Genomic DNA, 57,418 nt, shown 5'->3' on the forward strand with positions numbered 1-57,418 from the left:
TCCATGCAACCACTGAAAATGTGCGACCTCACGTCGCACAGGCCGTCGCTTTTCCCAGGAACTCGTTCTCGGCGCGTAGCTCACGCACCTCGGCCTCGAGCTGCTTCAATCGGGCACGTTCGGAAACGCTCAACTCCGGCTCGGTGGTCGGGGGCTGCTTCTTGTACGCGTTCACCCAGTTCCGCAGAGTCTGCTGCACCACACCATTCTCACGCGCTACCTGCGCGATAGTGCGTGAGCTCCGGATCACTTCCTGGACGCACGCGTCCCTGAACTCCGGTGAATACTTCTGTTCCGCCAACGGGCCATTCCTTCCAGTCAATCCCAAGAATTGTATCTTGGGGCCAACTGTCCGAGAACCGTAGGGCGCCTCACGGCCGTCTCGGTCGACCTGCAGATGGGCGATGCCGTCGTCAAGCGTGCCGCGCCTGACGACACGATCGGTCTGGTCGACGAACGGCGTTCTTTTCGGGTCCTCGCGGCGTCCATGCGCAGCGTGACAGGGCAATGAGGTACCCGCCGTCGGGCAACGGCTGGACGAATACTGACTCGACGGACAGAGGCGTGACCACGACACGCGCTGGGTGGAGGTCCGAGACAGTGTAAGGAGCAACGGTGCGGGCTGGCTCTTCCAGGTCGCGCCGTGCCCCCGGCACCGCTTTGCGGGTGCCCTCTCGCTCTCCAGCCCACATGGCGACGGGGCTCTTTTGGACCCATGCCCACGGAGACGAGGGTTCCGAACCCGCTCGGTGGTACGAGCGCACCAACACGTCGCAACCTGTACTCGGTGTCCTTGGGTCGCTTCTTCGTCACGAGGTCGGAGCGTAGCCCCGACGGGTGGCTCGACCTTGGCCTGATTGCTGGCAGGATGCGCCCATGATCGCGGCCCTGGACCGAGACGACGTCGCGGGGCGAGAGTGGGACTTCCTCGCGACCGACCGGGACGGATCCGTCGCGCTCATTACCAGCGCTGGATACGGCCCGATCCCTGAGGCCGTTCTGAGTCACGGAAAGTCTGTCGAAGAAGTCGTTGCTGGCTTGCCGACGCAGTTGCCCGTGATCGGCGAATCACTCGATCGGAGGAACCAAGACCCCTCCGGTGACTACTCGGACTGGTTCGAAGCGAGCAGGCGCGGCCTGTACACCTACGACTGGCACGTCCACGGCGGTCCGTACGAACAAGTCTCGGCACCCTCGGTGGAATTGCGGGCCGGTGATCTCACCCCAGAGATCGGCTATGCCGCGAGCCTGCTGCGGCTCCCAGTCCTGTTCGCCGAGACCGCGCAGCTCTTGCTCGACGAACGGACGACCGAGCCGTTCATGAAGGGGATGCCGGCATGATCGAGATCGACATCTTCACCGATCTGGTTGAAGTCGACGCCGACGGAATCGGGCGGGTTCAGGCGAACCGGAGTCTGCCGCACGTCGAGGCCGGAGCTTTGCTGGTGGCCGGTCGGCCGGACGGCTGGTCGTGGGTGCGAGTCCTGGAGGTCGGCAAGCAGTTCGTGACGTTCTCGCTCCTCTCCGAGAAGGAAGCAGCGAAGGAGCCTCGCGTCGGACCGTGCAACGGCCGCACTGAGTGGCCCTGGCCTCGTGTTCCATGGCTCCGTGTCGAGGAGTACTCGCACGTCGCTCTCGATCAAGGCACGTACATGTGGGTCAGTCACGTGCAGTTCTCCCTCGATCCAGACCTTGACGACCGTGCATTGCTCGCCGCACTGATGTCCTCGCGCTTCTATTCCTACGGGTACGGATCGCCGTACGATTTCGGCGGGGAAGCCAGCGTCGACGGAACTCCTGTCCATGGCCCGTGGCGTGCCGAGGCGCTCACGCCCGAGATGCTCGTCCTCGCCACGGCGGCCGAAGCGCGCAGTACGGTCCACAGCTGGATGGATGACGAACTGACGGAGCCGCCCATGTCGGCCCGTTCCCACGAACGCGTGGAGCAGTTGCTGTCGCGGACGCTGGACCGTGGCACGGTCTATCGCCTCGATGGCCCCAAGGACGTCGGACAGGATCTGTGGTCCTACAGCGGTGTGAGCATGACGAACTTCCATGAGTTCGTCGCGATCGACCGTGAGCGTGAGTCCATTCACCTGGTCGTCGCTTCGGACGACTAACTCTTGACAGCCTGTGAGGTGCCGGGTCGTGACAGAGTCGAACAGGTAGCCTCAGCGTGGAGCAGGCGCGAGTCCTGCTCCTCGACAATCACGACAGCCCGTCGCAGTCCCAGCTACTGCCCTCGTGGTAGCGGCGCACCCGGCCCGATTCCCCCACGGTTCCCCCAGGGCGCCAAGCCAACCGGCGAACCACGAGGTCAGGGCCACATGACACGCTTCAACGTCTGAGCGCCTACGTACGATGGTCCTATGAGCGCCAGTCGAGACGAACTGATCGACTTGATCGCCGGTATGCCTGAAGATCAGACGCGAGGCGCGAGTGAGATCGCCATGTTCGATCGGCGTCGCTTTCCGGCGATCACACCGAAGTCCGGCGGGCACTGCACCCTGCTCCCCGAGACGGTGCCGTGAGCAATCGCGGGACCTCCGACCCGACCATGCCGACACATGATGGCCCCGCAACAGAACGGCCGCGTGACGGTGGCCGGCTGATTGCGCTGTGTGGAACGTCGAGCGTCGGCAAGTCAACGGTTGCCGGGTTGCTTCAGGAGTTACTTCCCCACCCGCACCTCGTCGTCGGGCTCGACCACTTCTTCAGCATGTTCCCTCACCACTGGGCGGGCCACCCACGAGGTCCGGGGTCGGGCTTCTGGTACGAAGACACGACCGACTCGGACGGGGGTCAGAGAACTCGGATCAGGTACGGCGAGGCCGGCGAGCGTCTGTTGACGGGCATGCGAGCAGCCGTCGTGGCGATGCTCGATCACGGCAACGACGTGATCCTCGACGAGATGCCGATCAATGACTCGATCATTCCCGCATGGAAGCGTGACCTCGGTGCGCGTCCGTCCTTGTGGGTTCGGCTCGTTGCTCCGCTCGACGTCGTGGAGGCGCGTGAAGCATCGCGAGAGCGTGGCAAGCACCCCGGCAATGCACGGGGCCACTTCGCGAGTGGCGTGTCGGAAGCGTACGACCTCACCATTGACACCTCGACCGCACCTCCGCGCCGGTTGGCCGAGGGGTTGGCGGCTGATGTTCTTCGGTGGCGGAACTCGGTGGAGTTCCGGTTCAACGTGTAGCCGGATCGTCCGAGGCTCAGGGTAAGAAGTAGTACTCCCGAGGTGACCGCCATAGCGGAGGAGTGCCCCAGTCGGTCGAGCAGCGCTCAGCGACGCAGCCGATGGGCCGCGTGGTCCTTGTACTCCGAGCCGACCAGCCCACCGGCCCTGTGGCCAGGCCATTCACAAGACAGGCCGTAGGGTCAGCGCGCGAAGCTGGGCAACTCGCACTGACCCATCCTGATTGTCTACCGCTCCGAACCTTCTAGGTGCTACTCAGGCGGCAGCTTGCCGCCAGCACAAAGGAGGATCGGCTATGCGTACGTCAAGAATCGCTCTCTTCGCTGCCGCAGCGCCCCCGGCGAGCCTGCCATTGGTAGCTGCGCCGGCCGGCGCGGCAACGAGCAACGAGCTCACGCTCAGCGCATGACACAGGCAACTGAGGGCCCCGCGGCACCGTCGGGCGAGCGCTCTCCGGGCGGCGCGGGCTGGGCCACCCTCGCGGGCGTGCTCGCCGGAGGTGCCGGGCTGGCCGTCGCGGAACTCGTTGCCGCGGTCGTCGCACCCGGTGCCAGCACGCTGTTCGCAGGCGGCGCCGCCGTGGTCGACGCCGTTCCGCCATGGCTAAAGGATGTTGCCGTGGAGTGGTTCGGCACCAACGACAAGGCCGTGCTGCTCGCCACGATGGGTGTGGTGCTGGCCCTGGGGGCGGCACTCGCGGGGTGGCTGGAGCTGCGCCGCCCGCCGACAGGCGCGGTGCTGATGGGAGTCGTCGGCGTCGTCGGGGTCGTGGTGGCGCTGCTGCGCCCGAGCGCGACGCCGCTGTGGGCGCTGCCCAGCGCCATCGGGCTGGGCGCCGCGGTGCTCCTGCTGCGTGCCGCCGTGGCGCGGCTACGGCCTGCGCCGGGGCGGAGCGAGGTCTCGGCGAGCGATACGCCGGGCGGCGCCGTGAACCGGCGTGGCTTCCTGGCCGTATCGGGCATCACCGTGGGTGTCGCGGTGCTCGCGCTGGCCGGCTCGCGCGTGCTGTCGATGGGCTCGACCGCGGTCAGCGCCGTGCGGGAGAAGCTCCGCCTGCCCACCGCGCGCACGCCGGCGCCGCCGGTACCCGCCGGGGCAGACCTGAAGCTTGACGACCTGGCGCCGTACGTCACCCCGAACTCGGACTTCTACCGCATCGACACCGCGCTGATCGTGCCGCAGGTGAGCCCGCAGGACTGGTCGCTGGAGGTCCGTGGTCTGGTGGACGAGCCCTTCACGCTCACCTGGGACGAGCTCATGGAGCTGCCGATGGAGGAGCACTACGTCACTCTCTCGTGCGTGAGCAACGCGGTGGGCGGCGACCTGGTCGGCAACGCTCTCTGGCTCGGCTACCCGATCCGCGCGCTGCTGGAGCGCGCCAAGCCCCGCGCAGGTGCCGACATGGTGCTCTCCACGAGCGACGACGGCTTCACCGCGGGCACGCCGCTGGATGTGCTCCAGGACGCGGACCGCGAGTGCCTGCTGGCGATCGGTATGAACGGCGAGCCGCTGCCCGAGGAGCACGGCTTCCCCGCGCGGCTGGTGGTGCCCGGCCTGTACGGGTACGTCTCGGCCACCAAGTGGGTCACCTCGCTGGAAGTGACCACCTTCGACGCCGACGAGGGCTACTGGACGCCGCGCGGCTGGTCCGCACTGGGGCCGATCAAGATCGCGTCGCGCATCGACGTGCCGCGCTTGTCCGCGCCCCCGTCCGCCGGCGCCGTCACCGTCGCGGGCGTCGCCTGGGCGCAGCACACCGGCATCAGCAAGGTCGAGGTCCGGGCCGACGGCGGGGACTGGGTCACCGCCGAGCTCGCCGAGACAGTGGGGCCGGACACCTGGCGCCAGTGGCACACGTCGATCGATCTGGAGGCCGGCTACCACAGCCTCGCGGTGCGCGCCACGGACTCGGACGGACAGGTCCAGACCGAGACCAAGGCGCCGCCGGCTCCCAACGGCGCCTCGGGCTGGCAGACCGTCTCGATCACCGTGGAGTGACCCGGGGCGGTCCGGTCGCAGCCCGCGATCGGACTGCAGGCTGGCATGGGAGGACCGTACTGCAGTCGCTGTGCGGGGGAGCCGGCTCAAGCTTCTCAAGAGTGGGGTCGAGGAACTCCACGCGACCCGCGACGTACGTCGAGTGCCGTGGATGACAGCCTGCGCTCGAACCACGCCTCAGAGGTTGCGCTGTGCCGGAACTTGGTGGAGTTCCGCTTCAACGTGTAGATCCCAGGTCAAGCCGGCTATGAAGCGCCACAAACAGCTGACAGGGAGCGTAGATCACCCGCGCGAGGCGTCGATCAGCCCTTTGAGCGCATCACGGGTGCTGGTGAGCTCCGCTATGCGTCCGTCATAGGCGTGGAGGTGGTCTACGAGCAGCGGCACGGCGCACGGCTCGAGCCGGTCGGTGTCGTGGATGCAGCCGATGAGTTCGCGGATCGCCTCGATGGGCAGGCCCGCTGCGAGGAGACGACGGATGGAGCGGACCTGCTCGGCGACCGAGGGATCGAACAGGCGTTGGCCGGTCGAGGACCGGTGTGCCTCGATGAGGCCCCGGTTCTCGTAGTGCCGCAGCATCCGGGGCGTCGCTGACGTGAGCGCGGCAAGATCCCCGACACGAAGTGGCTGGTCCACGCCTGTGCGACTTGCCTCTGCCACTGGTGTCAACTCCTACCTTCGCTGCCATGACCATATCGATCACTCAGTTCAATAGTAGGTCGGCGGACGCGGCGGACCTCGCGCCGCTGGCCTTCTCCGGCTACGCCCACTTCACTGCGATGCAGGTCCGGGACGGTCGAGTCCGAGGCATGGACCTTCATCTGGCCCGTCTCCGCGACGCCAGTGACGAGCTCTTCGGGTGGCACCTGCCCGACGAGATGCTCCTGGAACGGTTGCACAGCGCCCTCGCGACAGCGCCATCCGACGTGTCGATGACGTGCTTCGTCACTTCACGGCCCGGAGAGTTTGCGTCGACGGGGGGCTCCGTAGACCTCGACGTCCTGGTCAAGATCACCGATCCCGCTGCGCCGCCTACGGGCCCGCTCTCCCTCGACGTCGTCGAACACGAGCGGCATCTGCCACATGTCAAGCACGTCGGCGAGGTCTCCAAGACCCTTCTGCTCCGGCGTGCGAACGAGCGCGGCTTCGACGATGCCGCGTTCACCGACCGCTCGGGACGACTCAGCGAAGCGACGATCTGGAACCTGGCCTTCTGGGACGGGGAATCTGTGATCTGGCCTCGTGCCGAGATCCTCGCCGGCGTCACGATGCAGATCCTGGACCGCCGCCTCCGCGCGCTCAGCATCCCGCAGCAGACGCGTGATGTACCTTGCGACGAACTCGGAGGGCACTTCTCTGCCGTGGTGATGAACTCGTGGACGCCCGGCATCTCGATCGCACGGATCGGCGACACACCCCTTGGTCAGGACGCCGAGTTCGTGCGCCTTCTGCATTCGGCTCACGATGACGAGCCGCTGGAATCGGTGTGACAACGACGGATGGCTTCATCCGATCCGTCGGACTTCCTGGGGCCAGCCGCACGCCAAGGCTAGTTTGCCGGCCCACATCTTCGCCGCCTCGTCGTCGGCGACATGCACGATGGTCAGCCCGCCCAGGAACTCCTTGGTCGCGATGAATGGCCCGTCAGTGATCTGGAGCGTGCCGCTCGTCGCGTCGGCGCTGAAGGCCTTGTCGATGTCTTCCAGCCCACCGGCGAACACATAGACGCCGGCGTCCTTCATCTCCTCTACGACCGCATTGGCGAGCGGGCCGCGGCTGACGACCCACTCGTCGCTGTGGTCACCCACCCACTGCTGGTTGAAGTAGATGATGTACTGGTTCATGGCTGCCCTTCGGATCAGTGGCGCACGGCCGCGCAACATACCCACGACAAAAATACGCCGATGCGGCACCTTGGTATGACTCGTGCGGCTCGACGCCTCTAGCCTCGCTGACATGAGCGCCATTCACCCAGACCAAGTGCTGCGGACGCTTGGGCTTCATGCCGCCGACAGTGCTGACGCCCCTACGGGAGGGATGTCGGGATCCACCCTCACCCGGGCAGTCACCGACGACGGTGCACCAGTGATCGTGAAGGTGAGTGGTTTCAACTCCGACGCGGCGCGCGACCAGGCCTACCGTGAGCTGGCGGTATATACAGAGATCGCTCCAGAGCAGGCGATCCCGACACCACGGTTGATCGCCGACCACCGCGCTACTACGTGGACAGCTATTGCCCTCGCGTGGCACGATCCTGCGCCTCCCGCCCCGGCGTGGAGCGCTGATGAGTGGAGCGTATTCGCGAGGGCGCTGGGGCGCCTGCACCGCGACGTGCGGCGAGTGCCGGCCATCTTTCACCGAAAGCGCTCGACGCCTACCGATCCGCAGGGAGGCCTTAAGTCTTTCGCCGAGCGGCTCTGGCACGGTCCCGGGGATCCTGAACGAATCCGTACGGTCCTGAACGATCTTGAACTGCTGGAGGGAGGAGCGCGCTCCGGGCCGGTGTCGTTCGTCCACGGCGACTGCCATATCGGAAACGTCCTCACTGCGGACCGGCAGTTCATGCTCGTGGACTGGCAGTCCGCGCGGGTCGGACCGTCGGCAGCGGATCTCGCCTTCACGTTCACCCGCGCTGTCCCGACGGGAGCTGCCATACCCCGCGACCACACCATTGCCGCCTATTGCGACGAGGTAGGAGTAGACGTCGCACGAACGGATCAGCAGATCACCGCCCACCAGATCCTGACCCTGGTCCGGCAGTACCCCGAATATGCTGGTTTCCTCGACCAGGTAGAAGTGGACCGCCTCCGCAACGAACTCGATGAACTTCTCGGCAGGTGGAGAAGTGGCGGAGGCCGCGGGTCGTTGACCCGGTGAGCCTCAGGCGGGCGCCTTGCGCGTCAGGACGTGCGTCTGTGGGAAGCCACGGACGGGGTCCTCGCGCGGCGCGATGGTCAGGCGTGCGACCTCCTCGACGCCGGTCTGCCGGAGCAGACTGAGAACATGGTCGGCCGAGTACCGCCAGGCGGGGGAGACCTTGTGGTCGAAGGCCTCGGCAGTTCCCTCGGTGTCGGCCAGCGCCTGGAACGACACCAGCAGATGGCCGCCGGGTGCCAGGACCCGGCTGAGCTCCCCGAGCAACGCGGGCAGCACGTCCGGCGGTGTGTGGATGATCGAGTAGTTCGCCAGCACCCCGGCGAGGCTGCCTGTCGCGATGTCGAGCGCGCCCATGTCGCCGACGTCGAACCGGAGGTCCGGGTTGGCTTCGCGGGCCGCCGCTATCAGCTGGGGTGAGAGGTCGATGCCGAAGGCGTCGACGCCCCGGTCTCGCAGGTAGGCGGTCACGTGCCCGGGTCCGCAGCCGACGTCGGCGACGGTCCCGCCGCCGGACTGCTGGACCAGGTCGGCAAAGGCCTGGACCAGCACATGGTTCAGGGGGCTGCCGGTGAACGCGTCCCCGATGAACGCGGCGTAGGCCTGCGCCATGGCGTCGTAGTCGGTGCGGACCGTTGGGAGGTGCTCGAAGCACGTCACGAAGCCCGCCTCTGCGCGATGAAGCTCGCGTTGTACAGCCACGCGAGCACGAACATCGCCGCGAAGGCCACCGCGGCGCACAGGAGGGCGAGCCCGCCCCGGCCCGTGACCACGAGGGCGAAAGACGCGGCGATGAGCGCGATGAAGACCACGCCCACTGCGATCAGGATGGCCCATCCTCGGCGACCGGGCGGACGCGACATGGCGACGCCGCTCGTCCGCTCGCGGAGGGACTCGAGCGCAACGAGCGCCATCGTGCCAAGGGCCATCACGACCGTGAACTGCCCCACGGAGCCGATTGCCGGAGCCCAGACCATGATCGCGGCGAGGAGCGCGACGGCCAGGTAATACCAAGCGTTGGTCCGTGTGACCTCGCGGACGAGCGCACGCCGATCGTCAGCGATCCCGGCGAGGGCGACGTCGGCCGATGGCGGCCCTGTGCTTTCGCTTTCCATGGTGGAAACTCTTGCAGGCCTGCTCCGGCCGGTCCACAGGGTTGCACGCCTCGGGAATGATCTTCGCCCTGGTCTGCCGGCGGTCCACAAGGACGTGGTGAGACGATCGTCAGCCGTGCTGGTCCGTGCGCCGGTAGACCGTCCCGGACCGCCCAATCCCACCAAGCAGCTCCACCGCCCCTGCGTCGCGGAGCCGTGCGACGGCATAGCGCACCTGACGCTCTGACAGCCCGCCGATGTCGGCAAGAGCCTTGATGCCGAGCGGGCCGTCGGCGAGGAGGCTGAGGACTACCTCGCTGTTCTTCGTGCGGGTGGCGGGCATCACCGAGCGCAGGTTCTGATCCGCTGACGGCGCCAGCTCGTACGTCCGGCCGCGTCCGTCTCCGAGGGGCTCTGCGAGCTGGCGTTCCGCGAGATCGGTCAAGAGCGAGCGGCATGTGTGGAGTCCATCGGGAACCTGTCACGGAACGAGCGGTTCGTCCACGACGTACCGTGCCGCATCAGCGCCAGGACGTGCCGCTGCGTGTCGGAGAGCCCGCGGGCTTCCGGGAGGGCGGCCAGCCATGCAATGTCGTCCTGGTCGAGCAGTGCGTGGTCGGGCACGATTGCGGTGAAGCGGATGCCGGCGTCGATGAAATGGGGCGGTGTCATCCCGGCCCGGTTCAGCGACTGTCGGACGGCGGCGATTCCCGACCCGATGCCTTCGATCACGCGGCGTCCATCGGGCGTGCGGACGTCTTTGCAGATGTCGTACAAGCTCTGGTTCCGAGCACTGCCACCGGTTCCAGCGCCGAGCTGCTCGACGGTAAGCCCATGGAGGCCCCCTGGGTTCGCGATGACGAGTCGGTCGTGCCGCAGCGTCATCGTGACGCGGGTGCTCAGGGCGTGGGGGCCGAGGTCGCGGTGGACGAGTGCGTTGGCAACGAGCTCACGCACTGCTTCCGCTGGGTACTCCGGCTCGTCCCGTCCGTGTCCGTCGGCGCCGAACCGCACGCGGGTCCTGGTGTTGCGCTGGACCCAGGCGACGGCCTGATCGAGCAGCTCGGCCAGAGGGCCGTCGAGATGTGCGACGTCAGCACTGCGCGTTCCCACCGGATCGTTGGGGCGAGACGCGACGCTCGCAGTGATCGCCAGCGTCGGGTACTGCGTCTGTGGGTATGCGCCGAGCGCGTAGAGGCCCGCGAGGGTCGGGGTGTCGTCGCGCGTGACGACTCGAGTGTGCCGCAGGACGTCGTCGTCCAGATCGCTCCGCCTCGCGCCCTCGGCCGGAGCCTGGTCGTGGCGGGCTACGCCGCGGTTCGCCACGAATCCTTGGCGCTCGAGCGCGGAGAGGGGATAGTCACCGTCGTAGGACCGTAGGTAGGCATGCCCCGTTGCGGTGGCCTCGCAAGGTTTGTCCGTCGTGGGCAGCTCCCGCACCCGGGCGAGGACGACAGTGCGTCCCTCGACGACGTCGGTTACGAACGACATCCGGAGCGGCGGAGCGACTGCCTGGCGTGCTTGTGCGGCCAGGCGGCTCTGCGCATCCGCGGCGTCGTAGACGCCGACGGCCTCAAATCCGGCTCGCTCGTCGAGGCCAAGGACCACCACGCCTCCGCCGGGCATGTTTCCGAACGCCGAGAGCGTCGGCGCGAGGTCCTGGGGGTAGCCCTGGTGCGCAGCGTTCGCTTCGATGTGCTGACGTCGCTTCCTCAGCCCGTAGCAGGTCGACGACGTCTTCGACGCTCAAACTTACACTTTCCATCAGTCAAATATGCAATATTTGTGACCCAGCTGTGTCAATCGTCAATCTACGCGGTGGACGTGGCAGTCCTGCAACGTGCGGTGCCGAGCCTCGGCCGGTGCTCGGCGCCTGAACTGCTCGGAGAACTAGCTCAGGTCCTCGCCGCCGATGGGATAGTGACCGGATGCGCGATCACGACACGCAGTTCTTCATCGACCTCGAGTCCGGAGTCTGGGACGCCCTCGCCAGTGGCGATGCGGGCGCCGATCGTGCGCTGCTGTCCGCAGACTTCGTCGGGGTGTATCCGACCGGCTTCGCCGACAGGGCAGGCCATGCCGACGAGCTGTCCGAGGGGCCGACCGTCGCGTCGTACTCCATCACGGACGCGCGCCTGATCGACGTCGCCGCGGATGCGGTGATGCTGTGCTATCGCGCTGAGTACCAGCGGCCAGGCAGCCATGAAGACGAAACGATGTTCATCAGCTCGCTCTGGTGCCGGCGTGACGGCCGCTGGCTGAACACGTTCAGCCAGGACTCGCCCGCTGCCCCGGTCGAGTAGGAGAACCTCAGGCGGTCAGAGCGTGCGGATAGACCGGCTCGCGATCCTGAAAGCTCAGGATGCTCGGGTTCTGGATCACGCCGTCGTGGATCTCGATCGCGCGGGAGATGGTGAGGTCCTTCGCCCACGAAGCCGGTCCTTCCATGACGGTGCGCAGGAACGGCAGGATCGCCTCGCTGACCTCCCACGTCGCCGAGTTCCACAGGTACGACGGGGTGTGGTCGACGGCGTAGTAGTGGACCCCTTGACCGACGGTGAACATCGGCTCGTCGAACGTGGTGGGCCGCGCCCACTCGAAACCCATCCCCAGGTCACACGAGACGTCGACGATCAGGCTTCCCGAGGCGAACCGCTTCAGGTCCTCGGTCCGCAGGTAGGTCAACGGTTCGGCGACATCCTGGAGCGTGCAGTTGACGACGATGTCGTGCGAGGCCAGGAAGTCGGGGAGCAGGACGTTGCCGGCCTCTGTGCGGACCTCGCTGAGGTGGGTCGCGCCGCCGTCGGTGTTGAGCTGGGTGATGTGAGCGGTGTGGATCGGCGAGCCGACCGCCGCGACACCACGCTGCGTGAGGACCTGGATGTCGTGGATCCCGTGGGCCTTGAGCGCGGTCACGGCACCTCGCGCCGTCGCGCCGAAGCCGATGACGACCGCGCTGAGCCGGGGGCCGTAGTCACCGGTCGAGCCGACCAGGCCCAGCGCGTGCAGTACGGAGCAGTAGCCGGCGAGCTCGTTGTTCTTGTGGAACACGTGCAGGCTGAAGTCGCCGCGCTGGGTCCAGTGGTTCATCGCCTCGAAGGCGATCAGCGTGAGCCGCCTGTCGATGGCCGTCTGCGTCATGCCGGAATCTTGGACGCAGTGCGGCCAGCCCCACAGGACGCGGCCCTCGGGTATCGCCGCCACGTCCGCCGCTTGCGGCTTGGGCAGCAGCAGCACGTCAGCTGACTCGAGCACCTCGGAGCGCTCCGCGACCCGGCCCACGCGCGACTCGAGGTACCCGGGTTCCAGCTGGAAGTCGGAGCCGTAGCCGCGCTCGACGATCATCCGTGCGCGCATGTCCGGGTCGATCCGGTCCAGGTGATGGGGGTGGATCGGCAGGCGCCGCTCGTTCTCCATCGAGGAGCCCGCAAGCAGCCCGAGATTGAGCAGGTCGGTGTTCGGCGAGGAACTGCTCGACGGCACTGTCGGGACAGCAAGGGGCGGGTGAGTGACGTCGGCCATCGGGATTCCCGTTCATTGGGGAACCAAGGTCAGCTCCTGCTGCGACTATACGCCGATATCCGACGAGTAATGACCGAGTGCTCTGAGCTCTGTTCAGTCCGCTTTGAGAACGCGATCTGGCATGGTTTGGCGTCCCGGAGCATGCCAGATCGCGTTCTCGAAGCGGACCAGCGTTGGGGTGCCCGCGAGGGGTCAGGCGGCGCTCTCCTGGTCCCTGTTCTTGGCGCCGAGGATGAGCGGTCGGATTTCCCAGACGTCGATGCGCGCCTGGTCGCGCAGGAGCTCGAGCGTGGGTTCGGCCTTCTCTGCGCGCCGGTAGATCATCGTCAGAACGGTGAGGAACGCGCGTGCCCAGAACACGAACCGGGTTCCCCAGGGGGTCAGGTGCACGCCTGGGGCGCCATGGTTGCGTTTGAAGAGTCTCTGGCCCAGCTCGGTCTCAACGTGCTCGACGTGCCGGGAGACGGTGGCCTGGGACCGTCTGAGGGCAGCGGCGGCACCCTTGAACGACTCTTCCTTGGCGATGACGATCACGGTCACGACGGGTTCGATCTGCAGCACGACAGTTCCCCCTGCGTTGGTCGAGGCCGCGACGCCTCGGGCGGATGAAAACGTAACGGCTGAACCGGTGCCGTTGGCACGTTTGTCCATGATTTCGGCGCGATTTCACCCGAGCGATTGCGAGATTCGGAATCGCTCTTGTGGGACAACCTGGACATGCGCTGTGCTCTGCGAGTCCGTCTGGTCCGATCCTGGAGCTCACCGTGCTCGTAGTTTCGTCCGCGCGTCATACCTGGCTGCGTTTGCCCGTAGCTGCTTCTGCGACGGTGGCGCTGGTCGCCACCATGCTGGTGTCCGCGCCGCCCGCGACCGCGGACGTCGATGCCGGAGCCACTGCTGTCGAGAAGGTGGATCCCACGACGGGGGCGCCGGTCTCGGAGAACGAGGGCGTGTGGGACACGGTCGCCGGCTGGTTCACCGACGACGCCCCGGATCTGGAGCCCGCTCCTAGCCGTGGCGACCTGCCCGAGCTCCAGGCCGAGTCCTGGGACGTCGAGCCTGCGACCGCCGACGCCGCGCCCGCGGTCGACGCCCCGGCGGCGGTGCACGCTACCGGTGCGGACCTGGTCTGGGAGCCGGGCGGGGATGGTGAGGTCTCCGAGTTCCAGGTTCACCGGTCGGTGACCCCGGGCTTCGAGCCCGGCCCGTCCACGATGGTCGCCCCGGTCGATCCCGGTACGACGTCGTTCACCGACACGTCGATCTTGCCGGTCGCCTCGACCGGTGACGGCGCCGGTGAGCCGCGTGAGGTCTACTACGAGATCGTCACCAAGGGTCAGGACGGCACGCTGACCTCGTCGGACGAGCGGGCCGCGACGGTGCCGACGGCAGGTCTGGTCACCACGGCCGACCAGACCAGCGTTGATGGGGACTCGCCTGGGGTGTACGTCCCGGGGCTCCCGTCGCGGTTGGGCGTGGGCGAGGCGACGACGGTCGACGTCGTGGTGGCGAACACTACCGACACCGCCTGGACCGCCGCCGACACCGTGGTCTCCCACGAGTGGACCCTGCCCGGACAGGACCCGGACGGCACCGGCCTGGTGACGGTGCCGCTGCCGAGCGACCTGGCGCCGGGGGAGTCCGTGACGCTGCCCGTCGAGGTGACCGCTCCGGACTCGATCCGGACGAACGCCGTGGCGGGGTACCGGTTGGTGTGGGGTGTGCAGGCCACCACCCCCGCCGCGGCCGCTGAGATGGGAGCCTCGACCAAGGCGGTCAAGGAGACCACCGGCACAGCCGAAGGCGTATCGGTGCGAGCCGTGGAGGCCGGAGTCGCAGCGATCGACCTGGTCGACCTCCTGGCACCCGTGGTGCTGGAGCTGGTGATCGACGAGCCCACGTCCAGCCTCCTGGGTGCGGAGGACTTCTACTCCTACAGCGGGAAGAACACCGGCGCCGGCTCAGCAGTGCTGACGAACCTGGCGCTGGGTAACGCGACGTGGAACTACGCCCCGATCTCCAATCCCGGACGTGGCTTTACCGCGTTCACCAGCTTCTCGTACAACTCGATGGACGCCGCGGACACGGGTATGGGGGTGGGCTGGTCGGCACAGATCGCCGCGCCCCAGCGGCTGGGCCTGCCTCTGGCGTACGACAAGATCCTGGCACCGGACGAGGTGTTCCTCTCCGACGGCGACGGCACCGGCCACGCCTTCCTGTGGAACGACGAGACCGACGAGTACGAATCCCCGCCGGGAGTGAACCTCCAGCTCTCCTACAAGCCCGGGAGCGACTGCCACCTGCTGGGCGATCTGCTGGGTGACCCGGCCGACGACGCGTGGACGCTGCTGCGCCCCGACGGGACCCGGTTCATCTTTGACTGCGAGGGGTACGTCCGTCAGGCGGTCGACCGCAACGGCAACACCCAGACGTTCCACTACATCGAGCGTGGTGGGCTGCTCGGCATCGGCTCCAAGACCCTGCTGGTGAAGGTGACCGACCCGGATGGTCGGGAGGTCCTCACGGTGGACTACTACGAGGCCGGTGAGGCGTACGAGTACGTCAACGCTTCCGGTGACCTGGTCACCGGGTCGCGGTTGTCGGATCTGGAGATCATCGACCACCTCAAGTCCGTCACGGACGTCTCCGGCCGCACGGTCAAGATCGTGTATGACCGGGACGGGTTGCTGCGCCGCATGGTCGACGGCGACGGCGCGACCGACGGTGCCGGTGAATCCATCGCCAAGACGTTCCAGTTCGCGTACGACCACGACACCCTTCTCGGCGAGGCACGCCTGGTGGGCGTCACCGACCCGCGCGGCGGAGCGACGGAGATCGACTACGCGGTCCCTGGTGAGCCGGACACTGGCTACGGGGAGCGGTGGCAGGTTGAACGCATCACGGACCGGCTCGACCACACCACGCAGTTCGACTACTGGTGGGACGACCGCGAGGACGCCCCCGACCGGGTGGGTGCCCGGGTCACGGACGCCAGCGGGAACGCGGCGGAGTATGTGCACGATCTCAAGGGCCGGGCCCTCGAGGTTACGAACGCATTGGACCAGACCACGACCCTGACGTGGGACCCGAACAACAACGTCTCGCGCCTGACCGAGGCCAACGGCGCCGTCGCGGCCTTCTGTTATGACCCGAAGACCGGATACCCGATCTGGGAACGAGACCCGGTCCAGAACGCCGCCCACGGGGTCCCCGCCGTCGAGGACTGCCAGCCCGGGCAGGACCCGACCACGGCGCCCGAGGGTGCGCAGGTGGTGGAGTACCAGACCTGGGAGGACGGGTACGTCGCCGACGCCTGGCGCACCACCAGCCCGGCGGGCCGGTCGTACGAGTTCGGGATCGATGCGGCGGGGAACCTGCTTTCGGTGACCGACCCCAAGGGCGTCGCTACTGCGACGGAGGGTGACTACACGACGTCGTACACCTACGACTCCCACGGGCAGATGCTCACCCTGACCGACCCGAACGGCAACACCACCCGGTACCGGGACTACACGCCGGTGGGTTACCCGGTCACCGAGGAGGACGCCGCCGGCGGGATCATCACGACCGAGTACGACGAGCGGGGGCAGGTCACTCGGGTCCTGGCACCTGAGGACGCCGATGGTGACCGCGCCGAGACCACGCAGACCTATGACGTGTTCGGCCGGCCGGTCTCCGGTACCGCTCTGAAGGATGCCGCCTCTGGCGAGACGATCTCCACCGGGACGATCGTGTACGACCCGAACGACAACATCATCCGTTCGACGGCGCCGAACGGTGCGGTGAGCACCGCGACCTTCGACGGTGCCGACCAGGTCGTGGCCGCGTCCGCACCGCGGGACGAGGACGCGGACTCGGCCGACGGCCTCGGGCCTGAGCGGGTCACGACCTACACGTACGACCCGGTGGGGAAACTGGTCACCACGACCGAGCCGAACGGCACGCTGACCGACGGTGACGCGTCGGACTACGTGACCCGGAACGCGTACGACGACATCTACCAGCTGGTCGCGGTCCAGAACGCGCTTGGCAGCCGGATCGAGTACGACTACGACGAGGTCGGCAACGTCATCGAGACCCGCGACCCGAAGACGGTCGCGTCGGCCGACCCGGACGACTTCACCACCCGGGTGGAGTACGACCTGAACTATCAGCCGGTCGCCACGACCGACGCCGCGGGCACCCGCACGACGTCCACGTATGACGCCGATGGGCTGGTAGCCAGCTCGACCGACGCGCTCGGGCACACCAGCTATATGACCTACGACGAGCGTGGCGCGACCGTGGAGACCCGCACCCCCTACACCGGGAGCGGTGAGGCGGCGACGTACCGGACCACGCGGTTCGAGTACGACCAGGTCGGCAACCAGACGCGCGTGGTCACCCCCCGGGGCGTGGCCACCAGCAACCCGGACGACTTCGCCGCCCGGACGGCCTACGACGTGCTGAACCGGCCCGTGCGCCAGTACCAGCCCTACGACCCCGCCGACGACCGGTACAACGACCCGGACGTGTATACCGAGACCCGGTACGACGGCGCCGGGAACGTGGTCGCCACGAGCCTGCCTGCCTCGGACGGGCAGGAGATACGGCCCACCACGAGGTTCGAGTACTTCGAGACCGGGTGGATCAAGTCCTCCCGCGACCCGCACGGCATCACGACCGCCTACGACTACAACGACCTGGGCCAGCAGACCGCTCGGACGCTGACCAGCGCGTCCGGGGATGCCACCCGGACGATGACCTGGGGTTACCACCCCGACGGCAAGCAGGCCTCGATGGCCGACGACGGCGTCCCGGTCGGTCGGAACGTCACCCTGGTCGACAACTCCGACGCCCCGCACACCACCGCGGTCGGTGACTGGCAGACCGGCTCGGCCGACGGGCAGCAGGGCATCGACCACACCACCCACCCGGCCGTGCCCGAGCCGGAAGATCCTGGTGAGTGCGACCCGGAGACGCCGGAGTGCGGGGACCCGGTTGAGTGTGACCCGGAGACGACCGAGTGCGAAGGCGAAAACCCGGCCGAACCTGTTGAGGACGAGCAAGGGTCGTTCACGTGGCAGGTCGACGTGCCGGCCGACGGCACCTACGACGTGTACGTCACTTTCCCGCAGGTGGCGGACGCCGCCACGGACGCGCAGTACACCCTGATCCACGGCGACCCCGGCGCCGCCGAGGGCTCCCCGGACGCGGAGGTCACCGAACCGGCGGTGGTGATCGACCAGACGCAGTCTGCCGGTACCTGGCAGCAGGCCGGAACCGTCGAGCTGACGAAGGGCGAGGCGACCCGCCTGGCGCTGGCGGTCTCGGCGACCGGGGTAGTGGTCGCTGACGCGGTCAAGATCGTGCGGGACAACTCCGCCGACGAGGATGCGCAGCAGAAGACGTTCACGTATTCCTATGACGCGAACGGCGCGATGACCGGCATCGCCGACGACTCGATCGGCGCGGCCGTGCCGTCGTACGAGATGGCCTACGACCAGCTCGGCCAGATCGCCTCGGTGACCGAGCACCCCGCCGGTGGCCCGGTGACCACGACCTACGACTACGACGTCAACGGGCTGCCCGTCGAGGTGGCTCACCCCGACCAGAGTTCGCAGTACTCCTACGATCTGCGCAACCTGGTCGAGACGGTCACGGTGACGGACGCGGTCGGGCAGAACGCCGGCCAGGCGCTGACCACCACCTACGCCCACGACACCCGCGGGATGACCGCCACTCAGACCAAGGGCAACGGGAACGTGGTGTCCTACGGGTACAACCCCGACGGGTCCCTGGTCTCGTTGCGTGAGGAGAACTCCGCCGGGACGCTGGTCGCCTCCCATGAGTACGCGTACGACCGCAACGGCAACCAGGTCACCGACGCGGGCGTCAAGCAGGACGCGGACGACCCGGGCGCGTACCTGAATTCGACCATCGAGTACTCCTATGACCCGGCCGAGCGGATCGCGGCGAAGGTCAAGTCCGGGCACGCGGCGAGCAGCGAGTCCTACGTCCACGACGCGAACGCGAACGTCGTGGAGCAAGTCCTCGCCGGCGAGAGCACGACCTACGCGTACGACCGTAACCGTATGCAGTCGGCGACCACCGTCGGGCAGACGACGGAGCCGGGCCGGGTGTCGTTCAGCTACGACCCGTTCGGCAGGCAGGTCGCTGCTCGCGCGGACGGTGACGTGATCTCCCGTACCGGCTATGACGGGTTCGACCACGTGGTCCGGTCCGAGCAGCCGGGCGCGGACGGGGAGCTGCAGGCCACGACCTACGCGTACGACCCGCTGGACCGCACCACCTCCCAGTCCACGGGCGGGGTGACCACGGACTTCACCTACCTCGGGCTGTCCGGCACGGTGCTGACCGAAGACGTGGCCGGGCAGCTGGCCAAGTCCTACCAGTACTCCCCGTGGGGAAGTCGCCTGTCGCAGGTCACCCATCCTGGCGCCAACAACGGCGGTGACGCTGGGGAAGCCCAGCCGGTCGGGACGGTGTACTACGGGTACAACGCCCGTGGTGACGTGGAGACCCTGACCGATGAGCAGGGTCAGGCGGTCGCGACGTACGGGTATACCGCCTACGGCAAGGCCGACGCTTCGGAGTTCACGGGTCTGGACAAGCCGGGTACGGATCAGGACGGCGACCCGGAGTTCGGGACCAGCACGTTCAACGCGTATCGGTACTCCGGGATGCGTTGGCAGGCGGGGTCGGGCAGCTATGACATGGGGTTCCGTGACTACAGCCCGGGCCTGAACCGGTTCACGACCCGGGACACGTACAACGGTGCCCTGGCTGACCAGAGCCTCGGCTCGGATCCCTACACCGGCAACCGGTACGCGTTCGGTGGCGGCAACCCGATCAGCAATGTCGATCTGGACGGGCATGAGCCGCGTGCTTGGCACGAGGAAGGTGTCGGGTTCAGCGATCTGAATCTTGATACCGAGAATCGTGAGCACGATGGTGCGCCGACCGTGCTCGGCAAGAAGGACGGGACCACCCCGCGGCCTGCTGACGGGCCTTCGCAGGCTGAGGTGGCTGACGCGCAAGCCACCCTGGACAAGTCCGTGACCGATGTCGCTCTGGATCTGGGTTGGGATCTGCTCAAGGACTTCGTCGGTTACAACGACCTGATGGGGTGCTTGGACTCCGATGTGATGTCCTGCCTCACTCTTGCTGCGGGGATCACTCCGTGGGGTAAGGGCCTGAAGGCGATCAAGGCGCTCTACCGAATCGTCGATGGCGCAATCGACTTCTACCGTCAGCAGAAAGCCGCCCGCAAGGTCATCGAAGCGGCGGGTGCGGCCTGTAGGACACCGAACAGCTTTGTGCCTGGGACGCTGGTGCTGCTTGCGGACGGGACCCGGAAGCCGATCGAAGATGTCGAGATCGGCGATGTCGTGATGGCGGCCAGCGAAGAGACCGGTGAAGTTACCGACGGTCGTGCCGTCACGGCGCTGATCACCGGCGATGGTGAGAAGACTCTTGTGACGGTCACCGTGGCCGGCGCGGATGGTGATGAGCAGAGCATTGTCGCGACCGACGAGCACCCGTTCTGGTTGCCTGCCCAGACGAAGTGGGTAAACGCGATCGACCTCGTCGCAGGTGACTGGCTCCAGACCAGCGCCGGCACCTGGGTTCAGGTCACCGCACTCGACGTCGAGGTCCGACCAGCGGTCGTACACAACCTCACCGTCGCGACCGACCACACGTACTACGTTCTGGCGGGGGCCACGCCGGTCCTGGTTCACAATTCGAACTGCTCCAGTAACGCCAAGATTCTTGGCGACAATCTCGTAGCTTCTGGAGTGACTCGGCCAGGAGAGACTGCTGCACATCACATTGTGGCGAGCACCTCGCCGAAGGCGGCAGCGGCACGACAGCAGCTTGCGAACTTCGGAATCGACATCAACGATGCGAGTAATGGCGTGTTCTTGCCGCGCGGGTCGGCATCGGTTAATCCATCTAATGCATCAGTACATTCGCGAATCCATACGAATGAATACTACGCCAATGTAAACGACCTGATTGGCGGCGCGAGAAGTGCTAGTGAAGCCCGAGATGTTCTAGGCCATGTGCGAAGGCAGTTACAGGGCGGGTATTGGCCATAGAGGAGGGTGTAGCCTGGCTGCAGTGCGGACGCGTACCTGCGAGCTGCTCTGCGCGACGGCGGTAGGAATCTTGAAGTGGGCCACGGAGGAAGCGATGCGGCAGCCGATCGACTCTGCGCTTAGCGTGGCGCAAGGCATTGTTGACCAGCTTGGATCGAGGCGAGGGTTTCCAACTGCTGAGCAAGTGATCTCGGTTGTCCACACCTTCGAGCGGATTGAGTTCGACGTCCCGAGCAGTGCTGACTCCGATGGATTCCTCTTTCAGTATGGCGAAGTGAACTGGTTTTCCGAGCCGGTGTTCGCGGTGGGATTCGTGCGCCAGATGGAGCTCGTCGACGATGAGGAGGATCACGAGGGGTACTCGCAGGTGCAGTTTGAATTTCGATACCGGGCTGATGCCGACCTGCGGTCGCTTGAAAGCCGTAGCTCCTGGTGGTTTCGTGACAGCGGAGCGCTGTTCGAAGAATGGATCGAATCGGTGAAACGTGATCCTATTTGGGGGGTAATTCGAGAGAAAATACCTCTCGAATTTGATGTCTCGCAGGAATTGCCCTGAATCTGAACGTTCAATTGTGCATCTTCTGTGCGCGGATCTGTGACGCTGGGCGGGATGTCGATATTAGAGACGCTTCTATGTTCGTCAAGCTGGGACGGCGAGGGCGTTTGTCCTGGTCAGTAGCTTGAAGATCTTGCGGGTGAGGTAGCGCTTGAGCTGGCGTCGGATCTCGCGGGTGGTCTTGCCCTCGGTAGTGCGTTTCTGCAGGTAGTTGCGGGTTTCGTCGTGGGTGCGCATGCGGACGAGAGTCGCGATGTGCAGTGCCTTGTTCAGTCGTCGGTCGCCGCCGCGGTCGAGACGGTGATGGTCGCTGCGGTTGCCAGAGGAGGCTGGGATCGGTGCGGTGCCGGCCAGGCGAGCGAACGCGGCTTCGGAGCGGACCCTGCCGGGGTGGGACCAGGCGGCCAGGATCACGGCGGCCGTGTAGGGGCCGATCCCTGGTTCCTCGAGCAGGTCAGGGGCGTGCTCGGTGACCAGGGTCCGCAGGGTGGTGTTGTTCTCTTTGAGCTGGGTGTCGAGCTCGCAGATGCGGGCCGCCAGGCGCACCGCCTCGGCGCGGGCGATCTGCTGGTCCAGGGCCTCCTCGCGGGCCCGCCAGGCTTTGACCGTCTTGATCTGAACGGTGGTGAGCGGGCCGCGGGCGTCGATGCCGAGGTCGTGAGTGCGCAGCAGCCCGGTCAGGGCGTTGACCTGGACTGTTCGGTCGCGAGAGAGGCGGTCGCGGGCGGTGGTCAGGACCTGCAGAGCGCCGGCGACCTGCCCGGCCCGGTGGTCACGCAGCTCGTCGGCGGGTAGCCCGAGCACGTCGCGGGCAGCGCGGTCCGCGTCCAGGGCGTCGGTCTTGGCCCGGCCCTTGCCCCGCACCGGTGTCAACGCCTCGACGACCCGATATCCGACGTTGGCGAGGTGGGCTGCGGCCAGGCGTCCGTAGGAGCCGGTGCCCTCCATGCTGATCAGCACCGCTTGCGGTGTGTCGACCGTCCGCCGTGCGATCCATGACGTGGCCCGGGCCAGGCCGGTCTGTGTGGTTGGGAACGTCTGCGCGTCGACGTGCGCTCCGGTCGTCGTCTCGATGATCGAGTACATGTGCTGGCGGGCGTGGGTGTCGACCCCGACGACGAAGAGGTAGGTCTGAGCGACGGTCGGGACTTCTGCGAGTATGGGCACTGCGATGTTCTCCCTTGCCTGGACGGACGTCGTTGCCGGCGTCGGCCTGGGTAGGAGTCACCGCGGGACATCACTGTCATGGGCCACGACCCGCGAAGGTCGGACATGCTTCTGATCAGGTCATCGAGGTGGGCCAGGCTGACGTCGGCTGCCCCGGCACGCGGACGAGTCTCTAACAGGAGCACACCGGGACGAGCTCGGTGGCCATGCGTTATTCGAGTCACGCGCGCAGGGCAGAACGACGCCAGCCTGACCAGCCAGTCCCAGACCAGCCACTCGAAAGACTGACAGCGTTATTCAGCCGGTCAGTCGGTAGCACTCGAGGTTGACGATCGCGTGGATGACCATTGGGAGTTCGGCCAGTCGCCCGCGGTAGCCGGTCGTGAGGATCTTCCACTGCTTGAGCAGCCCGATCGCTCGTTCGACCGGGGCGCGGAAGCTCGCGACGGCGCGGTTGAACGCGACGTCCTGGGGTGGGCGGGGCGCGTCCTTCGGCTTCTTCAGCGGGGTCCAGTCGGTGTGCCGGGCGTAGGCGCTGTCGCCGAACACGGCCGGTTGCGGATTCTGGTCGGTGGCGGCGCGGATCTGGTAGCCCCAGCCGACCAGGTCCAGGGCCACCGAGTCGTGGCGCCGGCCGGGCACGGGGTCCGAGACGTCGGCCAGGGTCCCGTCGGGCCACGCTGCGACCTGCACGTTGAGCGCCTGCTTGCGGTGTTTCCCGTTGAAGTTCTCCTTCCCGGTCACGGTGCGGTTCCCGGTCGGGACCGGGGTCCCGTCGATCAGGACCACGCCGGAGGCCAGCGCGTCGGCGAGCCGGGTGCGGTCCATCATCGTGACCATGCCCAGAATCGGCAGCAGGTAGTGCCTCGTGGGTGACCCAGGCGCGCAGTACTGCGACCAGCAGCACGTCGAAGAGGCGATCGAGCACGGCTGACTGGGCGGGCGCGTCCCGCACGATCTCGTCGGCCAGGATGCTGATGAACGGGGTGTCGAGGTCGGCGCCGCGCACGTGGATGACGGGCGGGAGCGCGCCGACGAGGCGCTGCGTGACCTCACCGCGCACCTGGTAGCAGCCCATGAGCATGACGGTCTGGCCGACGGGATCATTGCCCCACGCCCGCAGGCCGAGCGACCACTCGTCGTCGACGTCGCGGCCGTCCGGGCTCTCGACGCGCATGCCGGGCAGGATCACGACGTCGGGCCTGGCGCCCAGCTCGTGCGACACCACGACCGGTGCGGGCCCTCGCGCGACCGCGACATCGCCCGCGTGCAGCTCGAGCGGGACACCCTCGTCTCCTTCGACCCAGGCTGAACCCCGCGCGACCGCGATCAGCCCCAGCGGCGACTCGTCGGCCAGCCGTACCGACCAGGGCGGCGTCAGGCTCGTGCGCAGCAGGTAGGCGTCGCGGCCGCGTGGGGCGTCGAGCAGGCGTGCGAGCGCATCCATGCGGTCAGCGTAGAGGCGCTGCTGTCCATGGTCGCGGCCCGTTCGACGGAGCTTGCCTACGCGTCGCGGAGAATGCGGTCGGCGGCGAGCCAGCCGACCACCGTCGCGGGTGCGGCGGTGTTGCCCGAGACCTGGGTGGGAAGGACGGACGCGTCGGCGATGCGTAGGCCGTCGAGCCCGCGGACACGCAAGTCGGAATCCACTACGTCGTCGTCCTCTGGCCCCATCGCGGCCGATCCGACGGCGTGGAAGATGCCGGCGCCGGTGTCGATGGAGTACTTGAGCACCTCTTCGGGCGTCGACACGTCGGGTCCGGGGTACTCCTCGTCGAGGATGTAGTCCGCGATCGGTCCCTGGGCAAAGACCGTCCGCGCGGTGTCCAAGATGGTCGACGTGACCCTGCGGTCCTCTTCGTCCTCCAGGAACCTGGCCTCGATGACCGGAACGTTCTCGGGGAGCCGACCGGACAGGTGGATGGAACCGGTGGTGCGGGGGCTGATCTGGTATCCCATGAACATGATCCCCGAGTGCTTGGCCAGCTTCATGGTGGCACTGGTCGTGTCGAGTGCCATGGGCACGAAGAGCCCCTGGATGTCGGGCTGATCGAGCTTCGGGTCGGACTTGAACTGAGTCATCAGGTCATAGCCACCGGTCGAGATCGGCCCCTTGCGGTTGAGCAGGTACTTGAAGCCCTCCCAGCCCTGCTTCAGGACGCTGTTGAGCTCCTGGGTCGGACCGATCTGCCGCTTGAGGCGCACCTGAGTCGCCACGCCGCGCTGCTCGATCACACGCTCACCCACATTGGGGCTCTCGACCTGCACATCGACGCCGGCGCCGTGCAGGATGTCGCCGCGGCCGATTCCGGATCGTTCGAGGAGCAGTGGTGTCTCGACCGAACCTGCCGAGAGGATGACTTCCTTGCGTGCCTTGTAGTCACGGGTTTGCTGGCCATTGCGTGCGCGGACACCGACCACTCGCTTCCCCTCGATCAACAGGTAGCCGACGCGGGTACGTGTCTGGATCGTCAGGTTGCGACGGTTGCGGATGGGACGCACGAAGGCGCTGTAGGCACTGGTGCGCAGTCCGTCCTTGATCGTCGAGGGAGTGAAGCCGACCCGCTCGGTGTTGTCGGCGTTCATGTCGTCGACACGGTCCCACCCATGGCTCTGTGCGGAGGCGAGCATCGCGGTGACCACTTCGTCGGGGTTCTCGACCACGGACACGCCCAACGGGCCACCGGCCCCGCGCATGGCCGAGGCGCCGAGGTTGTGGTCCTCGATGGTCCTGTAGGCCGGAAGGACCTGGTCCCAACCCCATCCGGGGTTCCCGCGCTCGACCAGACCGTCGTAGTCCGCCTTGGTGCCGCGGGACCACATCATGCCGTTGACCGCAGTCGAACCGCCCAGCAGCTTGCCGCGGGTCCACTCTTCGATCTGACCACTCGGGCCAACCGGCTGGGTCTTGTAGTGGTAGGTGTAGCGGTCGCCCTTGAGGGTGAAGAAGAAACCCTTAGGGATGTAGATCATCGGGTTGCCGTCGCCACCCCCGTACTCCAGGAGCAGGACCTCGTTCTTGGGATCCTCGGACAGGCGGCCGGCCAGGACCGAGCCTGCCGCTCCGGCGCCGACGATGATGTAGTCGTATTCCATTCCACTCACCCTTGACCGTGTAGTTGAAGCTCGTAGCACGAGTACCCTTGAAACGGGGAGTGGTCCACGTTTTATTCCCCGGGTGTCGCCTGCTGGCATAGATTGCCCTTATGACTGCAACGGGACGCAAGCCGAGGAAGGACCAACAGCGCAATCGTGAGGCCCTACTCTCCACGGCACGAGAGGTGTTCGCGACCCAGGGCATCGGTGCACCCCTAGACGTCATCGCCAGGCGTGCGGGCTTGGGCAACGCCACCATCTACCGCCATTTCCCTACCCGAGAGGCCCTCATCGTCGAGGTCCTCCGGTTCAACCTCCAGCGAAGTTCGGGCGTGCTCACCGTAGCTCTGCAGCGGCCTGCAGGTTGGGACGGACTTGTTGACTACCTGTCCTGGCTCTTCGCCGAGCAGATCGACAACGCCGCCTACATGAGTGCGCTCCGTGCCGTTCCAGCCGGGCAGGACGCGGAGGTCGACGCCATCCGGGATCAAACCGTCGCCGACCTCAACCAGCTCATCGGTCGCGCCAAGGCCGACGGATCGATGCGAGCGGACCGCTGGATCGAGGACGTCTTCCTCGCGCTCAGTCTCAACGAGACCCTCGCCACCACCGGCCACCACGACGCGCGCAGTGCTTCCCTGCGGTTTCTCGAGCTCACCCTCGCGGCTCTCGCAACCGACCCGGCCCCGGCCGAGTCGACCGACGAACCTGCCACCATCGTCGCCCTCCGCCGCACACTGGGGACCGAGCTCGCCGGTCTACCCGACCCCGACTGATTGCGCGGCCCCGGTCGCGCGGGTCCGGAGCAGGTTCACCACGTCGGTCAGGCCCACCTCGACGCGTCCGTAGACGCGGGGGTTGAGCAGCGTGGTGCCGTCGAAGTCCCCGGCCGTCGCATGGAACGCGACGGGCACGGTGAGTGCCTGGAAGAACGCGAAGAGGGGCCGCAGGGTGTGCTCCTCGGCGAGCCGGATCGCGGCCTCGACGTCCGGCGTGACCTCGTCGCGCTCGGTCGCCTGGGTGAACCCCTGGCCGAGGCAGCGGACGTCGATCCGAGACGTCTCGATCGGGAGCATCCCGCGCAGCGTGTCGAGGCTTTTCGCACGGGCGGCGACCTCGCGGCGCACCACCGGTGCTACCTCGGTGCCGAGCCGCGCGATGGCCTTGAGGTGCTCGACCTGTGGCATCCCGCCGAAGCCCATCTGGATGATGGCGCGGCCCAGGCCGTACACCTCGTGGTAGGTGAGGAGCTTGTCGATCACCTCCTGGGGGCTCGGAGCTGGCGGAGCGCCGCCGGGATAGCGCCGCTGAACGTGAGCATGACCGAGTACAACGTGCTGACCCTGCTGGGGGAGGCCGCGTGATGACCAGCGGCGGGTTCACCCGGCTCGCGGACCGGCTCGAGGCTCGTGGGCTGATCGAGCGGCGGCGGTCGGCCAGCTGCGCAACCTCGCCGACGTCTGGGCCAGCCTCGACCCGGAGAACGACGAGGGGCGCTGAGGCGGCACCGGTCCGCCTCAGTCGTGGTCCGGATCTCCGGCGCCGAGCGCGTCGAGGAGGGCGCGTGTGCTGTGCGCGTAGTGCGTATAGGACACGCCGCTCCGGCGGACCAGGTCGGCGAACCGTTCCTCGAGCAGGTCCTGGCCTTGCTCGACGATGGCGCTGCCCTGCGGGGTGAGCTGGAGTCGGCGCCGGTTCCCGCTGCCGGGATCCTGCCGGACGTCGAGCAGCCCCGCGTCGGCCAGCACGGCCACCATCCGGCTCGCCGACGGTTCCGAGATCCCCACCTCGTCGGCGACGGCGCGCTGGGTGACGGCGTGCGCTCCGGCCTGGTTGAGCAGCTGGACGCTGAGAAGGGTCCGAAACCTGCGGTAGGTGATCCCGTGCGCCGCCCGCAGGATGCGGTCGGCAGCTCGGTCCAGCCGCGCCGTCAGGGCGTGCAGGTCGAAGCTGAGGGTGCCGGGTACGGGTTCGCCGTCGGGGCTGGTGTCGCTCATCTGGTGATGCTAACTTAGAACAGTAAGTTAGCATCACAAGGTGCCTGTTCCGAGTGCGTGCGCACGGGGAGGGAACGACCATGAGTGCTGCGGTGCTGATCGTCCATGTCGTTGCCGGTTCGGTCGGCCTGCTCCTGGGTCCGGTCGTCATGTACCTGGACACCAGACGCTTCGCCGCCGGCCACCGTGTCGCGGGCCGGTGGACCGACGCATACATCCTCGTCGTCCTGGTGGTCTGCCTGACCGGCAGCGGCCTGGTCGTGCTCGACCGGCCCGACCTGTGGTGGCTGGTACCGGTGTCCGCGCTGACGTTCGGGCTCGCGACGCTCGCAAGGGACGCCGCCCGGCGCCGGTATCGGGGCTGGTCCCATGGCTACGTCCACGGGATCGGCGGTTCGTACATCGCCCAGGTGACGGCGCTGGTCGTCGTGTGGCTGGTCGTCAACGGCCCGCTCCGCGGCGGCCTCGAGCTGCTCCCGTGGCTGCTCCCGACGGTGCTCGGGACCGTCCTGATCGAGGTGTGGCGGCGGCGCCTCGTGCGGTCCGTGAGCGTCCCCGACCGTGCTGCGCGCACGTGATCGGGCGGTTCGCCGCGTTCACCGGGCTGGCCTTCGCCTGGTCCTGGGCCTGGTGGCTGCCGCTGACCTTCCGCGGGGAACCGGTCGCGTTCGGGGACGCGGCCCCGGCCTACGTCGCCGGGATCCCTGGCCCGTTCTTTGCCGCGGTCTGCCTCGTCGCGGCCAAGGAAGGGCGTGCGGGGCTGCGCACGTTCTTCTGGCGCCTGCTGCCCACCCGGCGTGCGGCACCGTGGTGCGTGGCCGCCGCGCTCGCCCCGGCGGGGCTGCTGGGCGTCGCGATCCTGCTCACCGGAGCCCCGGCCGAGCCTGCGTCGTTCGGTACGGCGCCTGGGCTGCCCCACCTGAGCGTCCTTGCCCTGTGCGCGTATGCCGTCCTGTGGAACGGTCTCGGCGAGGAGGCCGGCTGGCGCGGTTACGGCGTCCCCCTGCTCCTGGAGCGGTTCGGCCCTCTGGGGGCGTCGGTGCTGGTGTCGGTCGCCTGGGCGGTGTGGCACCTGCCGTTGCTGCCGGTGCTGACCAGCTTCGCCGTCGTGGCCAGCCCTGCGATGCTGCCGGTGTTCTGGTTCGGCCTCGCGTGCCTCTCGGTGGTCCTGACCTGGTTCTTCCTGGCGAGCGGCCAGAACATCCTCGTCGTCGCGCTGTGGCACGGCACCTACAACGTCGCGGCAGGCACCGTTGCGGCGCAGGGTGGCATCAACGTGGTGTTCACCGTGTTCGTCATGGTGTGGGCAGTGGTGGTCGTCGTCGGCTGGGTCCGCAGGCGGGTGCCCCGGCCGGTGTGACGGCGAGGTGCGAAGGGTATGGAAGGTGGGGGTCGTGCCTGGGCACCTGTCGGCCGATAGGTTTGTCAGGTCCGGCGCCGACGCTCTCGCAGGTACGGGGCCGGCGGACGAACGAAGAGGGTGCCTTGGCGCAAGGGAGAGGGTCGACGATGATTCGTAAGCTGCAGGCGGTCGCGGTGGACTGCCCGGACGCGGTCCGACTCGCGGAGTTCTACGCGGCGCTGCTGGGCGGGCAGGTCGAGATCGACGCCGACGACCCGGACTGGGTAGAGGTGCGCGGGTTCGAGGGCACACCGCTGGCCTTCCAGCGGGTGGAGGGCTACCGCGCGCCGCAGTGGCCCGGACAGGAGTCGCCCCAGCAGCTGCACCTCGACTTCGACGTGGACGACATCGAGGCGGACGAGAAGCGGGTGCTGGAGCTCGGCGCGACGGTGCTGGAGCGCACCGACCAGCTGCACCCGGGCGCCAACTGGCGGGTCTACGCGGACCCGGCGGGTCACCCGTTCTGCCTGTGCCTCCACTGAGCCCGCACCGGCGCTCGCCGACGTCCCGCACCCGCGGGGCACGGGCCCGCGGCGGCGCCGGACACCAGGTCCGACGCCGCCGACGGGTCACGAGCAGGCGGCCAGCTCCTCCTCGTCCGGGGTGAAGCGGACCCAGTCGAACGCGGCGGTCAGCTCCGGCGTGGCCGACGGGCCCCGGTAGGCGAACGGCCCGACGTCGGTCGCGGCGAGCTGGTCGGCGGGCGTGGCGCGGCCCAGGTTGACGAAGGTCGCGCCGTCGATGCTGTACGAGGCGGTCAGCCACGCGCCGTGGTGGGTGATCCGCAACCACACGGTGTCCCCGGTCCCAGGCGGGGCCAGCGCCGAGTCCTCCGCGGTCCACGCGTTGTTCCGGTCCACGCCGTTCTCGCGCCACACGAAGTCGAACCGCTTGCCGGCGTCCACGTGGGAGATGTCGATGCGCACCGAGTTGGCGTCGTCGCGCCGGACGATCAGGCCCGCCTGCTGGAAGTTCACCTGCGGGTCCAGCGTCACCTGCGTCGTCACCTCCCACGGCGCGTCGGGCACCGGCTGCAGCAGGAGCGGCGCCGACGTCGAGTTGCCCTGGTACGTCGGGATGCGCCACGCGCCGTCCGACACTGTCGAGCGGTCCAGGCCGCCCCGCACCGTCGTCGACCAGAGCGACCGGTCCAGCGCGGCGCCGTCGAGCTCGTCCGAACCGGCACCCGTGCACTGCGCGTACATCGGGTCCTCTGGCCGGGTGTTCAGCGGGTCCCGCACCCCGTCCGGGTCGAGGACGGCGTGCGCGATGGTGGTGTGCGAGCGCTCTCCGTGCTCGTAGATCAGGTGCAGCGTCCCGTCCGCCTTGACGATCTGCGGCGACGTGGCGCGCCCGGCCTCCGGCGGGGCCGGCTGCGGGATGAAGAGGGGCTCCGGCTCGCCCACCTCGGTGAGCGTCCGGTCGACGGGCCGGGCGAGGATCGTGCCGACGGTCGCGCCGTACACGATGTAGTGCTGCCCCTTCCACTTCCACAGGTCCGCGGCCGACACGTTGATGCCCTCCACCGGACCGGGCGTCACGATCGGCTCCGGCTCGACCTGCCAGTCCCTGCCGTCCCGCGACCAGGCCAGGTTGATGTGCCGTACGTTGGTGTCGTAGTTGGTCATGAAGAGCATTCCCCAGCGCTGGGCCGACGAGCGGTCCGGGTTGCGGAAGACTCGCGCGTACGACGTCTCGGTGGCGTGCCGGCCGGGCTGCGCGGCGTCGACCATCTCCGTCGTGACCGCCTCGCCGCCGTAGGTGAACGTCACCCCGTCGGCCGAGGTCGCGTACCTGGTCACCGTGTTGTCGCCGTGGAAGTACAGGTACATCCGGTCCTCCGCGGCGTTCCACACGGCGTCGGGCGACGAGACGTGGGGGACGTCGTAGATGTCCTCCCACTGGTTGGCGACCACCGGGCTGGCCTCGTGCTGGGTCCATGGCCCGTCGAGCGAGTCGGCGTACATCAGGTTGATGCCGCCCGGGTCGTCGTGCGGTGCGTAGTAGACGTACCACTCACCGAGCGGGTCCTCCAGGTGCGCCCCGGCGTGGAACACCGACGGGAAGATGAACTCCTGGTTCGGGTTGTGCGGGAGCGTGCCGTCGAACGGGTCGACTATCGCGCCCGTCGAGGTGAAGACCGGCAGCTCGGTGCCGGGCGCACCGTCGGAGGGGTGCGGTGCGGGCGCCGCGTGGGTCACCCCGGGCACCAGCCCGGCGATGACGGCGAGGGCGGCGCCCGCGAGGGCGCGGCGGGCCGTGAGGAAGGCCATGATGCGTACTCCTTTGTCGCGGTGTCATGACGGCGCCAGCCTTCGGCGGGAGCCCACCGGGGGTCAAGGGAGGTAATCAGATCCACCAACGCAGCCGTTGATAATGCGCCCCATCGCCTCACGTACGACGGCGCAGGCTGGTGGCTGCGCAGGACAGGGTCCACGCCGAGCGCCTGCTAATAATGCGCATCATCAGATTGACCCGCCGATCCGCGACCCGTGACACTCCTGACATCAGCCGCCGGTCGGAACAGGGTTCGAGGAGGAGCCGTGCCACGTCGCCGCATCACCCAGACGGACGTCGCCGCGATGGCCGGCGTCAGCCAGGCCACCGTCTCGTTCGTGCTCAACGGCAGCACGCCCGCCGGAGTGCGCATCAGCGAGGAGACCCGCCAGCGCGTGCTCGACGCGATCCGGATCACCGGTTACACGGCGAACCCGGCTGCGCAGCGGCTCGCGGGCGGAGGCCTCGCCCAGATCCTCGGCGTGTTCACCTACGAGGCGACGTTCCCGCGCGCCAGCCGCGACTTCTACGGCCCGTTCCTGACCGGCATCGAGCACGCCGCCGAACGGCTCGGCGTCGACCTCCTGCTCTTCACGAGCGCCCCGGTCCAGGACGGACGCCGCAGGCTCACCCGAGAGGGCTGGCAGCGGCTCGGCGTGGCCGACGGCTGCCTCCTGCTCGGACAGCACGAGCACCGGGGCGAGCTGCAGCACCTGCTCGACACCAACTACCCGTTCGTCTTCATCGGCAAGCGGGGCAGCGACGGCGGCCGGCTGCCCTACGTGGGCGCCGACTACGTCGGGGGAACCGTGCGGCAGATCGACCGCCTCGTCGCGCTCGGGCACCGCCGCATCGGCTACGTCGGGATGCGCGGCACCGACCAGCCCACGCTCGACCGCGTCGACGGGTACCGCAGTGCGATGAAGGCGCAGGGGCTCACCACGCGGTTCGTCGAGCTCGACGACGTCGCCGCCACGGCGGCCGAGATCGTCGACCAGCGCTTCACCGCTGTGGTCGTGGCCCCGGAGAACCACCCGGAGGAGCTCGCAGACGAGCTCGAGCGCCGCGGCAGGCGGGTGCCCGACGACGTCTCGGTGCTGCTGCTCGGACAGCCGCACCACCCACGCCGCGGCGGCAGGCCCTGGTCCGGATTCTCCGTGCCCCGCGAGGAGATGGGCGCCCGAGCGCTGTACCTGCTGTCGCGCCTCGTCGCCGACGACAGCCCCAAGCGGGACCGCGGGACCGGCCGCACGCCTACCGACCTCGAGCTCCACCAGATCCTCGTGTGCCCGGACGTGGAGGGCGGCACCGCCGCACCGGCCCGCGACCCCCGACCAGAGACCGACAACAGGACGGACCCCGCGTGACCCATCAAGACCTGCAGACCGACGTCCTCGTGGTAGGCGCTGGGCTCGGCGGTATCGCCGCGGCGCTCGCGGCCGCCGACCGGGGCGCCCGCGTCGTCCTCACCGAGGAGCACCCCTGGATCGGGGGGCAGCTGACCTCGCAGGCGGTCCCGCCCGACGAGCACCCCTGGGTGGAGAAGTTCGGCGTGACCACCCGCTACCGCGCGCTGCGCGACGGGATCCGGGACGTCTACCGGCGCCGCTACCCGCTCACCGCCGGCGCGCAGGGATGGCAGGAGCTCAACCCGGGCGCCGGGTGGGTCTCGAAGCTGTGCCACGAGCCCCGGGTCGCCGTAGGCGTGCTGGAGGAGATGCTCGCCCCGTACCGCTCGGCCGGCCGCATCCAGCTCCTTGAGCGGGTCCGCCCGGTCGCGGCCACCACGGACGGCGACCGGGTGACGTCGGTGACGCTCACCTCCGTCGTCGGCCGACCGGACACGACGGTGAGCGCCGCGTACACGATCGACGCCACCGAGACCGGCGAGCTGCTCCCGCTGACCGGCACGGAGTACGTCACGGGTTTCGAGTCGGCGCGCGTGACGGGGGAGCCGAGTGCCCCCGACGAAGCGCAGCCGGACAACGTCCAGGCCCTCAGCGTGTGCTTCGCCGTCGAGCACGTCGACGGGGACCACACGATCGACCGGCCCGACCGTTACGACTTCTGGCGCTCGTACGCGCCCGCCGCCTGGGGCGGCGAGCGGATGCTCTCGTGGACGGCGCCCAACCCGCGCACCCTCGCGCTCGACGAGCGGTCGTTCACGCCCAACCCGGGTGACGACCCGCTGGCCGTCGACGCCGACCAGTCGAAGAACGCCGGTGACGGCAACCTGTGGCTGTTCCGGCGCATCGCCGCCCGCGACCTCCACGCGCCAGGGTTCTACGCCGGCGACCTGTGCCTGGTGAACTGGCCGAGCATCGACTACTTCCTCGACCACGTCCTCGACGTGCCGCGCGAGGTGGAGGAAGCGCGGATCGCCGACGCCCGGCAGCTCAGCCTGTCGATGCTCTACTGGATGCAGACCGAGGCACCGCGGGCCGACGGCGGAACGGGCTTCCCCGGTCTACGACTCCGCCCCGACGTCATGGGCAGCGCGGACGGGCTGGCCCAGGCCGCCTACCACCGCGAGTCCCGGCGGATCCAGGCGGTGACGACGATCACGGAGAACGACGTCTCCTACGCCGTGCGCGGCGACCGGGGCGCCACCCGGTACGAGGACTCCGTCGGCGTGGGCATGTACCGGATCGACCTGCACCCGTCCACGGGCGGCGACACGTACATCGACGTCCCGTCGACGCCGTTCGAGATCCCGCTCGGCGCCCTGCTGCCCCAGCGGACGACCAACCTCCTCGCGGGCAACAAGAACATCGGCACCACCCACATCACCAACGGGTGCTACCGCCTGCACCCCGTCGAGTGGAACGTCGGAGAGGCCGCAGGCCACCTCGCCGCGCACTGCCTCGCCACCGGCCGGACCCCTCATGCGGTCCAGGCCAAGCCGGAGCTGCTCGCCGACTACCAGGCGGAGCTGGTCGCCGCGGGCGTCGAGCTCCGCTGGCCGGACGGCGTCCACCCGTACTGACATCCCCGGCGACACTCCGTCGCTGATCAGTCCAAAGGAGAACTGATGTCTGCACAGCACACCCCCCGGCGGGCCGCGGGAACCGCGGCCGCCCTCGGGGCGGCACTCGCCCTCACCTCGTGCGGCGGAGGAACCGACGCCCCCGTCGGGGAGCCCGACGCGCCGTCCGAACCCGTCGACCTGCGGATGACCGTCTGGACCGCCGACGAGACACAGCTCGGCCTCTTCCAGAGCATCGCCGACGACTACGTCGAACAGAACCCCGAGCTGGTCTCCGGCGTGACGTTCGAGACCATCCCGTTCGAGGACTACACGACGGCGCTGACCACCCAGCTCGCCGGGGGCAACGCCCCGGACCTGGCCTGGATCTTCGAGAGCAACGCCCCGGAGTTCGTCTCCAGCGGGGCGCTCGTCGACCTGCGTCCACTGCTGGACTCCACCGATGGCTATGAGCTGGACGACATCGTGCCCAGCTCGCTCGGGCTCTGGGAGGACGGCGAGGGCCTGTACGCCTACCCGTTCTCCAACAGCCCGTTCGCGATGTTCGTCAACACCGACCAGGTCTCCGCCGCCGGCCAGCCCGACCCGGCCGACCTGGTCGAGTCCGGCGACTGGACCTTCGACGCGGCCCGGGACATCTCGGCGGCCACCGCCGAGGACACCGGGAAGCAGGGCCTGGTGGTGCGGGACTTCGACTACCAGGCGTGGGAGAACCTGGCCACGGTGTGGTCCGGCTGGGGCGCGGCGCCCTGGAGCGCGGACGGCACGCAGTGCACCCTGGCCGAACCCGAGATGGTCGACGCCATGACGTGGATCCACGACGCCGCGTTCAAGGACGAGGCGATGCCCGGCCCCGGCACGACCGCCGACTTCTTCGCCGGTGACGCCGCCATGACGATCACCCAGATCAGCCGGGCGTCGTCGCTCGACGGCTCGTTCGACTGGGACGTCGTGCCGATGCCCGCAGGCCCGGCCGGCAAGCAGAACGTCATCGGCCAGGCCGGGATCGGCGTCTTCGCCGCCGGCGAGCACCCCGATGTCGCCGCCGACTTCCTCGCGCACTTCACCAGCCCGGAGAACGCCGAGCAGCTCGCCGCCTACTTCCCGCCGCCCCGTGCGTCCCTCCTGAACGCGGAGACCCTCGCGGCGGCCAACCCGAGCCTCAGCGAGGAGCAGCTGCAGGCAGTGGTCGTGGAAGGCGTCGAGGAAGCCGTGACGAAGCCGGCGCACAAGAACTTCGCCAAGCTGTCGCAGACCGTGCGCGCCGAGCTCGACGCGCTGTGGACGGCGGACGCCGACGTCGAGGCGGTCCTCACGGACACCTGCTCGGCGATCGGGCCGCTGCTGGAGGAGTGACCGTGGCAACAGTGTCAGCGGCAGTACGCCGTGACTGGCTCGTCGGGTACGCCATGGTGGCGCCCGTGGTCCTTGGCGCGCTCGCCTTCGTCGTCCTGCCGCTCGGCATGGTGGTCTGGTACTCCCTGCACGAGTGGAACGTCCTGGCGGGCACCTTCACGTTCGCCGGGGCGGACAACTACCAGCGTCTGGCGTCCGACGGCGGGCTCGGGGACGCGCTCCTGGCGAGCCTGTGGTTCTCGATCGGGCTCGTCGTCCTGAACATCGCGCTGGCGCTGCTGCTCGCCGTGCTGCTCAACCAGCGGCTGCCCGGCACCACCACGTTCCGGACGTTCTTCTTCTCGCCCGTCGTCGTCTCGCTGGTCGCGTGGACGATCGTGTGGAGCTTCCTGCTCCAGGCCGACGGCGGCATCAACGGGTTCCTCGCGGTGCTCGGCATCGACGGGCCGAACTGGCTGCGACACCCGACGACGGCCATGGTCTCGGTGATCGTCGTCCAGGTCTTCAAGAACGTCGGGCTCAACATGATCCTGTTCCTCGCGGCGCTCCAGGGCGTGCCGGAGGAGCTGCAGGAGGCGGCCCGGCTGGACGGGGCCGGCGCCTGGCGCCGGTTCCGGTCGATCACCCTGCCGCTGATCAGCCCGACGATCCTGCTCGTCTCGATCATCACGATCGTCGGCTCGCTCGAGGTCTTCGCGCAGATCGACGTCCTCACGGGCGGCGGGCCCGGGAGCTCGACGACCGTGCTCGTCTACTACCTGTACCAGCAGGCGTTCCAGTTCAACGACTTCGGGTACGCCAGCGCCGTCGCGGTGCTCCTGTTCGTCATCGTCCTCGTACTGACGCTCCTGCAGTGGCAGTCGCGCAAGAGGTGGGTCTTCCATGAAGTCTGACGTGCTACCCGTGACGACGTCGGGCCCGCCGGAGCCGAACGCTCCGGCGGGGCCACCCGGCGACCCGCGGCGGTCCGCGACCGCGGCGCTCCGGCCCCGCCGGGCCGGCGCCCGAGCGCGCCGGCGCTGGAAGCAGTGGCTGCTCGTCCTGCTCCTCGTCCTGCTGAGCGTGCCGTTCATCTTCCCTACCTGGTGGATGGCGACGTCCAGCCTCAAGCCGATGAGCGAGATCCTGCGCAGGGTGCCGACGATCTGGCCGCAGGACCCGTCGCTCGACGCGTACGGCCAGGTGTTCGCGCTCCAGCCGTTCGCGCAGCAGTACTGGAACTCCCTGTACATCGCGGCCCTGGTCACGATCGGCACCATGTTCGTGGCAGCCATGGCGGGCTACGCGTTCGCGCGGATCCGGTTCCCCGGGGTCAACGCGCTGTTCGTCCTGGTGCTCGTGGGACTGCTCGTGCCGTCGGAGGTGACGATCGTCCCGCTCTTCCGGATCGTCAACAGCCTCGGGCTCATCAACACGCACTGGCCGCTGATCGTCATCCCGATGCTCGGGGCGCCTGCCGTGCTCGCCGTGTTCATCATGCGGCAGTTCTTCCTCGCGCTGCCGGTGGAGCTCGAGGAGGCGGGTCGGATCGACGGTCTCGGGCGCTGGGGGACCTTCTGGCACATCGCGCTCCCGCTGTCGCGGTCGGCCCTCGGCGCCGTCGCCATCTTCACGTTCCTGAAGTCCTGGAACCTCTACCTCGAACCCATCGTCTACCTGTCCAGCAAGGAGAACTTCACGCTGCCGCAGGCACTGACGCAGTACGTCGACGCCTACGGTGGTCCGATGTGGAACGTGCAGCTCGCCGCCACCACGCTGACGGTGCTGCCGGTCCTGGCCGTGTTCCTCGTGGCGCAGAAGCAGTTCGTCCAGGGCCTAGCGCACAGCGGGCTCAAGGGCTGAGCGGCCCGAGGTGATCAGGAGGTGAAAGTTCGACGTGGTGTTAACGTGGCATCGCTCGTAGACCCCGTGTCGCATGTAAAGGAGTTCCGGCGCCCCCGGTGTGATGGCTGGCTAGACTGGCAAGCGGGGTGCCACTGTGATGAGTAATTCAGAATCCACCAAGACCCTGCTCGGACGCGTCCAGCGCGCCGCACACCGTGTCGAGCGCGCTGCTCTGGGCACGAAGGGGCACCGTACCGGGACCGACAAGATCGTCTTCGGCGTCGCCGGCGTGATCGCCGTCGCGTTCGTCGTGTGGGGATTCACCAGCTCCGAAAGCCTGGGCAGGGTGTCGACCTCGGCACTCGACGGCATCATCAAGAACTTCGGCTGGCTGTTCGTGATCGCCGCCACCGTGTTCACGGTCTTCGTGCTCGTCGTGGCGCTGGGCAAGTTCGGCAAGATTCCGCTGGGCCAGGACGATGAGAAGCCGCAGTACAAGACGTCCTCCTGGATCTCGATGATGTTCGCGACCGGCATGGGTATCGGCCTCATGTTCTACGGCGTCGGCGAGCCCCTGTACTTCTACATGGCCCCGCCGCCAGGAACAGTCGAAGGGTCGACGCCCGAGGCCGCGGCCACCGCGATGGGCACCACCCTCTTCCACTGGACGCTGTACCCGTGGGCCATGTACGCGATCGTCGGCCTCGGCATGGCTTACGGCACCTACCGCCTCGGCCGGAACCAGCTGTTCAGCTCGATGTTCACCTCGCTGTTCGGCAGCAAGGCCGTCAACGGCGGCGGCGGGCGGGTCATCAACATCATGGCGATCCTCGCCACGCTGTTCGGCTCCGCCTGCTCCCTCGGCCTCGGCGCCCTCCAGATCGGCGGCGGCCTGCAGCACTCCGGCTTCCTGGGGAACATCGGCACCGTCACCCTCGTCGGCATCATCGCGATCCTGACGATCCTCTTCGTGATCTCTGCCGTCTCCGGTATCGAACGCGGTATCCAGCTGCTGGCCAACACCAACATGTGGCTCGCCCTGGCGCTCGCGGTCATCGTCTTCATCGGCGGGCCCACGCTGTTCATCCTCAACGTGCTGCCAGCTTCGCTCGGCGCGTTCGTCGGGGACCTGCCGGAGATGGCCTCGCGCACGGCCGCGTCCGGAGACCAGTCCCTGTCCGACTGGATGGGCACCTGGACGATCTTCTACTGGGCCTGGTGGGTGTCCTGGACGCCGTTCGTCGGCCCGTTCATCGCTCGCATCTCGCGCGGTCGCACGGTGCGCCAGTTCGTCGTCGGGGTGCTGCTCGTGCCCTCCATCGTGTCCACGCTGTGGTTCGCGATCTTCGGCGGCGGCGCGATCGGTCTGCAGGAGCGCGCCGAGAGAGCCGAAGACACGGGCGCGGCGCTCGCCGCGATCGGTGAGGGCGGGGCTGACATCGACTTCGACCTCATCCTGTTCCAGACCCTGGGTGCGCTGCCCGTTCCCGGCTGGGTCGGTCTCATCCTGATGGGCCTGGCGGTCGTGCTGGTCGCGATCTTCTTCATCACGGGCGCCGATTCCGCCTCCATCATCATGGGCGGGCTCTCCCAGAACGGTGCGGAGCACCCGACCAAGAAGGCGGTCGTCTTCTGGGGAGTGAGCACGGGCGCCGTCGCCGCCGCCATGCTGCTGGCCGGCGGTGACGACCCTGCTGCCGCGCTGAACGGGCTCAAGAACATCACCATCGTCTCGGCCTTGCCGTTCGTCGTGGTGATACTGGTGCTCTGCGTCGCGCTGTGGAAGGACCTTGCGCGCGACCCGCTCGTCCTCAAGCGGGAGCTGGCGGTCCAGGTGCTTGCCGAGACGGTGTCCACCGGCGTCGAGAAGCACGAGGGTGAGCCGTTCGAGCTCTCCACGGCGGCGTCGGCCACCGAGGAGGACAGCCCGGCGTCGGCCACCGAGGAGGACAGCCCCTCGACCCCGAGCGGTGGCGTGCCCGTCGTCCGACGGCCCGACAAGAGCTGACCGGGTTGGGTGGCGGCCGATAATCCGTTGCCCATCCCACCGCCACCGAGGACCGTGTGCCCATGACCGACCCCTCCCGCCTGCTGCGGGCCTACGACGAACAGCTCCGGACCGACGCCGAGACCCCGAGCGCCGTCTCCGTCACCCGTCTCGGACCGCTGCGGCTGGTGACCTTCCTGGGCGGGCGGGGCTTCGTCACGTACCGCGACCTCGCCGGCGCCGACGACGCGCGGGTGCGCACGCTGGTCGACGAGACCGTCGCCCACTTCCGGGCCGACGGCGGCATCACGAGCGTCGAGTGGAAGACCCGTGGCCACGACCACGCCCCCGGCCTGCACGAGGCGCTGCTCGAGCACGGGTTCGTCCCGGAGGACCCGGAGTCGATCATGATCGGTGAGGCTGCGGCGCTCGCGGTGGACGTCCCGCTGCCCGACGGCGTCACCCTGCGCCGCATCACCGAGGAGTCGGACGTCCGCGCGATGTCCACGATGGCTGACGAGGTGTTCGGCGAACCGGCGTCCGACAGGTACGCGAACCAGATCCTGCGCCGCCTGGAGCTGGACGACGGTATGGAGCTCTGGGTCGCGGAGGCCGACGGCCAGATCGTCACGACGGGCCGGCTCGAGCCCGTGGCCGACACCGATTTTGCCGGGGTCTGGGGCGGCTGCTCCCGGCCGGAGTGGCGGGGTCGCGGCATCTACCGGGCGCTGACGGCGGCCCGCGCGCGCTCGGCCCTTGCGCTCGGCAAGACGCTGGTCCACAGCGACTCGACCGAGTACTCCCGCCCCATCCTGGAGCGGTACGGCTTCGTCAAGGTGTCCACGACGACGCCTTACGCCTGGAAGCGCTGAGGGGCAGTGGCGGCCGGACCACGCTCACCCACCCGCCGTCGGCCCATGATGTTCGCCGGCTCGGTGATCCCTGCGTACCGGAACCCAGGCACCAGGTCCACGAACCCCAGGCGGCGGTAGAGCAGCTTCGCGCGGTCCGCGGGGTCGGCAGTGGTGGACAGCAGCATGTGCCGCTGCGGAGCCAGGTCGAGCAGCGCGCGCAGCAGCGCGGTGCCGAGCCCCCGCCCCTGGTGCTCCGGCAGGATCTCCAGCTCGTTGAGCTCGAAGGCGTCCCTCGTCCATCCGGCGTGCCCGGCCCGGTCGAGAGCCGGCCCGACCTGTTGCGGCCACCAGTGCTCCGGCTGGTACTCGAACCCGTACACGAATCCCACGAGGGCCTCGCCGTCGAACGCGCCGAAGGCCAGCGCGCCGTCGTACAGCGGGAGGTAGGCGATCCGGGTATCCCGGAAGTGGTCGCGGCGCTCGTCCGAGTAGCCGAAGGCACGCTGGTAGATCCCGGCTATCGCGTTCGCGCGCCGCAGCACCTCGGTCGTCCCCAGCGCGCGGATCGTCATGTCGGCACGCTAGCGCCGTCCTTCCCGGTCGGCGCGTGGGACGACCGTCGCCGGGTGGGCCGCGGCCACGGTGCCGGACCAGCCGTGGAGCATGGTTCTGGGGGAACCAGGGCGACACGACGCGCGTTTGACGACACGGAGTTGGACAAGCGTCCTAGACTCGACGCAGCAGGGATCCTTACGAGGCGGAGTGTGTGTCGTGGTTCAAGGCAAGGTCATCAGGTTCGATGAGGTTCGCGGCTACGGGTTCGTTGCGCCGGACACGGGGGGCGACGACGTGTTCATCCACGTCAACGACCTCGAGTTCGACAAGCGACATCTCGCGGTGGGCGCAGTGGTGGACTTCGCGGTCGAGGACGGTGACCGGGGTCTGAAGGCCTCGACGGTCACCCTGGTCGCGCCGGCCCCGGCGTTGGCGGCGGTAGCCGTCGGCGCTGCGGCGCCGTCAGCGCCCGCCCCGACCTTCCTCCCGCCGCTGCCCGACCTCGGTTCCCGGCCCGACGGCGACGCGCCGTCCGAGCGGGAGCTCGCGGCCGAGGTCACCGAGGTGCTGCTCGCAGGGGTGCCCAGCCTCACCGCCGAGCAGGTGCTCGCCACCCGAGGTGCCTTCGTCGCCGTGGCGCGGTCGCACGGCTGGGTGTGACGTTCGGTCCGAGGTGTTAACTCCCTGTTTCCATCTCTGATGCTTGGCGACGGTACCGCTACGGGGCGATATCAGGTCGGTAACGATCAGATCCGGCTCACGGTGAATTAGGGCAAAACCTCCCACAGCGTGAGTAGCGTGGCCGGAAACCATGACGGTGACGGACGTCTCACCTGGCGCGCGCCGCGGCGCGCTGCCACTTTTCCGTGGCCGGCATCCCTTTGAGGAGGAACATTGAAGATCAGGCGACTGAGCGCCGCCGTCGCAGTGGCCGCCACGGGCGCGCTGCTGTTCTCGGCGTGCACGAGCCCCGCAGGCAGCGACGACCCGGCGGACGGCGAGTCCACCGCGTCCTCGGCCGAGGCCGACGGCCCGTGCAAGGCCGACATCGGCGAGGTCGAGACCGCCGACGGCGAGATCAAGGTGTCCGTCGAGGACGAGTTCCTCGGTTACAACTCGTTGACCCCGGAGACCTACTCCACGTACAACAGCGCCGTGACGGAGCGGCTCATCAGCACGTTCTACTACTTCGGCGTCGACGGGACGATCTGCCCCGACGAGTCCTACGGCACGTACAAGGCCCTCTCGGAGGACCCGCTCCAGGTCGAGTACACCCTCAACGACGAGGCTGCCTGGTCGGACGGCGTGCCGGTGACCTACGCGGACTACATGCTCGACTGGGCCGCCCGGGCGATCACCACGGACGGCGAGGTGACGGAGGACGGCACCGAGAAGCCGCTCTTCAACCACATCGACGGCCTGTCGCTGGGTGACTACGTCCCCGAGGGCCCGCAGGCGGACTCCGTGGACGCCAAGACCTTCACGTACGACTACGAGCGTGTGTACGCCGACTGGAAGATCCACTCCTACCCGCCGTTCCCGGCTCACATCGTCGCGGAGCAGGCGGGCGTCTCCACCGAGGAGCTCGTCACCGCCATCCAGGACCGCGACATGGCGGTCCTGGAGAAGGCCGCCAAGTTCTGGAACGAGGGCTGGCTGTCGCAGCCGGGCCAGGTCCCTGACCCGGCCATCACTCCTGTCACCGGCCCGTACAACTTCAAGGCCGACGGCTGGGAGGCCGGTCAGTACATCACCCTCGAGGCGAACCCCGAGTACTGGGGCACGCCGGCCGCCACGAAGGAGCTCACGTTCCGCTTCGTCGGTGCCGACGCGCAGATCCAGGCGCTCGCCAACGGTGACCTCGACGTCATCCAGCCGAACGGCCCGACCGTCGACACGGTGACCCAGCTCGAGCAGCTCGGTGACGCCGTCAGCGTGGACACCGACCAGGGCCTGACCTGGGAGCACCTCGACTTCAACTTCGGCTCCGGTGTCTTCTCCGAGAGCCTGGAGGCACGGGAGGCGTTCGCGCACTGCGTGCCGCGCCAGAAGATCGTGGACGACCTGATCAAGCCCATCGCCCCCGAGGCGACGATCATGAACGCCCGCGAGGTCTTCCCGTTCCAGGACGGCTACGAGGAGCTCGTCGAGGGTTCCTACGACGGCCGGTACGACGAGGCGGACCTCGACGCCGCCAAGGAGAAGTTCGAGGCCGCCGGCCTCGAGGAGGGCGAAGAGATCCGCATCGGCTACGCCGCGCCGAACCCGCGTCGTGCCGCCCAGGTAGAGGCCATCAAGTCCTCGTGCGACCAGGTCGGCTTCGAGATCGTCGACGCTGCCGCGCCGGACTTCTTCGACAAGGCCCTGCCGAACGGTGACTACGAGGTCGCCATGTTCGCGTGGGCCGGCTCCGGCCAGATCGCCTCGGGCGAGAACATCTACTCGACGCCCGGCACGCAGAACTACGGCGGGTACTCCGACGAGACCGTCGACGAGGCCTGGAAGACGCTGGCCTCGTCCACGGATGAAGCGGTGCACACCGAGCAGCTGGTGATCATCGAGAAGCAGCTGTGGGACACGCTCTACGGCATCCCGCTGTTTGCCCACCCTGGCGTCATCGCCAGCAGCTCGGACCTGCAGAACGTGCGGAACACCGCCACCCAGAACGGCGTGATGTGGAACGCCGAGCAGTGGGCCCGCGCCGCCTCCTGAACGCGAGCCTGACGTACGACCTGCGGGGAAGGGAGCGTCTGTTCCCTTCCCCGCAGGGCTGTCTGCCGCCGTTCAGGAATATTTCCAGGCGTGACCTGGGCGAATCGCGGCAATTTTCATCCGGTGTCCTATAGTGACACGCTGATCGTTTCCCCCAGCAGACGCCGTGCTGCGTCCGCCTCGAAGGGCCAACCGTGCTCAAGTTCATCCTCCGGCGCATCGGCGCCTCGGCGCTCGTCCTGCTCGGCGCCTCTTTGCTCATGTTCTTCCTGACCATCAACTCGGGCGACCCGCTGAAAGACCTGCGTGAGTCCAACGATCCGAACCGCGAACAGCTCATGGCCGAGCGCAGCGAGCGGTTGCGGCTCGACGACTCGCCCTGGGAGCGGTACTGGGACTGGCTCAGCGGCGTTGGCGGGTGCTTCACCGGCAACTGTGACCTCGGTGTCACCATCAACGGCATCGACGTGCTCGGCCTCACGCAGCAGGCGGCGTCCTCGACGCTGCGGCTCATCACCCTCTCCACGCTGCTCGCCATCGTCGTCGGTGTAGCGCTCGGAATCCTCACCGCGATCCGCCAGTACTCCGGGTTCGACTACACGGTGACGTTCGGTGCCTTCCTCTTCTTCTCGCTGCCGGTGTTCTGGGCGGCGACGCTGCTCAAGGAGTTCGCGGCCATCCAGTACAACAACTGGATCGCCGTCGGCCAGTACGCACCATGGACCATAGTGTTGGTCGCGGCGTTAGCGGGGTTCCTGCTCCAGGCGGTCCTCGGCGGGTCGACGAGACGCCGGCTGGCCACGGCCGCCGGGGTGTTCGCCTTCGTCGCGGTCATGCTCTTCGTCTTCAACGCGCTCGACTGGTGGCGCAACCCGATGTTCGGCATCGGCGGCGTGCTCCTGGTCTCGGCCGCGGCGGGCGTGCTCGTCACGGCGCTGACGGCCGGCCTGCGCAACCGGCGGGTGCTCTACGCGGCGCTCACCACCGCCGTCGTCGGCGTGATCGCCTACTGGTTCACCGCCCCGCTCCTCGTCGACGAACCGACGTGGCTGCTCCTCATCGGGCTCTTCGTGGTCGCCGTGGTGGTCTCGGTGGCCATCGGCGCCGCCTGGGGTGGCTACGCGCGCAAACAGGCGATGCTGGTCACCGGCATCACGGGTGTCATCACCAGCTTCGTGGTCGTGGCGGACATCCTCATCGCGCACTGGAGCGATTTCCTGGGCCTCAAGTCGCGGCCCATCTCGACCATCGGCTCGCAGACGCCGAACTTCGACGGCGAGTTCTGGGAGCGCGTGCTCGACATGGGCACCCAGATCCTGCTGCCGACCATCCTGCCCACCCTGGTCTCCGTGGCGACGCACTCCCGCTACACCCGGTCCTCCATGCTGGAGACCCTGAACCAGGACTACGTACGGACCGCGCGGTCGAAGGGCCTGTCCGAGCGCGAGGTCATCGTCAAGCACGCGTTCCGCAACGCGCTGATCCCGATCACGACGATCGTCGCGTTCGACTTCGCCGCCCTCATCGGCGGCGCGATCATCACGGAAGAGGTCTTCGGCTGGACGGGCATGGGCGCCCTGTTCCAGGACGGCCTCAACGCCGTGGACCCCGCACCGGTCATGGCGTTCTTCCTCGTCACCGGCATCGCAGCCGTGCTGATGAACCTGCTGGCAGATATCGCGTACGCGGCCCTCGACCCCCGGATCCGGCGCTGAGCGCGGGCGAAGGCAGGAGACACAGACATGAATGACATCAGGAACAGCAACCCCGGTGGCGAGGACTACGAGCCGCAGGTGTCGGTGGCCGGCACCGACGCGGTCGGCCTCGCGGCCGGCGGCTCGGCCGCCCCGCTGCCCGGCGAGGACAAGTCGTACAGCCAGGGCCAGCTCGTCGCGCGCCGCTTCTTCCGGCACCGGGGTGCGCTCACCGCGATGATCGTGCTCGGCATCGTCATCGTCGTGGCGTTCACCTCGATCGGTGTCGGCCCCATCCCGGGCTGGTGGCCCAAGGACTACACGCTCCAGTACGACAAGATCGGTGACGGCGCACCCACCTGGGCGTACCCGTTCGGCCAGGACACGGGCGGCAAGGACTACTTCGCCCTCGTCATGCGCGGCACCCAGTTCTCGATCATCATCGCGTTCGCCGTCGGCATCATCTCGACGGTCGTCGGCACCGTGATCGGCGCTCTGGCCGGGTTCTACCGCGGCTGGCTCGAGGCGGTCCTCATGCGCATGACCGACGTCTTCATCGTGATCCCCCTGCTGGCCGTGGCCGCCGTGCTCGGCCGCATGGCCGGTGAGTCCGGTATCTGGGGCCTGGCCTTCGTGCTCGGCCTGGTCACGTGGACCAGCCTGGCGCGCCTGGTGCGCGGCGAGGTGCTGTCGTTGCGCGAGCGCGACTTCGTGCTCGCGGCCCAGGCTGTCGGTACCAGCGCGTGGCGCATCATCACCCGGCACGTGCTGCCCAACGCGATCGGCGTCGTCATCGTGTCCGCGACGCTCTCGATCTCCACCGCGATCCTGCTCGAGACCTCGCTGAGCTTCCTCGGGTTCGGCGTGCAGGCACCCGACACCTCGCTGGGCACGCTCATCAACGAGTACCAGTCGGCGTTCTCGACGCGGCCGTGGCTGTTCTGGTGGCCGGGTCTGATGATCCTGACGATCGCCCTGTGCGTGAACTTCATCGGCGACGGCCTGCGTGACGCGTTCGATCCCCGCCAGAACCGGACCAAGGACTGAGCATGACTACTCTCGACATCAGTGCGCCCGGTCCCGTCTCGGCGGCCGGCGACGCAGTCCTCGCGTTCGAGGGCCTCGACGTGACGTTCAAGACCGAGTTCGGTGACGTGCACGCCGTCAAGGGCATCGACCTGGAGGTGCGCCCCGGCGAGGTCGTCGCCCTCGTGGGTGAGTCCGGTTCGGGCAAGTCCGTCACCTCCATGACGGCGCTCGGCCTGCTGCCGCGAAACGCGCGCGTCAGGGGCACCATCCGCGTGGGCGACAAGGTGGTGGGCGGTCTCGACGGCAGGGGCCTGCGCAACATGCGCGGCAACGACATCGCCATGGTGTTCCAGGAGCCCATGACCGCACTGAACCCGGTGCTCACCATCGGCGACCAGCTCACCGAGGGACTGCAGCTGCACGGCCTCGCCTACGGCCAGAAGGCGACGGAGCGGGCCACCGAGCTGCTCGACATGGTCGGGATCCCCGAGCCGGAGCGGCGCCTCAAGCAGTACCCGCACGAGCTCTCCGGCGGTCAGCGCCAGCGCGTGGTCATCGCCATGGCCATCGCGTGCGACCCCAAGGTGATCATCGCCGACGAGCCGACCACGGCCCTCGACGTGACGGTGCAGGCCGACATCCTCGACCTGCTCCGCTCGCTCAAGGACAAGCTCGATACCGGCATCCTCCTGATCACCCACAACATGGGTGTCGTTGCGGACATGGCCGACCGGGTCGCCGTCATGCTCAAGGGCGACCTCGTGGAGACCGGGACCGCCGACCAGGTGCTGAACCACCCGCGGCACGAGTACACGAAGCGCCTGCTCGCCGCGGTGCCGCACCTGGGGTCCGGCCCTGGCCAGTTCGGCGACGTCGCGCCGGTGCGGGCGGCTGCGGGTGACCTGCCCGCACTCGAGCTGAGCAGCCTCGTCATCGAGTACCACCGGCTCGGCAAGCCGACGTTCCGGGCAGTCGACGACGTGTCGGTGTCGGTGGCGCAGGGCGAGATCGTCGGTCTCGTGGGCGAGTCGGGCTCCGGCAAGTCCACCATCGCGAAGTGCGCGCTGGGGCTCATCCCGGCCGCCTCGGGTTCCGTGTCGATCCTCGGGCGCGACCTCACGAGGCTCCGTGGCAAGGAGCTCAAGACACTCCGCAAGCGCATCGGCGTCGTGTTCCAGGACCCGGCGTCGTCCCTCAACCCCCGGCTGCCGATCGGTGACGTGATCGCCGAGCCGCTGGTGGTGCACAAGGAGGGCGACGACAAGTCCCGGCGCGCGCGTGTGCTGGAGCTGCTCGACGCCGTCGAGCTGCCCCGCAGCGCCTACAACCGCTACCCGCACGAGCTGTCCGGTGGCCAGCGCCAGCGCGTCAGCATCGCCCGCGCCCTCACGCTCGACCCCGAGCTGCTGGTCGCCGACGAGCCGACGTCGGCTCTCGACGTGTCCGTCCAGGCCAACGTGCTGAAGATGTTCACGGCGCTGCAGGAGCGCTACAAGTTCGCCTGCCTCTTCGTGAGCCACGACCTGGCCGTGATCGACCTGCTGGCCCACCGGGTGGTGGTGCTGCAGAACGGCAGGATCGTGGAGCAGGGGGCGCGCGAGGACGTGCTGCACAGTCCTCGCGAGGAGTACACGCAGCGCCTCCTCGCGGCAGCACCCGTGCCGGAGCCGCTGGAGCAGCGTCGCCGGCGCGAGGCGCGGCACGCCCTGCTGGCACAGCTCGGTGACGAGGTCGCGGAGCTCCGCGTCGACGAACGCCCCGAACGCCCCGCGCCGCGGCAGAACGAGGGCGGCAACGCCTCGGGCCTGGGCGGTTTCACGGGCGGCGCCGGCTGACGCGTCGCGGACCTTGTCCGCGGCTACTCGACTACCCGGCGGAGTCCGCCGTGATGCGGACCTCGCCCCTGCGGAGCGGGGTCTCGGCCTCGACCCAGGCAGCCGCCTCGCGCAGCCACACCCGGTCGGCCACCTGCACCTCGACCGCCTGTGTGGCCTGGGCGGTCGCGACGGCCCACTGGCCGGCGGCCCAGGCGCCGCGCTCCGGGTCGTCCGGCGCGAGCGGTGTCGCGTCCACGGTCACCGTGGACGACGCCGGGTCCTGCCGGTCCGGGTCCGCCGCGCCGGTCGCGGGGGCGAGCCCGAGGTCGCGGCCCAGGCGGCCCGCGATCACGCCGCGGGCGGCGTCGGAAGCGATCTGGTCGCCGTCGGCGACCGGGCCCAGCTCGCAGGACAGCACCCCGGGAGAGTTCCCGGTGAGGGCTGAGGCCCAGGCACGCGACCGCGTCTCGTGCTGCGCGTACGCGTCGGGGAAGCCCGACCGTTGGACGGTCTGCGCGGCGTCCGTCACCGACATGTCCTCGTACCCCTCGACCTTGACCAGTGCGTCGTAGAACGCGTTGGTCGAGTACACGGGGTCGAGGATCTCCTCGACGCTGCCCCAGTCCTGCGACGGGCGCTGCTGGAACAGCCCCACCGAGTCGCGGTCGCCGTAGTCGATGTTGATGAGCTTCGACTCCTGCAGGGCGGTGGCCAGCGCGATCGTCGCCGCTCGTGCGGGCAGGCCACGGGCCACGGCGGTGCCGGCCACGAGTGCCGCGTTGTCCGCCTGGTCGGGCGACAGGTACCAGTCCGACCCGTCGAGCTCCGCGGTGCACCGTTCCGTGACCGGTCCTGCGTCCGTGAGGTGGTTCAGCCCGACGACGACGCCGATGGTCGCGGCCGCGCACACCGAACCGATGACCACCACGTACCTCAGCGCACGCCGCACCGGACGACGCGGTGGTGAGACGGCGGTGGACGGCGGCATCAGTGAGCCAGCCTTGACCACGAGTGCCGGGCGTGTTCTCGGTCGTCCCGGTCAGTTGGCGTGCAGGGCCTCATTGAGCTCGATCCCGACGCCGGTGCGGTCGAGCACCTCGACCGCACCCGTGGTGGAGTTCCGGCGGAAGAGCAGGTTGTTGCGCCCCGCGAGGTCACGCGCCTTGACGGTGGCGGTTCCATCACCGGTCGGGTCCACCGCGGCGCCCAGCACCGTGACCTTGGTACCCGCAGTGACGTACAGGCCGGCCTCGACCACGCAGTCGTCGCCGAGGGGGATGCCGAGGCCCGCGTTGGCGCCCAGGAGGCACCGCTCGCCGAGCGACACCACTTCCTTGCCCCCGCCGGACAGCGTGCCCATGATCGAGGCGCCACCGCCGACGTCGGACCCGTCGCCGACGGTGACTCCGGCCGAGATGCGGCCCTCGACCATGGAGGCGCCGAGCGTGCCTGCGTTGTAGTTGACGAAGCCCTCGTGCATCACGGTGGTGCCGGGGGCGAGGTGCGCGCCGAGGCGGACGCGGTCGGCGTCGGCGACGCGGATGCCCGACGGGACCAGGTAGTCGACCATGCGCGGGAACTTGTCGACCCCGAAGACCGTGACATGCCCCCGGGCGCGCAGGCGCAGGCGCGTCTGCTCGAAGCCCTCGACCGCGCACGGGCCGGCGCTCGTCCAGACGACGTTCGTCAGCACCCCGAAGATGCCGTCCAGGTTGAGGCCGTGCGGGCGCACGACGCGGGCGGAGAGCAGGTGGAGGCGGAGGTAGGCGTCGGAGACGTCCGTCGGCGGGTCAGCGAGATCGATCCGCGTGGTCACGACCTCCAGCCGGACACGCCGCGCCTCGTCCGCGCCGACGAGCGCCGCGAGGGCCTCTGGCGGGGTGGCGCCGGCAGGAGCCTCGCCGAGGGCGGGCTCCGGGTACCAGGTGTCGAGGGTGGTGCCGTCGTCGGCGATCGTGGCAAGGCCGAAACCCCATGCGGTCGTCATGGCCCCAGCCTATCGGCCGCGCAAGCCTCTAAGGTTGCGCCTGTGGATACCGCGATCGACCCTGCCCTGCTCGACCCGTCCGGCGCGGAGTCCGACCTCGTCGCCCTCACCCGGACGATCTGTGACATCCCGTCGGTCAGCGGCGCCGAGACGGCCCTCGCCGACGCGATCGAGGCCCTCCTGCGTGGCTACCCGCACCTCGAGGTGCTGCGGGACGGTGACGCGCTGGTCGCCCGCACCAACCTGGGCCGGGACCGGCGCGTGGTCGTGGCCGGGCACATCGACACCGTGCCGATCGCGGACAACCTGCCCACCCGTCTGGTGGGCGCGGGACCCGACGCCGTGCTGTGGGGCCGGGGCACCGTCGACATGCTGGGTGGCGTGGCCGTGGCGCTCGCGCTGGCCACCGAGCTCGGGGCACCGGGCAGCGAGCCCGCGCACGACCTGACGTGGATCTTCTACGACCACGAGGAGGTCGACTCCGCCCTGAACGGGCTCGGCCGGCTCGCGCGCAACCATCCGGAGCTCCTGCGCGGGGACTTCGCGATCCTGGGTGAGCCCTCGAACGCCGGCATCGAGGGTGGCTGCAACGGCACGATGCGGGTCGAGCTGCGCACCCGTGGCGTCGCCGCGCACTCGGCACGAGCCTGGACCGGCGAGAACGCGATCCACGCGGCCGCCCCCGTGCTGAGCAGGCTCGCCGCGTACGAGCCCCGCGAGGTCGAGGTCGACGGCCTGGTCTACCGCGAGGGGCTCAACGCGGTGCGGATCGACGGCGGTATCGCGGGCAACGTCATCCCCGACGCGTGCACCGTCGAGGTGAACTACCGGTTCGCGCCGTCGCGCTCCGTCGAGGAGGCCGAGGCGCACCTGCGCGAGGTCTTCGAGGGGTTCGACCTGGTGGTGACCGACGCTGCAGGGGGTGCCCGGCCGGGCCTCGACGACCCGCTCGCCGCCCAGTTCGTGGAGTCGGTGCTCGCCACCACCGGCGGTGCGCCGGCACCGAAGTACGGGTGGACCGACGTCGCCCGGTTCTCCGAGCTGGGCATTCCGGCGGTGAACTTCGGCCCGGGCGACCCGCTGCTCGCGCACAAGGACGACGAGCGCCTTCCGGTGGCACAGCTCGCGCAGTGCCGCGACGCGCTGCGAGCTTGGCTCCTCGGCGGATAGTTTGGTCGCATGAGCGACGACGGCATACCCCAGTCCGGCCGCGGATACCGCCGCGGCCCGGTGCTGCTGCGCGGGAACCAGATCCCGCAGACCACCACGGACCAGCGCCTCCTGGCGTCCGACCAGGAGACCGACTGGCTGCACAGCGACCCGTGGCGCGTGATGCGCATCCAGAGCGAGTTCGTCGAGGGCTTCGGTGCGCTCGCGGAGCTCGGGCCGGCGGTGTCGGTGTTCGGCTCGGCGCGGACCAAGCCGGACCACGAGGACTACCGGGCGGGGGAGACCGTGGGCCGGCTCCTGGTGGAGGCGGGGTACGCCGTCATCACGGGTGGTGGACCCGGCGTGATGGAGGCCGCGAACAAGGGCGCCGCAGAGGCGGGCGGTACCTCGGTGGGCCTTGGTATCGAGCTGCCCTTCGAACAGGGCGTCAACGAGTTCGTGAATCTCGGCATCAACTTCCGGTACTTCTTCGCGCGAAAGACGATGTTCCTGAAGTACGCACAGGGATTCATCGTGATGCCGGGGGGATTCGGTACCTTCGACGAGCTCTTCGAGGCAGTCACTCTCGTTCAGACGCACAAGGTGACGCAGTTCCCGCTCGTCCTCGTGGGCAAGGACTACTGGGGCGGTCTCCTGGAGTGGATCCGGTCGACGGCGCTGACGCACGGCACCATCAGCGAGGCGGACCTCGACATCATGTATCTCACCGACGACCCCGCCGAGGCGGTGCGGCACGTCGTCGAGCGTGCCCACCAGATCGCGGCGGAGCAGGCGGCCCTGCAGGCGGCGGCCGCGGCGGAGCGCGCCACCGAGGAAGCGGCGCTCGAAGGGCCGGGGCTGCCGAGCACCCTCGGCGGCGCGTAGGTGGACGGTTCCGACGTCCTCGACCCGACCGTTCCGCAGGCTTCCGCGCCGTTGGTGCTGCGCGGGCGGGAGGTGGGCCGTGCGGGGCGCGCGGTGCGCCCCGTCGTGATGGCGGTCCTCAACCGCACCACCGACTCGTTCTACGCCCCCGCCCGGGTGCCGGACGACGCCGCGGCGCTTGACGCGGCGGAGCGTGCGTTCGAGGCGGGTGCCGAGATCCTCGACGTCGGTGGCGTCCGGGCCGGCAACGGCTCGCCGGTGGACGAGGCGGAGGAGATCCGCCGTGTCGTCCCGTTCGTCGCGGCGGTCCGCCGCGCGGTGCCGGACCTGCTCGTCTCGGTCGACACCTGGCGAGCGGGCGTGGCCCGCGCGGCGATCGACGCAGGGGCCGACCTGATCAACGACACCTGGGCCGGGCACGACCCGGGTCTCGTGGAGGTGGCGGGAGCGGCCGGCGTCGGCGTCGTCTGCTCCCACACGGGCGGAGCGACGCCACGCACGGACCCCTACCGCGTGGAGTACGGCCCATCGGCCGACGGGCGTGACGGGCTGCTGGCGGACGTCGTGGCGACCCTCCTGGCGGCCGCGGAGCGGGCCGTGGAGTGCGGGGTGCCGCGTGCGTCGGTGCTCGTGGACCCGACGCACGACTTCGGCAAGAACACCTGGCACTCCCTGCACCTGCTGCGGCGCACCGGCACATTGGCGGGGCTCGGATTCCCGCTGCTCATGGCGCTTTCCCGCAAAGACTTCGTGGGGGAGACGCTGGACCTTCCGCCCGAGGAGCGCCTCGAGGGAACGCTGGGTGCGACGGCGGTGGCCGCGTGGCTCGGTGCACGGGTCTTCCGGACCCATGACGTGGCCGCGACGCGACGTGTTCTCGACCTCGTGGCGGCGGTCCGCGACGAGGCGCCACCGGCCGCGGCGCTGCGCGGACTTGGCTGATCCGACGAAGGGCGACGAATTGGCGCGTGGAAAGTAAGAGGCGCCAATTGAACTAGAATGTGTCTGTGCCCTCGGCGTTCGCCGGGAACATGAATGCTGCTACACACCGGACAACGGAATGGGAGAGCCACACATGGCTGCGATGAAGCCGCGAACGGGTGACGGACCGCTCGAGGTCACCAAGGAGGGGCGCGGCATCGTCATGCGTGTGCCGCTCGAGGGCGGCGGTCGGCTCGTCGTCGAGCTCAACGCGACCGAGGCAAGCGAGCTCGGCGACGCTCTCCAGACCGTCGTCGGCTGAGCCGGAGATGTAGCGCAGGCTGCGGGCCGCAGCGAAGCAAGGCACGCGCCCGTAGCGGAGCCGCATGTTCAGCCGATACGGATAGAGCCTGAGTCTGGGGTCTCCCGGTCGTCCGTCGCGCGAACCGGCCAATCGGCAGGTCAGCGGCGGACGGCCAGCAGCAACCCGTCTCCGCTGGGCAGCATGGCAGGCAGGACCCGCTCGTCGTTCCGCAGCGTCCGGCCCACCTCACGAACCACGGTGGTGAGCTCGTCGCGGCGGGCAGGATCCGCCACCCGGTCCCGCAGCAGGGCGCCGTCGACGGCGAGCACGCCGCCCGGTCGCAGCAGGCGCAGAGCCTCGTTGACGTACTCCGGGTAGCCGAGCGGGTCGCTCGCAACCAGCACCAGGTCGTAGGCGCCGTCGGCGAGCCGGGGCAGCACGTCCCCCGGGCGACCAGGGATGATCCGGGTCCGCTGAGGAGCTACGCGGTCCTCGGTGAACGCCGTGCGAGCGGCCCGCTGGTGCTCCACCTCCCGGTCGATGGTGGTGAGCTGGCCGTCGAGCGGCATGCCGCGCAGCAGCCAGAGGGCCGCTACCCCGGCGCCGGTACCGACCTCCACCACGGCGTGCGCGTTCGTGGCGGCGGCGAGCACCCGCAGCACCGCTCCGACACCGGGGAGGACCGCCGGGCAGCCCAGCTCGGAGGCGCGTTCGCGGGCGCGCAGGAGCACCTCGTCCTCAGGGACGAAAGCCTCGCTGTAGACCCAGGCCGCGACCTTGCCGTGGCCGGACGGCTCCGCTGTGCTGATGGTTGCCTCCGCTGAACTCGTACAGATGTGTGCATCCCGTGCGGCGTCAGGGTACAGCCAGTGGGAACGACTGGGCATGCACGTACGTTGAGAGGACGATGACTTCTGTGAGCACTCGCGCAGCAGACCCGAGCGCGTCGGTACCCTCTGGGGCCGACGCCGTCGACATGCCTTGGCAGCCACCGAGCTGGGAAGAGATCGTGCGTGAGCACTCAGCTCGCGTCTATCGGCTTGCCTACCGGCTGACCGGCAACAAACAAGATGCCGAGGACCTCACGCAGGAGACCTTCATCCGGGTGTTCCGTTCGTTGTCCAGCTACACGCCGGGCACGTTCGAGGGCTGGCTGCACCGCATCACCACCAACCTGTTCCTGGACGGCGCACGCCGCAAGAAGCGCATCCGCATGGAGGCGATGGGTGACGATGACGGACACGTAGCCGACACACGAGAGTTCGGTCGCCCGGAGCGCGGGTACGAGCACGCCAACCTGGACCAGGACGTGCAGCGGGCGCTCGACGCCCTGCGTCCCGAGTACCGCGCCGCCGTCGTGCTGTGCGACATCGAGGGCCTGAGCTACGAGGAGATCGCCGTGACCCTTGGCGTCAAGCTCGGAACCGTGCGTTCCCGCATCCACCGGGCCCGCGCCCAGCTCCGCGACGCATTGGAGCACCTGGCGCCCACGCGCGGGGGCGTGCGATGAGCCACCTCGGAGACCTGGTCAGTGCGCTGGCCGACGGCCAGCTCTCGCCCGCCGAGACCGAGCGGGCGCTCTCTCACGTGACTATGTGCCGCCTGTGCGCCCGCGAGCTGGACTCGGCTCGTGCGGCCCGGCGTGCGCTCTCCTCGGCCGCCGACGTGGTGCCCGACCCGGCCCTCACCGCGCGCCTGATGGCGCTCCAGGCGAGCATCCCGCCCACCGATGAGGACCCGCTGCGCCGTCCGTTCCTCGGCCCCGACCCGCTGTCCGTGCCGATGTGGCAGGCCGGGGCGTTCGACGGCGTGGACGGGTTCGACGGCAGGCTCGACCGGCCCGCGCGGCGTCGTCGGGCCGCGCGGTTCACCGCGCTCGGTGTCGGTGGGGCCGGCGTGCTGGGGCTGGCGCTCTTCACGCTCGGCGACGTCCCGGTGGTGTCCCCGCAGCTTTCCGCGCAGACCAGCATGACCATGCTGGGTCGCACGGGCCCGGACACGACGGCGGCGGGCCAGGACGTGCTCGCCACGCTCGACGTCGCTCCCGACCAGCTCACGCCCGCCGCGCTCGACTGGGCTGCGGACAACGGCTGGGCGGCGCCCTCCGACCTGCCCGACGGGTACAGGGTCTCGGCGATGCGCCTGGTGGGCGAGCAGGGCCAGACGCTGGAGATCGACCTCGTCGGCCCGTCGGGCCACGCGGTGGTCCGCGAACGCCCGGGGCAGCTGGCCCAGAACGGCTCCGCCGCGCTCGGTGAGGTCCAGGTGCTGGCCTCCGAACCCGCCCATGTGGCGTGGCAGTCCGATGACATGGTGGTCGACGTCGTGGCCGACGCGCCGGAGGAGGTGCTGACCGACCTCGTGGCATCGTTCGGTGAGCATGGCTACGATGCCGGGGTCCTGCCCCGCATCGCCCGCGGGTGGCACACCGTGACAGGAGCCATCGAAAGCCCATGACCGACGAGAACCCGTTCGCGCCGCCCACGCCGCGTGCAGCAGTGCCGTCCGCGAACGAGCCGAAGACGCCGGCCGCGGCTCCCCGACCCGAACCCACGCCCGATCCCGATCCCGAGACCGGCCCGCCTGCCGAGGGGCCTGTCGGGCAGCGCACCGCGCAGCTCCCGACGTCGGGCTACCTGACCACACTGCCCGCTCCGCCCCCAGCCGGGTCGGAGACGCCGCGCGCCTACACCCCCCACCCGGCCCCGCACGTGCCCGGATCGCACGCCACGCAGCCGGCGTCCCGGTCCAGGCGCGGCGGGATCGGTGCGCGCGCGGTGTCCGGCGTCGTGCTGCTGGGCCTGCTGGCGGGTGCGGGCGGCGGCGTCGCCGCCTTCGGCCTGCTGGACGGACAGGACGCGGTGCGCCCGGCGGACGCCGCCCTGCCGAGGCCCGCGGGCGGCGCCGACCCGGTGCAGCGCCCCGAGGGCTCCGTGGCTGCCATCGCCGCCGCGGCGCTGCCGAGCGTGGTCTCGATCGAGGTGCGGGCCCGGCAGGGCGTCGCTACGGGATCGGGAATGATCCTCAAGGCTGACGGCTACATCCTGACGAACAACCACGTGGTCGCGGAGGCGGCATCGGGGGCGGACGTCACCGTGACGTTCTCCGACGGCCACGAGCAGCCCGCCGAGCTCGTCGGTGCGACGCCCGACTACGATCTCGCGGTGATCCGGGTCGAGGAGAAGGGCCTGGAGCCGCTGGTGCTCGGCGACTCCGACGACGTCGTCGTCGGTGACGCGGTGCTCGCCGTCGGCTCACCGCTCGGCCTTGAGGCTACTGTCACCACCGGGATCGTCAGCGCGCTGCACCGCCCGGTGAAGGCGGGCGAGGCCGCAGAGGCCGCGTTCATCGACGCCATCCAGACGGACGCAGCCATCAACCCCGGCAACTCTGGCGGGCCGCTCGTGAACTCCGCCGGCGAGGTGATCGGCATCAACTCGGCCATCGCGCAGGGGCCGGGCACCGCAGCCGCGACCGGCAACATCGGCCTGGGCTTCGCCATCCCGTCCAACCAGGCGCGGCACACCGCCGAGCAGCTCATCGAGACGGGCACCGCGACGTTCCCGATCATCGGTGTGCTGCTCGACCCCAGCTATCAGGGCGAGGGCGTGCAGGTGTCCCAGGAGGCGCAGCAGGGCACGCCGGCCGTCACGCCAGGCGGCCCCGCCGACCAGGCAGGCATCGAGGCGGGCGACGTGATCCTCTCGATCGACGGCCGCCCGGTCTCGGTGGCCGACGAGCTCATCGTCGCCATCCGGGCCAAGGCCCCCGGTGAACCGGTGACGCTCAACGTGCGCTCCGGTGGCGACGAGCGCGACGTCCGCGTGGTCCTCGAAGAGCAGTCGAGCGGCCAGTGAACCGGGTTCATCCGGCGTTCTCCGAGCGGTCCCGCGACACGAGTAGGCTCTGAGCGTGTTCGGTATCAATGGCTGGGAGCTCGTGATCATTCTGGTGGTCGCGATGCTCGTCATCGGCCCGGAGCGGTTACCGGTCTACGCGGAGCAGCTCGGCTCTCTCGTGCGGCGGGGCCGCGACCTGCTCCAGAACGCCAAGTCGCGCGTGGACGACGAGCTC

General features: G+C 69.0%; 53 protein-coding genes and 1 pseudogene (1 of these 54 cut by a window edge). 34 read left to right on the top strand and 20 right to left on the bottom strand.

The genetic code is table 11. The features are described 5' to 3' along the window. Window positions 1-28: 28 nt before the first annotated feature. Window positions 29-577: a transposase gene (locus tag APR04_RS31170; RefSeq protein WP_308292396.1), complete on the bottom strand. Its 549-nt coding sequence runs from the start codon at window positions 575-577 to the stop codon at window positions 29-31. Between the two features lie 299 nt (window positions 578-876). Between APR04_RS31170 and APR04_RS26250 the strand changes: the two genes are divergently transcribed. The 5 genes from APR04_RS26250 (at window position 877) to APR04_RS26270 (ending at window position 5,197) form a co-directional block, all read left to right on the top strand. Beyond that, window positions 877-1,341 carry a hypothetical protein gene (locus APR04_RS26250; RefSeq protein WP_253876538.1) on the top strand — a complete coding sequence of 155 codons (465 nt, stop codon included), beginning with the start codon at window positions 877-879 and terminating at the stop codon, window positions 1,339-1,341. Next, window positions 1,338-2,120, top strand: a complete 783-nt coding sequence (locus APR04_RS26255; protein ID WP_253876540.1) for a hypothetical protein — start codon at window positions 1,338-1,340, stop codon at window positions 2,118-2,120. The genes APR04_RS26250 and APR04_RS26255 overlap by 4 nt, the downstream gene beginning before the upstream one ends. A 249-nt stretch (window positions 2,121-2,369) precedes the next feature. Continuing rightward, window positions 2,370-2,531 carry a hypothetical protein gene (locus APR04_RS26260; protein ID WP_253876542.1) on the top strand — a complete coding sequence of 54 codons (162 nt, stop codon included), beginning with the start codon at window positions 2,370-2,372 and terminating at the stop codon, window positions 2,529-2,531. Beyond that, window positions 2,528-3,199 (top strand): phosphotransferase-like protein, encoded by a 672-nt coding sequence (locus tag APR04_RS26265; protein WP_253876544.1) that lies wholly within the window; start codon window positions 2,528-2,530, stop codon window positions 3,197-3,199. The genes APR04_RS26260 and APR04_RS26265 overlap by 4 nt, the downstream gene beginning before the upstream one ends. 405 nt (window positions 3,200-3,604) lie before the next feature. Next, window positions 3,605-5,197 carry a molybdopterin-dependent oxidoreductase gene (locus tag APR04_RS26270; protein ID WP_253876546.1) on the top strand — a complete coding sequence of 531 codons (1,593 nt, stop codon included), beginning with the start codon at window positions 3,605-3,607 and terminating at the stop codon, window positions 5,195-5,197. 282 nt (window positions 5,198-5,479) lie between these two features. Here APR04_RS26270 and APR04_RS26275 read toward each other — a convergent pair whose 3' ends face one another. Next, window positions 5,480-5,857 (bottom strand): MerR family transcriptional regulator, encoded by a 378-nt coding sequence (locus tag APR04_RS26275; protein WP_253876548.1) that lies wholly within the window; start codon window positions 5,855-5,857, stop codon window positions 5,480-5,482. Between the two features lie 26 nt (window positions 5,858-5,883). Here APR04_RS26275 and APR04_RS26280 point away from each other — a divergent pair, with 26 nt between their 5' ends. Further along, window positions 5,884-6,687: an aminotransferase class IV family protein gene (locus tag APR04_RS26280; protein ID WP_253876550.1), complete on the top strand. Its 804-nt coding sequence runs from the start codon at window positions 5,884-5,886 to the stop codon at window positions 6,685-6,687. Window positions 6,688-6,702: 15 nt separating this feature from the next. Here the strand turns inward: APR04_RS26280 and APR04_RS26285 are convergent, their stop codons facing one another. Continuing rightward, entirely contained in the window at window positions 6,703-7,041 is a 339-nt protein-coding gene (locus APR04_RS26285) for a YciI family protein (RefSeq protein WP_253876552.1), read from the bottom strand. 112 nt (window positions 7,042-7,153) lie between these two features. Between APR04_RS26285 and APR04_RS26290 the strand changes: the two genes are divergently transcribed. Then, window positions 7,154-8,074 (top strand): phosphotransferase family protein, encoded by a 921-nt coding sequence (locus tag APR04_RS26290; RefSeq protein WP_253876554.1) that lies wholly within the window; start codon window positions 7,154-7,156, stop codon window positions 8,072-8,074. A gap of 3 nt (window positions 8,075-8,077) precedes the next feature. On the opposite strand, the gene APR04_RS26295 is transcribed toward APR04_RS26290, so the two are convergent. The 4 genes from APR04_RS26295 to APR04_RS26310 all read right to left on the bottom strand — a co-directional run bounded on the left by APR04_RS26295 (window position 8,078) and on the right by APR04_RS26310 (window position 10,881). After that, complete coding sequence (locus APR04_RS26295) at window positions 8,078-8,731, bottom strand: class I SAM-dependent DNA methyltransferase (protein ID WP_253876556.1); 654 nt, start codon at window positions 8,729-8,731, stop codon at window positions 8,078-8,080. Next, complete coding sequence (locus APR04_RS26300; RefSeq protein WP_253876558.1) at window positions 8,728-9,186, bottom strand: hypothetical protein; 459 nt, start codon at window positions 9,184-9,186, stop codon at window positions 8,728-8,730. The genes APR04_RS26295 and APR04_RS26300 overlap by 4 nt, the downstream gene beginning before the upstream one ends. A 109-nt stretch (window positions 9,187-9,295) precedes the next feature. Further along, window positions 9,296-9,610, bottom strand: a complete 315-nt coding sequence (locus APR04_RS26305) for a helix-turn-helix domain-containing protein (protein ID WP_253876561.1) — start codon at window positions 9,608-9,610, stop codon at window positions 9,296-9,298. Then, the gene (locus APR04_RS26310; RefSeq protein WP_301313026.1) at window positions 9,607-10,881 is read right to left on the bottom strand and encodes an ATP-binding protein; all 1,275 of its coding nucleotides are present in this window, start codon (window positions 10,879-10,881) and stop codon (window positions 9,607-9,609) included. The genes APR04_RS26305 and APR04_RS26310 overlap by 4 nt, the downstream gene beginning before the upstream one ends. Before the next feature lie 212 nt (window positions 10,882-11,093). Here APR04_RS26310 and APR04_RS26315 point away from each other — a divergent pair, with 212 nt between their 5' ends. Continuing rightward, the gene (locus APR04_RS26315) at window positions 11,094-11,468 is read left to right on the top strand and encodes a nuclear transport factor 2 family protein (RefSeq protein WP_253876563.1); all 375 of its coding nucleotides are present in this window, start codon (window positions 11,094-11,096) and stop codon (window positions 11,466-11,468) included. A gap of 7 nt (window positions 11,469-11,475) precedes the next feature. Here APR04_RS26315 and APR04_RS26320 read toward each other — a convergent pair whose 3' ends face one another. Next, on the bottom strand, window positions 11,476-12,582 hold the full coding sequence (locus APR04_RS26320; RefSeq protein ID WP_253876691.1) for a N(5)-(carboxyethyl)ornithine synthase: 1,107 nt from the start codon (window positions 12,580-12,582) through the stop codon (window positions 11,476-11,478). A 297-nt stretch (window positions 12,583-12,879) separates the two neighbouring features. Beyond that, window positions 12,880-13,248 (bottom strand): LysR family transcriptional regulator, encoded by a 369-nt coding sequence (locus APR04_RS26325; RefSeq protein WP_253876565.1) that lies wholly within the window; start codon window positions 13,246-13,248, stop codon window positions 12,880-12,882. Between the two features lie 242 nt (window positions 13,249-13,490). On the opposite strand from APR04_RS26325, the gene APR04_RS26330 reads away from it, so the two are divergent. Together APR04_RS26330 and APR04_RS26335 are read left to right on the top strand one after the other, a co-directional pair. Next, complete coding sequence (locus APR04_RS26330) at window positions 13,491-20,789, top strand: polymorphic toxin-type HINT domain-containing protein (RefSeq protein ID WP_253876567.1); 7,299 nt, start codon at window positions 13,491-13,493, stop codon at window positions 20,787-20,789. 94 nt (window positions 20,790-20,883) lie between these two features. Next, window positions 20,884-21,345, top strand: coding sequence for a hypothetical protein (locus APR04_RS26335; protein WP_253876569.1), 462 nt, complete (start codon window positions 20,884-20,886; stop codon window positions 21,343-21,345). Between the two features lie 84 nt (window positions 21,346-21,429). On the opposite strand, the gene APR04_RS26340 is transcribed toward APR04_RS26335, so the two are convergent. The 4 genes and pseudogenes from APR04_RS26340 to APR04_RS26355 form a co-directional block, all read right to left on the bottom strand. Then, on the bottom strand, window positions 21,430-22,506 hold the full coding sequence (locus tag APR04_RS26340) for an IS110 family RNA-guided transposase (protein WP_372496176.1): 1,077 nt from the start codon (window positions 22,504-22,506) through the stop codon (window positions 21,430-21,432). 303 nt (window positions 22,507-22,809) lie between these two features. Then, complete coding sequence (locus APR04_RS26345) at window positions 22,810-23,340, bottom strand: transposase family protein (RefSeq protein WP_253876573.1); 531 nt, start codon at window positions 23,338-23,340, stop codon at window positions 22,810-22,812. Between the two features lie 106 nt (window positions 23,341-23,446). Further along, window positions 23,447-23,959: pseudogene (locus APR04_RS31395) on the bottom strand (cupin domain-containing protein); the annotation flags it as partial. 56 nt (window positions 23,960-24,015) lie between these two features. Further along, window positions 24,016-25,608, bottom strand: a complete 1,593-nt coding sequence (locus tag APR04_RS26355; protein WP_253876576.1) for a GMC family oxidoreductase — start codon at window positions 25,606-25,608, stop codon at window positions 24,016-24,018. 110 nt (window positions 25,609-25,718) lie between these two features. Between APR04_RS26355 and APR04_RS26360 the strand changes: the two genes are divergently transcribed. Beyond that, window positions 25,719-26,384 (top strand): TetR/AcrR family transcriptional regulator, encoded by a 666-nt coding sequence (locus APR04_RS26360; protein WP_253876578.1) that lies wholly within the window; start codon window positions 25,719-25,721, stop codon window positions 26,382-26,384. Here the strand turns inward: APR04_RS26360 and APR04_RS26365 are convergent. Continuing rightward, a complete protein-coding gene (locus APR04_RS26365; protein WP_253876580.1) occupies window positions 26,367-26,870 on the bottom strand; it encodes an NADPH-dependent FMN reductase family protein in 504 nt (167 codons plus the stop codon). The genes APR04_RS26360 and APR04_RS26365 overlap by 18 nt on opposite strands. A 255-nt stretch (window positions 26,871-27,125) precedes the next feature. Continuing rightward, window positions 27,126-27,605 carry a MarR family winged helix-turn-helix transcriptional regulator gene (locus APR04_RS26370; protein WP_253876582.1) on the bottom strand — a complete coding sequence of 160 codons (480 nt, stop codon included), beginning with the start codon at window positions 27,603-27,605 and terminating at the stop codon, window positions 27,126-27,128. 80 nt (window positions 27,606-27,685) lie between these two features. On the opposite strand from APR04_RS26370, the gene APR04_RS26375 reads away from it, so the two are divergent. The 3 genes from APR04_RS26375 (at window position 27,686) to APR04_RS26385 (ending at window position 29,489) form a co-directional block, all read left to right on the top strand. Further along, entirely contained in the window at window positions 27,686-28,183 is a 498-nt protein-coding gene (locus tag APR04_RS26375) for a hypothetical protein (RefSeq protein ID WP_253876584.1), read from the top strand. Beyond that, a complete protein-coding gene (locus APR04_RS31175) occupies window positions 28,180-28,965 on the top strand; it encodes a CPBP family intramembrane glutamic endopeptidase (RefSeq protein WP_253876586.1) in 786 nt (261 codons plus the stop codon). Before APR04_RS26375 ends, APR04_RS31175 begins: the two co-directional genes overlap by 4 nt. A gap of 149 nt (window positions 28,966-29,114) precedes the next feature. Then, window positions 29,115-29,489 (top strand): VOC family protein, encoded by a 375-nt coding sequence (locus tag APR04_RS26385; protein WP_253876588.1) that lies wholly within the window; start codon window positions 29,115-29,117, stop codon window positions 29,487-29,489. A gap of 87 nt (window positions 29,490-29,576) precedes the next feature. On the opposite strand, the gene APR04_RS26390 is transcribed toward APR04_RS26385, so the two are convergent. Then, on the bottom strand, window positions 29,577-31,280 hold the full coding sequence (locus tag APR04_RS26390; RefSeq protein ID WP_253876591.1) for a DUF1349 domain-containing protein: 1,704 nt from the start codon (window positions 31,278-31,280) through the stop codon (window positions 29,577-29,579). 270 nt (window positions 31,281-31,550) lie between these two features. On the opposite strand from APR04_RS26390, the gene APR04_RS26395 reads away from it, so the two are divergent. The 7 genes from APR04_RS26395 to APR04_RS26425 all read left to right on the top strand — a co-directional run bounded on the left by APR04_RS26395 (window position 31,551) and on the right by APR04_RS26425 (window position 40,309). Next, window positions 31,551-32,651, top strand: a complete 1,101-nt coding sequence (locus APR04_RS26395) for a LacI family DNA-binding transcriptional regulator (protein ID WP_253876593.1) — start codon at window positions 31,551-31,553, stop codon at window positions 32,649-32,651. Beyond that, complete coding sequence (locus APR04_RS26400) at window positions 32,648-34,270, top strand: FAD-dependent oxidoreductase (RefSeq protein ID WP_253876595.1); 1,623 nt, start codon at window positions 32,648-32,650, stop codon at window positions 34,268-34,270. The genes APR04_RS26395 and APR04_RS26400 overlap by 4 nt, the downstream gene beginning before the upstream one ends. A gap of 45 nt (window positions 34,271-34,315) precedes the next feature. Beyond that, window positions 34,316-35,626, top strand: coding sequence for an ABC transporter substrate-binding protein (locus APR04_RS26405; protein ID WP_253876597.1), 1,311 nt, complete (start codon window positions 34,316-34,318; stop codon window positions 35,624-35,626). Between the two features lie 2 nt (window positions 35,627-35,628). Further along, a complete protein-coding gene (locus APR04_RS26410; protein WP_253876599.1) occupies window positions 35,629-36,519 on the top strand; it encodes a carbohydrate ABC transporter permease in 891 nt (296 codons plus the stop codon). Then, window positions 36,509-37,468, top strand: a complete 960-nt coding sequence (locus APR04_RS26415; protein WP_253876601.1) for a carbohydrate ABC transporter permease — start codon at window positions 36,509-36,511, stop codon at window positions 37,466-37,468. Before APR04_RS26410 ends, APR04_RS26415 begins: the two co-directional genes overlap by 11 nt. A gap of 139 nt (window positions 37,469-37,607) precedes the next feature. After that, window positions 37,608-39,458 (top strand): BCCT family transporter, encoded by a 1,851-nt coding sequence (locus APR04_RS26420; protein WP_253876603.1) that lies wholly within the window; start codon window positions 37,608-37,610, stop codon window positions 39,456-39,458. 62 nt (window positions 39,459-39,520) lie between these two features. Further along, entirely contained in the window at window positions 39,521-40,309 is a 789-nt protein-coding gene (locus APR04_RS26425) for a GNAT family N-acetyltransferase (RefSeq protein ID WP_253876605.1), read from the top strand. Here APR04_RS26425 and APR04_RS26430 read toward each other — a convergent pair. Then, window positions 40,291-40,863: a GNAT family N-acetyltransferase gene (locus tag APR04_RS26430; protein ID WP_253876607.1), complete on the bottom strand. Its 573-nt coding sequence runs from the start codon at window positions 40,861-40,863 to the stop codon at window positions 40,291-40,293. The genes APR04_RS26425 and APR04_RS26430 overlap by 19 nt on opposite strands. A gap of 199 nt (window positions 40,864-41,062) precedes the next feature. On the opposite strand from APR04_RS26430, the gene APR04_RS26435 reads away from it, so the two are divergent. From APR04_RS26435 to APR04_RS26455, 5 genes are all read left to right on the top strand, one after another. Further along, window positions 41,063-41,506 carry a cold-shock protein gene (locus APR04_RS26435; RefSeq protein ID WP_253876609.1) on the top strand — a complete coding sequence of 148 codons (444 nt, stop codon included), beginning with the start codon at window positions 41,063-41,065 and terminating at the stop codon, window positions 41,504-41,506. A gap of 234 nt (window positions 41,507-41,740) precedes the next feature. Beyond that, complete coding sequence (locus tag APR04_RS26440) at window positions 41,741-43,558, top strand: ABC transporter substrate-binding protein (protein ID WP_253876611.1); 1,818 nt, start codon at window positions 41,741-41,743, stop codon at window positions 43,556-43,558. 194 nt (window positions 43,559-43,752) lie between these two features. Then, the gene (locus APR04_RS26445; protein ID WP_253876613.1) at window positions 43,753-45,273 is read left to right on the top strand and encodes an ABC transporter permease; all 1,521 of its coding nucleotides are present in this window, start codon (window positions 43,753-43,755) and stop codon (window positions 45,271-45,273) included. A 27-nt stretch (window positions 45,274-45,300) separates the two neighbouring features. After that, window positions 45,301-46,299, top strand: a complete 999-nt coding sequence (locus APR04_RS26450) for an ABC transporter permease (RefSeq protein ID WP_253876615.1) — start codon at window positions 45,301-45,303, stop codon at window positions 46,297-46,299. A gap of 2 nt (window positions 46,300-46,301) precedes the next feature. Next, window positions 46,302-48,116 carry an ABC transporter ATP-binding protein gene (locus APR04_RS26455; RefSeq protein ID WP_253876618.1) on the top strand — a complete coding sequence of 605 codons (1,815 nt, stop codon included), beginning with the start codon at window positions 46,302-46,304 and terminating at the stop codon, window positions 48,114-48,116. A 31-nt stretch (window positions 48,117-48,147) separates the two neighbouring features. On the opposite strand, the gene APR04_RS26460 is transcribed toward APR04_RS26455, so the two are convergent. Next, the gene (locus APR04_RS26460) at window positions 48,148-49,086 is read right to left on the bottom strand and encodes a hypothetical protein (protein ID WP_253876620.1); all 939 of its coding nucleotides are present in this window, start codon (window positions 49,084-49,086) and stop codon (window positions 48,148-48,150) included. Window positions 49,087-49,137: 51 nt separating this feature from the next. Continuing rightward, on the bottom strand, window positions 49,138-50,085 hold the full coding sequence (gene dapD, locus APR04_RS26465; RefSeq protein ID WP_253876622.1) for a 2,3,4,5-tetrahydropyridine-2,6-dicarboxylate N-succinyltransferase: 948 nt from the start codon (window positions 50,083-50,085) through the stop codon (window positions 49,138-49,140). 42 nt (window positions 50,086-50,127) lie between these two features. On the opposite strand from dapD, the gene dapE reads away from it, so the two are divergent. The 4 genes from dapE (at window position 50,128) to APR04_RS26485 (ending at window position 53,362) form a co-directional block, all read left to right on the top strand. After that, a complete protein-coding gene (gene dapE, locus APR04_RS26470) occupies window positions 50,128-51,255 on the top strand; it encodes a succinyl-diaminopimelate desuccinylase (RefSeq protein WP_253876624.1) in 1,128 nt (375 codons plus the stop codon). A gap of 9 nt (window positions 51,256-51,264) precedes the next feature. Continuing rightward, window positions 51,265-52,119, top strand: a complete 855-nt coding sequence (locus tag APR04_RS26475) for an LOG family protein (protein WP_253876626.1) — start codon at window positions 51,265-51,267, stop codon at window positions 52,117-52,119. After that, entirely contained in the window at window positions 52,120-53,061 is a 942-nt protein-coding gene (gene folP, locus APR04_RS26480; RefSeq protein ID WP_253876628.1) for a dihydropteroate synthase, read from the top strand. 133 nt (window positions 53,062-53,194) lie between these two features. After that, complete coding sequence (locus tag APR04_RS26485; protein ID WP_084467633.1) at window positions 53,195-53,362, top strand: DUF3117 domain-containing protein; 168 nt, start codon at window positions 53,195-53,197, stop codon at window positions 53,360-53,362. A 140-nt stretch (window positions 53,363-53,502) separates the two neighbouring features. Here APR04_RS26485 and APR04_RS26490 read toward each other — a convergent pair whose 3' ends face one another. Next, window positions 53,503-54,231, bottom strand: a complete 729-nt coding sequence (locus APR04_RS26490) for an O-methyltransferase (RefSeq protein WP_253876630.1) — start codon at window positions 54,229-54,231, stop codon at window positions 53,503-53,505. 20 nt (window positions 54,232-54,251) lie between these two features. On the opposite strand from APR04_RS26490, the gene sigE reads away from it, so the two are divergent. The 4 genes in view from sigE to APR04_RS26510 are tightly spaced (at most 55 nt apart) and all read left to right on the top strand, a layout consistent with a single transcriptional unit that may run on beyond the window. Then, window positions 54,252-54,854 (top strand): RNA polymerase sigma factor SigE, encoded by a 603-nt coding sequence (gene sigE, locus APR04_RS26495; protein WP_301313021.1) that lies wholly within the window; start codon window positions 54,252-54,254, stop codon window positions 54,852-54,854. Beyond that, window positions 54,851-55,801 carry a zf-HC2 domain-containing protein gene (locus APR04_RS26500; protein ID WP_253876645.1) on the top strand — a complete coding sequence of 317 codons (951 nt, stop codon included), beginning with the start codon at window positions 54,851-54,853 and terminating at the stop codon, window positions 55,799-55,801. The genes sigE and APR04_RS26500 overlap by 4 nt, the downstream gene beginning before the upstream one ends. After that, window positions 55,798-57,201, top strand: a complete 1,404-nt coding sequence (locus tag APR04_RS26505; protein WP_253876647.1) for a S1C family serine protease — start codon at window positions 55,798-55,800, stop codon at window positions 57,199-57,201. Before APR04_RS26500 ends, APR04_RS26505 begins: the two co-directional genes overlap by 4 nt. A 55-nt stretch (window positions 57,202-57,256) precedes the next feature. Continuing rightward, a protein-coding gene (locus APR04_RS26510) for a twin-arginine translocase TatA/TatE family subunit (protein ID WP_253876649.1) crosses the window boundary here: on the top strand, window positions 57,257-57,418 show its start. The gene runs 216 nt beyond the window's last position; only the first 162 of its 378 coding nucleotides appear in the window; it begins with the start codon at window positions 57,257-57,259; its stop codon lies beyond the right edge, outside the window.

It is taken from the genome of Promicromonospora umidemergens, from assembly GCF_024171995.1.
GTDB classification, from domain to species: domain Bacteria; phylum Actinomycetota; class Actinomycetes; order Actinomycetales; family Cellulomonadaceae; genus Promicromonospora; species Promicromonospora umidemergens.

Bases quoted from the DNA above. Each gene is read 5' to 3' on its own strand.
- APR04_RS26335 (WP_253876569.1), top strand. From the start codon at position 20,884: ATGCGGCAGCCGATCGACTCTGCGCTTAGCGTGGCGCAAGGCATTGTT.
- APR04_RS26500 (WP_253876645.1), top strand. From the start codon at position 54,851: ATGAGCCACCTCGGAGACCTGGTCAGTGCGCTGGCCGACGGCCAGCTC.
- APR04_RS26385 (WP_253876588.1), top strand. From the start codon at position 29,115: ATGATTCGTAAGCTGCAGGCGGTCGCGGTGGACTGCCCGGACGCGGTC.
- APR04_RS26490 (WP_253876630.1), bottom strand. From the start codon at position 54,231: ATGCCCAGTCGTTCCCACTGGCTGTACCCTGACGCCGCACGGGATGCA.
- APR04_RS26425 (WP_253876605.1), top strand. From the start codon at position 39,521: ATGACCGACCCCTCCCGCCTGCTGCGGGCCTACGACGAACAGCTCCGG.
- APR04_RS26390 (WP_253876591.1), bottom strand. From the start codon at position 31,280: ATGGCCTTCCTCACGGCCCGCCGCGCCCTCGCGGGCGCCGCCCTCGCC.
- APR04_RS26285 (WP_253876552.1), bottom strand. From the start codon at position 7,041: ATGAACCAGTACATCATCTACTTCAACCAGCAGTGGGTGGGTGACCAC.
- APR04_RS26345 (WP_253876573.1), bottom strand. From the start codon at position 23,340: ATGGACCGCACCCGGCTCGCCGACGCGCTGGCCTCCGGCGTGGTCCTG.
- APR04_RS26255 (WP_253876540.1), top strand. From the start codon at position 1,338: ATGATCGAGATCGACATCTTCACCGATCTGGTTGAAGTCGACGCCGAC.
- sigE (WP_301313021.1), top strand. From the start codon at position 54,252: ATGACTTCTGTGAGCACTCGCGCAGCAGACCCGAGCGCGTCGGTACCC.
- APR04_RS26300 (WP_253876558.1), bottom strand. From the start codon at position 9,186: ATGGAAAGCGAAAGCACAGGGCCGCCATCGGCCGACGTCGCCCTCGCC.
- APR04_RS26260 (WP_253876542.1), top strand. From the start codon at position 2,370: ATGAGCGCCAGTCGAGACGAACTGATCGACTTGATCGCCGGTATGCCT.
- APR04_RS26320 (WP_253876691.1), bottom strand. From the start codon at position 12,582: ATGGAGAACGAGCGGCGCCTGCCGATCCACCCCCATCACCTGGACCGG.
- APR04_RS26450 (WP_253876615.1), top strand. From the start codon at position 45,301: ATGAATGACATCAGGAACAGCAACCCCGGTGGCGAGGACTACGAGCCG.
- APR04_RS26280 (WP_253876550.1), top strand. From the start codon at position 5,884: ATGACCATATCGATCACTCAGTTCAATAGTAGGTCGGCGGACGCGGCG.
- APR04_RS26290 (WP_253876554.1), top strand. From the start codon at position 7,154: ATGAGCGCCATTCACCCAGACCAAGTGCTGCGGACGCTTGGGCTTCAT.
- APR04_RS26250 (WP_253876538.1), top strand. From the start codon at position 877: ATGATCGCGGCCCTGGACCGAGACGACGTCGCGGGGCGAGAGTGGGAC.
- APR04_RS26475 (WP_253876626.1), top strand. From the start codon at position 51,265: ATGAGCGACGACGGCATACCCCAGTCCGGCCGCGGATACCGCCGCGGC.
- APR04_RS26405 (WP_253876597.1), top strand. From the start codon at position 34,316: ATGTCTGCACAGCACACCCCCCGGCGGGCCGCGGGAACCGCGGCCGCC.
- APR04_RS26270 (WP_253876546.1), top strand. From the start codon at position 3,605: ATGACACAGGCAACTGAGGGCCCCGCGGCACCGTCGGGCGAGCGCTCT.
- APR04_RS26455 (WP_253876618.1), top strand. From the start codon at position 46,302: ATGACTACTCTCGACATCAGTGCGCCCGGTCCCGTCTCGGCGGCCGGC.
- APR04_RS26505 (WP_253876647.1), top strand. From the start codon at position 55,798: ATGACCGACGAGAACCCGTTCGCGCCGCCCACGCCGCGTGCAGCAGTG.
- dapD (WP_253876622.1), bottom strand. From the start codon at position 50,085: ATGACGACCGCATGGGGTTTCGGCCTTGCCACGATCGCCGACGACGGC.
- APR04_RS26460 (WP_253876620.1), bottom strand. From the start codon at position 49,086: ATGCCGCCGTCCACCGCCGTCTCACCACCGCGTCGTCCGGTGCGGCGT.
- APR04_RS26415 (WP_253876601.1), top strand. From the start codon at position 36,509: ATGAAGTCTGACGTGCTACCCGTGACGACGTCGGGCCCGCCGGAGCCG.
- APR04_RS26375 (WP_253876584.1), top strand. From the start codon at position 27,686: ATGAGTGCTGCGGTGCTGATCGTCCATGTCGTTGCCGGTTCGGTCGGC.
- APR04_RS26485 (WP_084467633.1), top strand. From the start codon at position 53,195: ATGGCTGCGATGAAGCCGCGAACGGGTGACGGACCGCTCGAGGTCACC.
- APR04_RS26360 (WP_253876578.1), top strand. From the start codon at position 25,719: ATGACTGCAACGGGACGCAAGCCGAGGAAGGACCAACAGCGCAATCGT.
- APR04_RS26315 (WP_253876563.1), top strand. From the start codon at position 11,094: ATGCGCGATCACGACACGCAGTTCTTCATCGACCTCGAGTCCGGAGTC.
- APR04_RS26420 (WP_253876603.1), top strand. From the start codon at position 37,608: ATGAGTAATTCAGAATCCACCAAGACCCTGCTCGGACGCGTCCAGCGC.
- APR04_RS26430 (WP_253876607.1), bottom strand. From the start codon at position 40,863: ATGACGATCCGCGCGCTGGGGACGACCGAGGTGCTGCGGCGCGCGAAC.
- APR04_RS26355 (WP_253876576.1), bottom strand. From the start codon at position 25,608: ATGGAATACGACTACATCATCGTCGGCGCCGGAGCGGCAGGCTCGGTC.
- APR04_RS26370 (WP_253876582.1), bottom strand. From the start codon at position 27,605: ATGAGCGACACCAGCCCCGACGGCGAACCCGTACCCGGCACCCTCAGC.